Below are 57671 nucleotides of genomic sequence, written 5' to 3'. Positions count from 1 at the left end.
GAAGATGATGAGAGAAGGAACGCATCGTCTGCATCAAATCGAAAAAATACTGCTTTATTGCGGTTACGCTCCGCACATAACTGTGACCATGAGAACCGGTAAGATCGATAGCAGGCTGGACGACTTTTCTGACACCTCCTCCATTAAAAAACTAACCGAAATGATAGATAATTATTTTAATGGAGAGGATGAAATATCCTTCAATGTAAACTTCGGTGAAACCTCTGATATTTCAAGTCTGTCAAAGCTAGAGAATCTGTTGCATCAGGAAAAACCACTACGACATTACGGCATGGTAAAGGCAATTGAAATATCGCTTTACAAGAATAATGGAGAGCCTGTCCCCCTACTAAATGCAAGTTCTGGCGAATTGAGCCTGATGACTTCTCTGATTTTCGTTCTAGGCGAAATTTCGGGAACCAACATGATTCTTATTGATGAGCCAGAGAACAGTTTGCATCCTAGGTGGCAGCGAGAATATACCTCAATGCTATGCAGTCTAATTGAATATCATGAAGTAAAAGTCATTATAGCGACGCACTCTCCATTAATAGTTACAGGCGCACAGTTAGACGAGCGAGTGTCGTCATCAATATATCATCCGGCAACCGGAAATCTTGAATTTTCTTCCTCAACAAACATTGAAGAATTGTTATGGGGGCAGTTTGAGATTATTTCGCCAAAAAGTCGCTTTTTAAGCGAAAAACTAGCCGAGAAACTCGAAGAGCTATCCGCACACAAAGTTTCCCTTAATCAAGCAATTGAATTTATCGATAGCGCAAGCAATGCCTCTTTCGATGACGGCCAGCAAGACATTTTTATTGCAGCAAGACAACTTGCTGACAGCATTGCGAGAGGGTGAGTTATGCTTAGTGACCCGTTAATGCCCGCGCTCTCCGACTTTGTAATTACAGCGGAGGAGCAACTGGCCATTGATCATGCTCTTAGGCTTCATGATTCATGGAACATTGACCAAAAAGATATGGCTCCGGTTCGCCAGGTGCTGAAGAACCTAAGAGAACGAATAAAAGAATACCATCTATTAAGGCAGGGCTACACGTGCTGCTATTGTAGAACAAACCTATTCGGGGGTGGAGTTTTTATGGTGGATAGAGAGCATATTATCCCCAAAAGCCACTGCAAAAAATTAACTTATGTTATGGAGAATCTTTCAGTCTCTTGCAAGAGATGCAACATGGAAATTAAAAAAGACAAAACCAGCCTATTTGTTGATCCTGGTTCGATTGAGAGCACATATCTAGATAAAAGCACATATCGTGTAATTCATCCGAATTTTGAGGTGTACGAAGACTTTATAATAAGAAGACAAGAGCAACATGGGAAGGCAAAGCTGGTAAAATTCATCATTGAGACGCCTGGTGATAAAAGCAACTTTATGTTCAGCTTTTTCAAGCTGAATGATCTTGAAGTCAATAGTATAAATGATGCCCAGGGAGTTGCACCGCTTTCACCTAGTCAGCAATTGATGCTTGATGCGTTAAAAGCGCAGATACAAAATCAGCCTGCACTAGCACAGGAGATACTAAAACTAGTGCTTGAGGAGCAAGGTAGCAAAGCGTCCCTCCCGATGATTGCGAAAGCTATAGACAGCACGGATCCTTTTAACTTTTCAATAGGCTCGCTCGCTGATGTTGAGAGTAAATGGCTTGACTCAAAATGGGTTCCACTTCCTTCAGGAGGCGGCAGGGCTTTGGCTATCGGGCACGATGTCGTATTGGCATTACCCTCCCCAGATTCTAGCGACAATAATGGTCAACCCTAAGGGGTTGACCTGTCTGTTGGGTAATTGCACAGACTTGCCTAAGCGATTACTGGATCTGGGCATTCGAGCCGAGCTGGAAGCGGCGCGGGCGATTGGCATGCTTACATCTTGGCTGGCAATTCAAAGTTTGGCTCACGGTTGGCGAGCCAACTCTCACATAGTAGTTTGCGCATGCGCTCACCGGGCAATTGCTATTCACGCATGACAGTGAAACGGACACCCTGCTGATGACTTTCCCGGAATAGCCGACTTGCACCTAGGGAGTATGGATTAGGCAGCTCATAAACTGCGACGTTAGGACCCCGTACGTTCGCAACATAGAGAATACGCCAGCGGTTGGTTCCGTCATGGCGCATCGTTACTGCCGCAGTTACTTGAGAGCGCTCTAGGTCGATGTGTCCTGGATCCGCGACATGCGCCTTGACCTCGTAATGAATGAAGCCTTTCGCGTCCGATACTTTGAAGTCGAATCCTTGATCACTCTCTGGCGGAAGCCCTAGATACCTGCGGCCCATCGAAGATACCCAGTATTCGGGCCGCATATTTCGATGTTTATTGCGTAAATATTGATAGGCTGCGAGCTCCCCGGCGAAACCGATGAGGTCGCGTTGTTCTTGACTCAAATACTGTGGATCATCACCTCGATTGCTTGTGCCGCGCTTAGTCGGTCTAGGGGCAGTTCGAGGGCCAAAGACTTGTAATGCCGCAGGACCGGACCGCGTTTTGAATCCTCCACTTGCAAGAGTCTCTTGCATGACTTGCGCAACTGCATCATACCAACCCTGAGCACCACCATCGATTTCTAATTCCCCAAACTGCAGACTACGACGTTCTTTCTGTCTGCGCGTTTCTCGTTCACGCTCCTCTAATGCTTCGAATGCCAGATCACTATCGGAAAGACCGAGCGCAACAGTATCCAGGCTTTCCGGCATTTGATTTGGCCAGAGGCTCGCTCGGTGAAGTGCGGAGGGGACGGATCTCTCGTTGAGGGACTCGAAGTCAAGCGTACCGGATGACAGTGCAGCTCGAATCAGGCGTTCAGGTCCTTGCAACCAAAGTTCATCAAGTGGCGTCGAATTGCACTTCGCCCAAGCTCTGACCAAACGTTGCAAATGTTCCGCAATCCGCGTGAGTAGTTGGCGGTTGTGCTGGCGGACGCCGTCGATGGGACTGCCATTGGGAAAAGGGCCTGCACCAAGGCGGAGGGTTACCTGTCTATCGATTTCCTCATCTACCTGCTGTGTATCAATATCATCGAATCGTTCCACCCAATCATCTGGCAAGTGGAGCCATTTCAAAGCGACTGCTTCGCGATAGGTCTGAAGGGCTCCGTCTGCTTCAATGGATTGGGTGTACGCATCCCGTACGGCTCGCTCAACTTCAGCACGCCGATGCTCAACGCGGGAGGAGAAACGCTCCGTTAACCTTTTCTTGAACTCCAGCGGAGACCGACCAAGCGCAACTAGGCTCGCGTTCAGTACGTTGAACTCAAGCCCTAGTTCATGCCGTAGGCCGCTAAGTGTGTCGGCGTCTCGGCAGGCGCTGACGATTCTTTCAGCTTGGTCGGAGGGTATACCGTAACCAGAAATAACGGCCATCACGTCGGAATCATCTCTGAATTCGTCGGTCCGCTCGATCAATATTGCAGCCAGGTCGGTATGCCCCATGGCGTGGACGGACGGGATCAAATACTCCAATAAACGCGGCGTGGTCGCACGAAGCGATCGCCTCAGCTCGGTGATCCGAGAGACGGGTCGTCCAAGTGCTCGAGCGAGTTGCAAATCCGAAGGTGCTTTCAGCTCATGACCGTCTCGCGACATCTCGTTTCCAAACGCAGAAAATGTCAGGCGAAAAGCGTCCGTTAATCCCGGTCTGCCTATCGCCGCGGGCACGGCCGACGCGATCATGGGCAGGGTAGACCAATTCAAAAACTGCCCCTCACACAGGACTGTTGGATATTCTTCGTTGGCAACCGGAAGTATGCCGTCAAGCTCCTCTGGCAGAGTGCTTGAGCTTCCATCTATCGAGACCGTGATTTCTCGGACAAAACGCAGCCGTACTCGACGGATAGCCCCTCCCAGCGCCTGGCGAGCTCGAAGGGTGTTCTGGTTGCTTAGATTTGAGCTCACTTCCAGTACCAGAACGGCGAGGTCGGCGATCCATTCATAATCTTTGCTTACGAGCAGCTCATCCGCTGCACTCGGAAAAAAAGGAACGCCGTCTGTGGTGACGGATATCGAGTCCTCATGAATTGGCTGGGCCTTACAACCCAGATACGTTGCTAGCGCTCTGATACAGCTTGCAGTCGCTGTACCGCCCACATCAATTGTGATGCGACCAAAAGAAGCCAAAATTTGTTGAAAAGTTGGCCGCGAACCGTCGTCAATGTAGATCGTTTCAACGAGTGGAGCGCTTTTGTGAAGCGTCACGGCCGTCAAGCCATCAATAGTGTCTTTAGGGATTACGAGTGTCGAAGGCAGAGCCGGGCGCAAGTCGAGCTGAGCGTACTCTGTCCATGCTTCGCGGTAGGCTTTTCGAAAGTCATCAAGAAAGGCCTCTGATATACCGCGCTCCAGTAGCTCGCCAAGTGCGGCAATACGTCGGGGTGCACTTTTTGGGTCCGACCAAGCAGGTACATTCAATTTGCCGGACAACATCTCTTGAAGGTAGCGGTTGTTTTCTATCAGCTCTCGTACCATACGCTCCGGCCGCGGTACGAAACGAGGTATGTCACTCCTGCTGCCTAACCAGCACTGACCTAAAGTTAACCCTTCGAAATCGTCGCCCGCCGACGCGGGAATCCAAGCAGTCGACTTCAGAAAAGCGGCGATGGCGCTAGGCCAGTGAATGTAGTCGGAACGGACGCCGCGGCGGGAGAGCGTTGTCACCATAGCTTCGGCTGGAATCTTTGTGAGCGCGTGGATAACTAGCCGCCCGTAAGCTAAGCGGGCCGCGCCGTTCATTGTGTCGTAGCTCGCTTGGCCGTATAGGTAGGGTACGCCATTCGTAACGTAGTCACCGCTTTGGTAGCCGAGGTCTCGTGACTGAGCGACGGCTTTGCGCCAGCAAATTCCCAGCTCCAGCTCGAAATTCTGTGTTGGTAAAAAACCATACCTCAAGCTTTGCCAGGCTGGTGAGTCCATTCGTACAGCGGCGCCTTTGCTCCAGGGAAGTCCGTCCCGCACGCCGGCAATTTTCAGAAAGTCCCGCCAGTCTTGAGCGCTTTCCCCCGGACCGGTTTTCCATTCGTTCCAATCAGGAAGCATCATCTTCGCGATTCCTGCAATCTGCTTGTCGTGGCTCGCCTCTTTACAGAGGTCAGTGAGCAAATTACCGAGCGTGTCGCGCCATCCCGCTGAGAAATAAGTAAGGCTCGCTTTGCCAATTCCGCCGCTGGCCAAGGGAACCCAGAGTCCCGCGGTCTGAAGGGCCTCGTCGAAGTCCGGGGTGCGATTTTGCTTCCATGTTCTGAACGCCCAGGTAAGGACTGACAAAGCGTCGCGTGTGCGAGGGCGAGCTCCGAGGAGTGTTCCCAATCTTGAAACCAAGTTGATGAGGCGAAACTCGGAAGCAAGTCCTGCGTTAACAAACGCCGTGACCACATCCGCAGACCAGGCAAGCGTCGGGTCGGCGAACTCGAGCCCCTTGGTTATGCAGCTTGGAGGAAAAACACCGGCGTCATCCAGGCGTTTTTTCTTCTTGGTGACACGCCCAGGGTCGGCATTGATGAAAAACTGAACCGGTTCGCCCGCTTCGGATTTAGCGCCTTCGGCTCGCACGAGTTTGCGAGCCTCGTTTCTAAAAATGAGTTTGCCTCGAAGCTGCTCAAGGATGTCCTTGCGTACGCTCAGGTCGGTATAAAAATCCTCCCAATTCGCGGCTGTAGCTTTGCGTTGGCGTTCAAGGTCGGCAGCGAGCAACGGTACCCACTTTGCGAGGCGGTCGTTTTCCGGCTCAAGCGGAAGCCCCACATCATCAGCAAGGCTGCGCAAGGCGATAACTCGCCTGGCTCCCAGCTTGCGTCGCAGCAGAAATGCGCCTGTAACCTTCGCAATCCAAGTCGCACGCAGTGATTTGTATTGGTCGTCTTGCCAGTCAAAAACATGGTCAAGGGTTGCCCATCTTGCATCACTGCCAGGGGGACTCATCGTTGGAAGTGGGAGAGTTTTGTACGCCAGCCCTTTATCCCGAAATGCAGCCAAGACATGGTCTGCGGGGCCCCATGTGATGGCATCCACAGCGGCGTGCACGTATGAGACAAGATTGATATTGGCAGCAGCTACACCATATATAAGGTCAATGCACATCTCTGCTGCGACCTTGACCAATTCTTGATTAAGGGCATTGTCCAGACTTAAGCCCTTGCGATCTGGATCTGGGAAAAACGGAGCATCCAAATGACCGTTAAAAGGACAGGGGGTTTCCATTGGCAAAAAAGCATAGTAGCGACCTTCCGGAACCTCGAACCCTAGGGGGATCGCGATGCTGACCGTGGGCGCGCCTGCCCAATTTCGCCACCTCTCTACCTTATGACGTTGTTCGACAGCAGCGTCCACTGCTCTTAAAAACCGCAGCGGATCAACGACGCGGCTGATGAACAAGTACGAGCGATCGTCGACAACGATTTCCTCTATCTCAAGATTGTCAATTTTCAGAGGACGATTCAGAGGGTAGCGACGACGCGTTAACACACGACGCGAAGTAGTGCCGTCCGCGTCAATTTTTTCAAATACGAGCTTGGTGAGCTTAGGTAGAAAGAGATTAAGCGGGGCACGCTCATCAAAAAGTGACTGCCATTCCTTTTCCATGCGAGAGGCGGCCATAAGGTCGGTCAACGGCAGTCTTATCACTGTCGCAAACCCATGCGATGCATAGTCCTGTATGTCATCGGGGAAGCTATTTATCACGAGCGGCAGTTGCAAGCTATGAGTCTTGCCGACGGCCCTTTCCGCAAGGTCGGGTTCAGCTAGATGCAGAAGTCGCTCGCGTTGGGCCTGCTCATCAGCAAATCGAAAGCAGAACCCGTCGAATTGCGCTGCCTTATTTTCAGCTTGAGATGAGTAGATCTGAGGATCATGGCTGATCAACGTAACACTGCGAAATCCAAGTCCTTTGTGGCCAATGGAGTTTCCGGGCTGCTTTCTACTTCTTGCCGGATTCACGATCGAGTCGACATCGGCCCGGGAGAATCCATTGCCAGTGTTACAGACGTCCAGCATCGCGTGCGGGGCAGAGGCAAGATCCAGCTTCACCAGGATATGGGCATCGACATCTTCACCAGCGCCGTCGTACGCATTCTGTATAAGCTCGCGCAGAATGCGGCCATCGTAAAGCGTTGCTGCGGTGTCAGTGAGTTGACGCATGGAGTCATCTCGCTCGGACCCCAGCTCGATGCCGTGGAGCGTGAGCTTGAGCTCTCGATCAAGTATCTGCTCTAGGTAACCGGAGGGTGACATCTCAATCGTGCGCGTGTCGCTTTCTGAGAAAGCTCTCGGCGCTGGTGCAGTTACGTCGATGCTCATGGTCTAGCTTCCCTGGCTTTCATGGCGTTGTGATGTCCGTACATTCAGAATGTGTATAGCGTATCTACACCACACCACACCACACCACACCACACCACACCACACCACGCCAGAACAGACGTGGTTGTTAAGGACTTCGTCCCCATAGGTCTCAGGCGTAATGGTTGATGCATCAACCACTATCGCCTGATCAAGAAACGGGGGAGTAATCCCCTTTCAGAATGAAGACTCCTAGTCGGCGATGAAGCCCCGCGTTCTCCATGTAGCCCGGACATAGTCCGGAAACTTGTAACCTTCGCCTAGGGTTAGTCTATCTGCATGATCCGAGACGATGATTTGCGGAGTTACGCCTGTCTTCTTGCCGGTTTCATCACAGAACTTGGCCAACTGAGTGAACATGTTGGTCACAGCACTCATGTCTGCGTCGACTGCGTCTTCACGCTTGGCCTGTTTTGAAAGCTCTTGAGCATCGAAATCCTCTGCGTCATCCAGTGAGGCAGGGAAGTACACCTGGGTGGGCTGATCAAGGAACAGGATTGGTGGGATTTTGCACCCTTTGTTCGATAGCGCCGCGAACTGGTAGTGCAGGGACATGAACAAGGCGAGGTGAGAGTACAACCAGTTCGCACCGCTGCCCATCGAGCGTAGGTAAACCCGAGTGTTCTGATTCTGCTGATACCAAAGGTCGAACGTTTCAACGTCAAAGCGCAGCTTTGAAGGCTTGTACGTTTCCTCGAAATCGAAGTGGTTGCCAAGCTCGCACATCTTGGCGTCGATCTCATTGCTTAACGTTTTCAACCTGTCCTTGATGTCGTATTTCTCAAGGAGACCGGCCAGGCGATCAACCTCAGTGCGCAGATTTTTCTCTTCAGTCGCCAGCTCCGACTCAGGTTTGTCTAACTGATCTTGAATGGCGATTTCAAGCCGAAGTTTGGCCTTAGTGGCCTGCTCATCGATCGATTTGGATGTCTTGAGCTTGGCAATCTCTTCATCAAGTGGCTGGATGTCGGCCTGGATACGACGCAGCTCTGCGTTCGCCTTATCGAGCGCGTCCTGAATGTTTCGGCGCTCTGCTGCGAAACTCTCCCGGGCATAGGCGGACAGCTTGAGCTCGTCATTCAACCACTCAATAGCACCTACGAGCTTGTTGGCTTCCATAGCGGGGGTGCTGGTGTGAGCCTCGCAAAGCGGGCAATGAGCTTCGGACAGCTCAATGGAATCGGGCAGTGTCTCAGCGGTCATGCTCAAGCTGAATTGTGTTGCAGAAGTCAGAGACTCAGTGACCAACCTCATCTGTCCCTGCAGCTTGCGCTTTTCGATGAGCGCAGCAATTCGTTGAGAGTGAAGTTCGGCCCGACGCATTTCAACCTGATCTGAGAGCACGTCGATTTTGACGGAACGCCCGGAAATCATCTTCAGCATCGTCGCGGGTTTGCTGTAGATGTCCTCAGCCGTGGCATCGACTAGAGGAAGACCTGCCAAGGACTTGAACTCGGTCAGGTAACGGTTGTAACGAGCGATCGCAGATTCTTTGCGCTGAGCTTGCTTGGGAATCTGCGCCTGGATTTTTTTGAGTTCATGCTTGGCAACCTCATGATCCCGGAACAGATCGAAATAAGCTTCGTCCACAAGCCCCATCAGAATCTTGAAGTGATTGATCGCCTGGTCACGTTTTTCCTTCTCATCGAAGCGGTAGAAAATCGCGTGCTTGTTGGCCACTAGGTTTTGATGCTGGAGCATGAAGGAGGAAAAACTGCGCACCGATGGGGTGGCGGATTTGTTGCGGCCGGCCGCTTTCAGGTACGGGTCTTCGTCGATGTTTTCCAGCGTGATCGCAAAATAACGCCCGAGGCTTTTCTTGAAGTCTGCCAGTGGCATGTAGTGTTTGGGATCGAAGAAGGCCTTGGGTTGCTCGATTAGTTGGAGCAATCGATCTGGGTCGGAGCCTTGCACCTCGAGCAAAAAGCAGCGGTCGGATTTTTTCTTGCGTGCGGCCACGATGAAGTAGCTGGGAAATTGCAACGCGATGAAAAAGGTCTCGGCGCGCTCAGTGATCGTGCCCACCGGAATTGTGTCTTCGGTGCTGCCAAGGCAATAGTCGAATATTTCCAGGATCGCACTTTTGCCAGTGGATGACTTGCCAGTGATGACGTTGAGCCCAGGCTCCAGTCGCACCTTGTGAATTTTGTCTTGAGTGTCGACTACGCCGATGTACCGCAGAAAGCATTTCATAGAGACTTGAATCCTAACGTCCTGTAGATGGAAACGACGTCTGCCTCTGCGCAGACCATGGAAAGCCGGCGGGCGGCTTCAAGTTGTTTGGGGTTGGCATTGAACGCCCTGACGTCCCCGACTGACTTAACAGTTAGGTCGTCGGTAATCTCGATGCGTTGCTCTGCTTGAAGGACGAGCAGAGCGGCGTTTGTGAGGGATTTGAACTGTTGGGTGTTGTGGGTGAGCCCTACCAGCCGCGACTGGTCTTTGCAGAGCGTGCGTAGGTTGCTGGTCTTCCTCACGGCCAGCAGGTACGTCTGCATGGCCGGGTACAACACCATGGGCAGCACCAGATAGCTCAATAGCAGGTCACGTTCCCTAGGTTCGGAATGGGCGAAGAAGTTGTGGATCACCGGTGCCAGTGCGATGGGGGAGCGCTGAAGCGTGAAGAGGTGTTCGATGGGTTTTGCACTCATGTCCATAGCCTCCAGTGAAACTCCTTCGCTGAGCTTGCGGGCACTGCATCTGCGAGCATGTGGTAGATGCCATTGCGGAATTCAACAGGCGTGTCTTCGTAGCTTCGGAAGCCCACGACATCCAATTCACAGCGCGCGTAGTAGAACTTGAGGGATTCCTGCTTCAGTTTCGAAACCGACCAGGTTTCGTCGCAACCGATCATCAGTTTTGCCCTGCTGGCACTATGGGTGCGCATATGGCTTTTGCTGTAGATTTCCACGTCGCTCTGTGACGTGGTGCAGTCCTTGATCAGCTCGGCAATGTATTCGTGGGCATGAAGCAGATCGGCAGTTGCCTCAAGAATAAGCTCCTCCTCGCCGCCAATCTCATCTAGCTTTTGGGCGTAAATGCGGTCACGCACATTCATCTCAGCAGCTTCCCGCTCTATCTCCTCAGTGTTGACACGGGGAAATTTCACCGAGCCAATCAGGTAGCGGGCGGTGAGCTCTGTAAATTTGCTGTCGAATTCAGCGGTGGTGAACCGCCATCCTTCTGTGACCTTGACGGCGCTGGTCATGAAGCCAAAGAGGTCATTCAAGAAGTCGTCCATGCGATGCTCATGGATACTTTTAAGATTGGCCCTCTTGTACCTGGCGATCAAGCCAAGCAGGTCAGGTTGCTCGGTGATGATCTTGATCTTGGGCAGGGCTTCCATCAGCGACTCACGCATGGTTTTTGCCATCACCCTACGCTGTAGGGTCAGCGCCTTAGAAGGCCGAGGAGTTTTTCCTGCTGTACCACCTTCCTCGCTTTGGTCGTCAGTCGCCTCTTTTTCCTGCTTGGCCTTTTCGAAGCGAGCCTCGGCATCTTGGAGAATACTTTCCAGCGCAGCCAGACGCTGATTAGCATTCCACTGATGCCAATCTTTGATAGCTGCTCGCTCACCATAGGCTTGAGTCGTCAGCAGGATCAGGTTGGCGTATTGCTGATGATTGAAATCAGGCTTTAGCCAATTATTGAGAGTGTTCCAGAGGTTTTCATGGCTGTCGGTCAGGTTGTCGCTGTACTCCTTAACCTCAACCTGATCACGGCCTTCGACGGTGACATCGCCAAACACCTCGATCCAAAGGACATCGTCCTTATCAAGGGTATGACAGTAGTCGATCGCTACGTGGATTTGGTACTTCAGTGCTTCATAGAGCTTTGATGCGTCAAAATCGAGCTTCGCGTTCACAGCAACTCCAATCTTGGAAAACAAGATTGGCCAGTGAGTAGCTAACTTCGCCATCCTGGCCAGGAAAATCCACGATACTGTATTTATATACAGGTTATGTATATTCAGAGCGCAATCTTATCAGCCCAAGCTGGCTAAACGCCATATTGAGTCATGCTGAAACGCCCCTAGTTCATAGACACCATTGAGCGGCAGCTTTTGGCCGTTAGCTGACGCATCGAGTCTTTCTCTCAGGGCCAAGCTCAATGCCGTGTAGCGTGAGCCTGTGCTCTCGATCAAGTATTTGGTCGAGGTAGGAAGTGGGTAACATTTCGGACCGATCCGAGTCGTTTTCTGACAAAACGGTCTCCATTGGCATTTCTACGCTGGTGTTCGTATTCCACCTACCACTGTAGCGGTGACCTGGCCTCAGGTGGAGTTGTAATTTCGTAGCTGATTTGTCCTGGCGTACTACGGAAATGATAGGCTTAGCCTGAGTCAGTAAATGTGGCACCGGTGCCCAATTTCTGTACGACTATCCGCACTCAGGTGAGTCACCGGCTTCGCCGGGGACAACTTTAAATTTGTAGAAATCCCTAGGGACAAAGCATGGGTTCAGCGTGGTCTGTGGATGGCAATGATCTTAATACCCAACCTCGGACGGGGGGCGCTATTGCCGAAAAAGGGTTTTCATTCCAGAAGGCCTACGCGCTGGTTAGGCTTACTTGGCTCCTAACGGGAGAAAGGGAGCTTGTTGAGCTGCGGTATGAAGGTGCTCAGGACGTCGATCTCAGGTTTGCCGGGAATCGTGAGCTCTTAATCCAAGCAAAAGATCACCAGCAAGGCAGTTTCAGCTACTCAAAGCTCAAAGATGTCATTGCTGGTTTTGCACGGGACATGATCACCGTTACGGCACGAGAGGGTGTTGGCGCTAATTTCCCTGGTTTTCGTCTTGTTTGCACGAGTGCGCCTTACGAGGAGAGCGCTTTTCAGATTTTGCGACGAGTCTTCATCCAGAACCATGCGCAGGCAATCGCACCACTGATTTCAGAAAAGTATCGAGAAGGCCTGGACGAGGATCAGGTGCTGGAATGCCTTCGAAATGTCTTGGGAAATGCGACTTTCGAGATTCTTCTCCATGAGGAGGCGATCGCAGACCTTACTGCCCAAGCGTCTTGGAACCTCGTGAGATTTGGTGTGCCGCCAGAGCATGTACGGTCGAGTATCACAAGGTTAAAGGCAGCATTGGTGCCGAGAGCAAGCTTTCAAGTTTCGGACGTCGTCGAGAACCTCGTAGGTCTGCCCGATGGACATCCTGGAAAGGATGGGGCTGCTTGCCGACTACTTCCAGCCAAGCGGTCTCTCGTAATGACGAGCTCGATGCGAACTGCATTTCTTCACGGTGCAGTTCAGAGCTTATGGGCTGCAGTAGCCAACGGTCTAGACGTGTCGAGGTCAGAGGTTTCGGAAGTAGTCCGAGCCTTGGCCGATATCCGCGCCTCGGGCGGGATGGTTGTCGTGCAGGGCAACTCTGGCACCGGCAAAAGCGCGTTGGTCCGCCGTATTGCATGGGATGCTCATCAAGCAGGTACTCACCTTGTGTTAGAGGTGGTAGTACCCGGAGAAGTTGATGATGCGAGCTGGAAGGCGGTTTTGAGTTTGCTGATGCTCTCCAGCAAACCGCTGCTCCTGATAGTCGATGACGTATGGCGACATTCCGATTTTGTTGAGGCTCTCGAGCGACATATCAGACCCGGCCTGTGTGTTCTTGGAACGAGCCGACCTGTGGGTGTGTCCCAGAAATCGGAAATGACCATGCTTGCGATCCACCCGGTGCGCCTCGGGCCGCTGTCAACTGAGCTTGTTGAAGAGCTGCGTGACCTTATCAGTACTGATCGAGAGCCTGCGGCGCAGGTAGGAACTGGTCAAATCGCGCGGTTCATGGAGCATGGGCAGCTTCTAGCGTTATCGCTGACACTACAGGGAGGATCGTTGAACGAGTTTGCCGCCAATGTTCTTAGGCCTTTACGTACCAAAGCGGCATTCCATGATTTCTTAGATCTGTGCGTTCCGGGTAGCTATGACCAATCGGCTCCGCTATCGCTGTTCGAACGCATTCGACCAGATGGGATAGCGTTCTGGAAAGACGAAAGCTTTTTTGGTTTGGTGTCATTGCAAAAAACTAAAAACGGGGTCTCTCGCCTAAAAGTTGGCCATTCCTTGGTCGCGCAGGCAATCCTCGAAAATGAGCATTTGAGTATTGTTGATCGCGCCATCCAATTTTGTGACATCTGCGATTCGGAGATGGTGGCGGAGCGACGGTTTGTGGTGCGTTTACTGAGAGATGTTCTAGCTGACGACGATCTAGTCGAAGAGGTGAAATCAAAACGACAACTTTTGGCGGATGGCATCCAGAAACTGTTTGACCATGCGTCATTCTCAGACGCTCATCGCTTGGCAAAAATGCTCCTGTCACTCGGACAACCTGCGCTCGAGCAAAAATTTCTTGCTGCGGCGAAAGCGGACCGCGTCATCGATAGTGTTGACGTTGGTTTGGCATTGAGCTTTAGGCGACGTGAAGATTATGAGGAGCTCTACCCACGCATGCTCGAATTCTTCGAACGCGAGCCGAATGCTCCTGGTCGGCGAAGATTTGTGTATCGAGTACAAGACATGGGTTCGCCTGCGCAACAGCTTGTAGTTATTGAACAAACTGCATCTTGGGTGATGAAGCACAACTTCCCGGCTGACGAAACTCTCGCGGTATTGCAGCTTGGAGTCAGCGCTACGGAGAGGGCGGCCACATTACGTTTAGAGCCCATGATTGAGGCATATATCGAATCAGAGCGCCCTTCGATAACAATTCTCAATACCGTTATATCAGCTGCTCGGCGTATGAAATTATCACAGCTATCGCTCAAGATAATCCGCACAGTCATAAGCGTCCTTCGGAGAGCAGATGCCTGGGATTCAAACCAAAAGGATTTGGTGCGAAGGGTCTCCGAGCTTATTGCCCCTGAGCACGATGCAGTCACCAGAGCCGAGTTAGGTAAAATGATTGTTTCAACTTTTGAAAGCTCGGATAGCCCACGAAAGCTGATGAAAGCAGTTACCGCCGCTATTATCGTAGGCGATATTGGAACGATTACACCAATCCGCGAAGCAATTAATGCGATGAGAATTCAGGGATGGCAAGAGGCTGATCAAATTGAACGGCACTTCATACATAAATTCAAGCACACTTAAGCCGGTATATGGATTTGATTGGGCGTTTATGGCAACCGCTCACTACTTTCCAGAGAGAGTTCATGCAAGGTCTTTTCTACGTTCATGAAGGTCAAGTACTTCGCCATACAAAATGCTGAGTGTTCGATCTCTTGGCAAAAAAACTCCTGTACACCTTGCGGTTTCACGAGGGAATAACGGGTGTGCGCCCTTTATCCAGTGTTTTCTAATAATTCGAGCCTCCACGTATGCACAAAGCCAATAATGAGCTGATCAAAAATTTTCGCGAGATACTGTACGAGGGAAATACACACAACGATTCAGGCACGAAGGCAAATGAGCATGCAATTCAAAAGTTCATGGCGCAAAATTCAAGCCTGATACCCACGCCAGACGTGCTCTCGGGCGGACTATTCTGCAATGTTGTGATCTCGAAACTCCCTATCAATCATCGAGCAATTACCGATTTTGTGTACGTGTCGGTTTCCTCGGGAGCGATTAAAATAACCCTGATCGAACTTGAAAATTCAGTTCGGAAGATCTTCCAAAAAAACAAGCCTGATAAATTCCACAGCGACTTTATTTCAGCTGTGCATCAAGTCGAAAGGTGGCAAATATACTTACGCGATGGTGGGGCCAAGGTCAGATTTTTAGAATTACTGAAAAGCCTGCTTCCCGAAGAGTTGCCTGAAACCGTTCCGCAAATTGATTACATGCTCATCATCTCGGGTGCTTTGCCTGCCGGCCCGTTGTATAAAACAGAGCTTAATAACTTCGCTCATCATCGGAATATGAAAATCTGGACCTACGAAGATGTTATCGCCGCTCTTCCTTATAGCAGCGGTACTAAAAATATTCTGTCAAAAGCCGGTGATGGATATGTAGTGAATAGTCTTTCTGCGAGGCACGCTCAGCTACTGGAGAACTGTACGCCAAGCATCCTTCGTATTGACGCTGAGTCTTATAAAGATCTTAAGTTTTCCCCTGAGGCCAAGGAGCAACTGTTGCATTGGCAGAACGGAGCTAAATGCAAGGGCGACCCGTTGCGGGTACAACTCATGGGGCGTCACGGATTATATTTTGACATGTACAGAGCAAACAAGTTGATGGAGGTTTTTCGTCGATCCATGAACTGCTGCGAATGGCAAAATTGCCAGAATCGAATATTACAAAGCTTCCAATCATTTAATGGAGGATTTTTACTCCATCGCTATGACGTGAAGGAAACAGGGTTTTGGGGGGAGGGCAACAGCCGCAAGGAGTTTGAGATGAGACTGTATTGCGATGTGCATTACAGACAGGTTCCTTTGGTAGAAGGCAGGTCCTCTGAAATGATGCCGTATCCAGTAGTGGAGGCGGAGAATAATAGTAAGAATTTCGAAATAGATGCGCTGGCAAGGCGAGCAGTTTTGCGCTTCGTTGTTCAGCATTGCCTTCCCGGGAATTTGCAAGCATTGGGAGATACTGCCAAGGTAAGGGATGTAGCAACGTATAAATTTATAACAAACTGGTTAATGGTGATTGCTAGTTTGTCGGGTTTTTTGCGGGGGATCTATCTGCCATTAATCTACATGGCTGATATATCAGGAGATTCTTGCAGTGTGAACCCTTACATGCTGGCAGGAAGGTTTTTTTCTGGAAGCCTCTCTCCCGCTCGATACTCGCTGTCGTTGATAAAAGATCACCGCCTCGTAGAGTCTGCCGAACATGAAGAAAGCACGGAACTAGCCCGTTGGAATCTGCGCACTCAGGACGAAAATGGTGTGAGTATGAATGAGGTAATGCTGAAAATTCGGCAAAGGTTTACCTTGGACGAGCTCAGTTTAATGTGCCAATACTTTGACTTTAAGCCATTTGAGGATTCTGCGGCTCCACAGGTGGTTGACCTGCTGCCACTCTGGGTTGAGGGTTAATCGAGGCCCAAAGCTGCCTTTCACAATGGGCGCGATCGGCCCAGAAGCGGACATCTACGCTATCTACAAAGCCTGTGGCGATTAATCAGTTCTCATCGTCGTCCAACAAACCATCTTTAATTTGCTTGTCGAGGTGTTTGACGGTGGAGTCCACCAGTTCAATGAGTTTTTCCACGTCCGCCATAGCTACATTGACAGTAGTGCCTTGGACGGTCTTGCCATTACGATGAACAATGTCGTGACGTTTCTCTATTGCGCTTTTGATGTCGGCCATGTGCGTACTCGGGAAATGGGTATCAAGCACCGCCTTATAGAGCCCCGCTGTCTTGTCTAAATTGTGGAAGCTCATTGTGTCAATTGCCTGAATAATCTCTGCGTTCAAGCCCTCCAGCTTGCGGAAGATATCTTGAACAACGATCTTATCTTTGAACGTTTCGTTGGTCTGCACGAAGCGGCGTCGGATGGCTTCACGGGTAAGAACCTGCTTCTTCATGGTGTCCGAAAGATAGGTCTCCATCGCCGTGATGACGTTGGCATAGAGAAGCCGGGCTAAGGTTGTATTTTCAGGCGATAAGGCCATGAGAGTCTGAGTGTCTAGGATCGCTGTGGCGAAGACATCGTAGAGAGTGGTGAAGTCCTTGTGGTACTCAATGATGTCTTCAAAGGAATCAGTCCAGCCGCCGCCAATCAGGTCGGTAATGTCAAGAACACATTCTGCCTCGGCGGGTACGATTTCCAGCATCGCCACTGCCATACTCTCCAAGGTCTGGCATGGAAAGCCGGTGTCATGGAACGAAGGCTCGTCCCAATACGCATCTGACGCAAACATCATGTGTAAAAGCGGATCAGTGTAATTCCGCTCGCACTCGTCCCACCGCCAACTCGCAATGCCGTCATCAATGGCAGTCTTGAGGCACTTAAGCCAGTCCGCCAAACTAGAAGCCTTGAGGATGGCGGCACGCTTCGACCGTTCCTTGGCCCAGTCCTCATCGAACTCGAATGGCTCCTCAAGGCTCGTAACTCGCCGGGCGATCCACTCCTTGAATTCGCTCTCCAAGGTCTCACGGTTGAAACCTGCAAGTTCGAGCCGCCGACGCAAAACCGGGCCAGATACTACATAGAGGTAGTCGGTTTCTTCCTCGTGCAGCTCGTGGGGCTCTGCCGCACACCAAATGAGGGTATTACGCTGAGATTTGTCGCGAACGCGGATAATCCGATCCTTTTTACGAAAATACCACTGGTCGTAATAGCTCTTCGTTGAAGAGATTGGATAACCCCCTATTGTGATTTGCGCCAAGCTCCCCATGCATTCCGCCTTGTATTTGAGTTTAGTCATACCACGATCGGTTTCGTGGTGCGCTAGCTGCGCAGAGTACTGGCTATTTCATGTCTCGATAAGCTGTCAAGGTAAGCCTACGCGATCCATCAAGGCGGACTTCTTGTGCTCACCATCTTGGCCGGTTGTTACCTGCCGCCACCGACAGGGATGACAGGCGCTGCTCCATCGTCCCACACCAGCTCTTGAAGCTGGTCTCGCTCATGAGCCGCAAAGCCGATCAGTTCCAAGGCCGTCTGAGCGGCAGCCAACATTTGAGCATCACTCGAAGCTTCTACTGCTTTCTCAAGGTGTTGCCTTTTGGAGCTGTACTCATTGCAATCATCCAGCCCTAGCCTGAAAAGCAATTCAGGGATCCGTGTATCCGTGTAGTGGTCTTTCTGGTTGCCCAAGATCTGACTGAAGGTATCTCGCAGACTGGTGAGGTTTTGCTGGGTTCGAGGCATGCGCAGGGGGGCTCCGATGTCGTTGAACGGATCGTGGTCACCCTAGTTCGATATTCGGCCCGTAGGTCAGAATATCTACCAGGCGCAGCGCTTTTCGAGCATCCGTCTTTAGGTTGGCGAATTCAGGGTCTCGCAGGGCAGTGATGAGCATTGAGCGGTCGCTGGCATCGGTCGCTGCTATGAGCAACTGGCGAGTCCAGTATTTCTTAGAATCTGGATTCTCGGATGCATACACCGCAGGAAAAGCCTGGCCGGCAGTGAATTCGCCGGCATATAACGCGGCTAGTGGTGGCATTGCTTCCAAAGAGGCTTCACGAACAGTGCCTTCGTTGCGCTCCATCGAGTCGGGGATGCTTTCTCGTGCGGTTTCAGCCGCAGCAGATTGTGTGACGGTAAAGGTCGCAATTTCAGTAGCTGGCGGAAGTGTGCGCTCCTGTCTTTTGGCCTCAAGGGCTCTGATGGCTGCGGTACAGCGTTCTTTGAACTGCCCCTGAGCCGATACCGCCGAAGCCCTGCGAAGCTGGCCGATTAGCTGACCGATGTCGTCGACCATCGATACCAAGAACCAGTATGGGCGCTCTGTTCCTTGCTGGCTCAATGCAGTAGCCACGAAAGGCCACACCTCTTGACCGGTGAGCGTTTGCCGATCCAGAGTCTCGCGTAGCTGCTCAGGGCCTTGGAGGCACAAATCGAGCAAGAAGGACTCTGGGGGCAGATCCAGAATACCTTGATCGAGCCGTCCATTTGCATTTCCCACGTCTGCGCCAAACTGCTCACGCGCGTGGCCAAAGGCTTGGCGCATGTCCTGCAAGGCGATAGGTAACGCATTTGGGTCGTTTGGCCGGACAACTACTGGTAGTGCTTGGCCCCCTGCATTCATGCGACGGAACCTCATTGGTGCCGCGCGTTCAAGTGTTTCCAAAAGCAAAGTGATGTCAGCAGGGCGTGGCGAGACTACGGAGCGGTCAAACGCTTCAAGCCACTCCGGTGCTTCTGGGGGGACTTCGGGGAGGATCAGGAACAAAGATCGTAAGGCGTTGACCCGCTCGGTAACTGCATCGGTGCTTTGGAATTTTTGAATGAGGTCATCAATCAATACAGTCTGGTCGATGACTTCATCTGGTGGTATCGGCAACCGATCCATATAGGCGCGGATACGAGTTGACCTGGCTAGGAGCTCAAGGAAACTGTGAACCTTCACGGCTTGTTTCAGTGTCACTGTGCGAGACAAACCAAGGCCAGCATGGAGCCCGGTCGCCCGGTAGGTGAAAAGCACAGAAAATCCTTCTGACGCCTGCAGGATCGACTCGCGGTGTTGAGCGGGGTCGGCTACGCCTGCGGTCAGGAAAGAGCTGGCAGGAATGGGCGCGCGGAGTAAATCCCTCATGTCCGACAAAATCTGTCGCGCGCTTTTGTACTGGGTGGGGGACGCAGCCAGAGCCTCATCGCCCCGAACCTGAACGATAATTGCAGCCAAAGCCTGCTCAGCGGCGGCTCCGATCAATCCAATCGCGGGGGAGTATCGAGCTACCTCAACTCTCAGGCTTCCCCGATTTGGAGTGCCCAGGCAATGCAGCGCCAAGGCCAAAGATTCTTGGCTCGCTTCCAAAAGACGTATTGCGCTGTTACTGAGGTATCTGGGCATCGCGAATCCTTGCACTGCTCAATTGGTGGCTCAGCGGAGGATGGCCTGGAGAGGTCACCGTCTCTGGCTAGATCAACGCGATCGTCACTGCTTACGACGAATCAGCTCCGATGGCATGCATGACGTCCACTGTACAGTGTGGACGCCATCGCTCAGACCGAAAAATTGCCGTGGTGCACTGTCGAATCGATGTTGCCGGGGCACTATCAGGTAAACCCCCACACGGGTGAATTTATAGAGACCAAAGGGGGAAATCACAAAGGTCTGAAGGCCTTGAAAGTACAGTATGGTGCGGAAACTGTTGAGTCGTGGCTCAATTGATCCATCAGCCGCGCTAGGAGTTTTCAGCCTAACGAGACCAGGCAGCTCATGCTGCCTGTCCCAACGGACGCCACCGTCTGGCTCGCAGATCCGTAGCCCAGCAAGATTAGTGAGCCGTTGATTGGGCCCATCAAATTTGCCACTTCATTGCCTGAACTACTGCTTGGTCTCTCTGTATTCGACATGCCATGGCCGGCAAGCCGACTTTCAGCGGGTCATTCTAGTGATTAGCTTGCTTGGCCAGCACAAGCATCCCGAGCAATTCGGACGTATTGCCAGCGTGCTGCTTCAGCGCATCGTCCAGCAGAGTCTCCATATCCGTTTTCGCCAGCCGAAGCGAGCCTACGGCGATGGCAGCAGCGAACTCAAGGGCTGCGTCGCCGAAGTCCTTGTCCGAACGTGCAAACACCTTCACTAACAGCTCTTTCATCACCTTGCTGAGTTCAGGGCTGGATGAGTAGTCCAACTCCGCTGGGTGGCATGCCCTAAGCATGCACGCTTGCAGGATGGCCTCGTTGAATCTGAGGAAGCACTCTGGGGCCAATACGACCGACTCGTAGCCGTTGGGGCAGAGACGCCTTTCGTGATCTTTGTGTTCCCGGGCGTTTTGGAGCACGGCTGCCATGGTGAGGTGCACCATGCTGGGCTCAACGTCAGCGTAGCGCCTGGCAATCTCGGTTTTGTTTCCGAAAAAGAGAAAACCTTCTGAGAGCCGCAGCGGGTTGCCTCGTGGCGAAAGCAAAAATCCTCGAAACGCACTTAAGGCTGCCTTTCCAGCTAGATCGAGGGACGGCAGGATGTTGGAAGTGTTGGGCAGGTGCTCAAGGCCTAGGTCATGGATGTTTTGTTCCGAATGAGCCTTGTGAGTTTCGATCAAGCGATGCCAAGAGTTGTCATTGGAGTCTTCACCAAGTGGGAGCTGTATCCAGTTGGAAAAGCCGTACTCCCTGGTCGTGGGGTTGCGAACCAAGAACATACGCAATTGGTTCCATGACGCGTTCGTCTGGGGGATACCGATCGGGGAAAGAAAATGCCTCGGAATGTACGCTTTGATGTACGAACGCAGATCGCGACTGATTTCGCGAAGCACGCCGCCATCTCGGGCGACGGTGGAAACGATCACTACGCCGGTGGCGTCTTTGCAGTTGTCCTTCTCCAGTTCGTGGTATGGAAGCACCGTAATCGACGAACCAGCAGCCAAGCGAGTGCGCAGGCGAGCCACGACGATCACTGCGAGAGCTTTGGAAGCCTCGTCATCGGCGTGGATAACGTGACTTACGGTCAGGGGGAATGACCAGTCAATTTCTGCGTCGAGCCATTTCTTAAACTCTGCGTGTTCCAGCAACTCGATGACATCAAGCTGCAGCAGCTTGCTCTTCGTTCCAACTCGGGTATTGAAAGGATGTATCGAAAAGCCAAAAAACTGATGGAAATCGGCCAAGGCTTTCGGAGTATGTGGCTGTCCGAGAACGACTGGTCGAGGAGGCTTGGCTTTTGACGAGAAATTTTCGCCGATGATCTCGATCAGGGTGCCGTCGCTGACTTTCAAGTCAGGGAATGCGACCCCCATATTATCAAGCGCGACCATTACGTCGCCAGCTCGTCCCTGGGACGTCACATCGACAATGGTGGCGATTCGCTGAGGATCCCAAACGCTGCTTGCCATCTTCTTTGCCATGCTTCCGGACGTCGAGGCGGAGACAATGCAGAAATAGGGATCTGATGGAGGATTGATCTTCTCCAACTCATCATAGGAGTGGAAGCTGACTATCTCTGCCTCGGAGCGGCACAGGGCCAGAGCGCATTTGACGTAAGCATAGATACCCATGGTATCGATGAAAACCTTGGTGCTCCCTTGCAGGGCCTGCCCGTGGCATAGCGTGATCAAGTATGCGACGACGTACAACTCTGCCTCGCCTGAGGCGATTTCCCTTGCTTGGATGAAGACCTTGTTCCGGCGTTGGGAAGGGTGCTTGAACACATGGCCAGAGGGGGCCTGGTGAATGGCACTATTCTTCTCGATAAGGCTGTTTACGCCACGGGTTATGAGAAGCTTCAGATCCACGTTGTAAGGGCCCGTATGCGCTCCAAGTGCGTGTTGATTGAAGTTTGTGCCATCCCACTCAACGAAGGTGTATTGCTTCACGAAGTCAAAGCCAGCCTTCATGCCGCGCTTGATCATGGTTTGCAGGTGCAGATTGGCCGGATCCCAGGCTGCCTTGAACGTGTTGCATTGCTCGGTAGAGCCCACGATGTACACGCAATCGGGAAGATTGGCATCACTCTTGAGGGCGGTCTCTACATCGGTATACACATTGCCTTCGGTCAGCTGGCAGCGTTTATAGCAGAGCACTAGGGCTTCAATGCTGCCGTGCGTGGGGCAGTGTTTCAGGTGCCGCCAGGAATAAAAGCGTTCCATCACTGAGCCCTCAGCGGTACGAGAATAGAAATGACCGCACCTTGAACGGGCGAAAGGTTGGTTTCAGTCCAGTCATTGAAAGCAAAGAGGTCACGGTTATCGCCAGGCGTGAAGGCGTTGAACATCGACAGCCTTCCCGTGCGGATCCTCATCAGCCCACCGATCTGCCTCAACTCTTGCAAGACCGAGGGCAAGCCTTCACCTGCTGCTGTCTGGGATTTCGACGTTGATTTGTGCTGCAGGCAACGGAGAAGCGCTCGTCGTTCATCTTCGAGTGACATCTCTTGCACGCGCTTGCCAGTGAAGCGGCTGACTAACCCTGGCCCTGAGTCAAAATAGCTGATCTCGAATGCCCGGAGGCTCTTGGCTCCGGTTTCGGTTCTAGCAGCTTCATCATTCCAGTATTTGTTCAGATCGGGGTGGCCAGAGAAATCGTCTTTGAAGGTCGACTCGTAAAACCGTGTCCAGCCCATCAGCACCCCCTCGACATGCGAGAGATACGGCCTGCCAGTATGGTCTGTGATCGCGTGCTCTTGGGTGTTTTGAATAAGCTCAGCAGAGAACAAAGCGAGCGCATCGACCAAGGACTCAGGTACTTTGGCCCTGCTTTGCTGCGTTGTACGATCCACTAGCGTGCGCATCACTGGGGCCATGCCGTCTTTCTCTTTAGCCTTGCCTCGCGAAGAAAACAGCGGCTTCAGATACTGGATTTTGGAACCTCCGACGCACAGGAGGTCTATACAGCGCCCCTTGACAAGGTCGTCAAACTCTTGAGCATCCATCGCTTGCATTCTTTTGGTCGCGAAGGTCAGAACGTCTCGGCGATCAATTTCCTTGCTACCAATCCGTATTCCCTTGGACAGCCGAACCCCTGCAATCCCAGGTGAGTAATCACAAACAGCCTGCTGAGCATCAAGTTCTTGAGCGTTTGGATGAATGTCCAGATAGTCATCTTCGAGTTTTTGGCGAGCGAGCGTAACGACCATCTGCAGTCGCGATGCGTCATGCATCGGGCTATGTCGAGCGCCGAGGGTGTCTATAGGGAAGCGAAACACGGTATCGCTGTCGGAGTACTCGATCTGGGAGATGATTTCCTCAATCTCAACCAGGCTCCGGCACTTCCCCACGTGGTTAATTGCCAAGCTATCACCTCTGAAACGTAGGGTTACTTTTGGGCCGGGAGGCTTGCCAGGAGCTGCTTGATTTGGGGCTCGGGTTTCCAGTAATTGGGGCCCTTGAGGAATTTCCCATTCTCATCGTAGATAGGCTTGCCATCGGCACCTAGCTTGCTCTCGTTGCTGTCCATGATCAGCTCCAGTACGGCTTCAAGAGGGATGCCGTACTTCATTGCCTCGGAGCGGCAATACACGATGACGTCGCCGAGAAGGTCTGCAATGGCGACCTGAACATCGATGGCATCGTCTCCTCGACGAATCTGCTCAGTAATGTCATCGATCTCGGCGACTTCGTCGAGCAGCGTCCGCTTGAATTTCAGGAGGCGATCTTCTGCATCCGGGAAGAGGTGCGGAGCCTCATGGATGGGCAGCTTGTACATCGCATTCATTGTCTGGATGCGGTCACGAAAACTTTTGCTCATTGATCCATCTCCGTTGGTGAGGCGTTAGCAGCAGACACTACGCTTCTTTTTCAGGGCAAAGCAATCCAAAACACCCTGGCCCGCCATAGCTTCGCAGACGCGCTCATGGCGCCTCTGCCTCGTAGTTTGCATTTCATCCGGCAGAGCAAACCCAGGCGTTAGAAGCTTGGCGTTACAATTATGGTGTTAACCTCTGACCTTTCTTCACAAAGGCGTGCCACGTCTGTCAGGCACGCTCTAGGACAGCAGGGAGCCTTCAGCTAGTGGATTCCCAACGACAGACCCTAATTCCCCATCACCTCTGGCCCAGGCCGAGGCAGAAGGAATATCGCCCGTCCCTGACAGAAGCGTGATGCCGGTAGCCTCGACAATCTTTAATTGAATGTCATGGGAGTAGCCCACCGGCTGACCGGATCTGTTGGCGATATAAGAGAAGGGAATGGACGAGTCTCGGTGACCCAGGGTAATGGTCCCCGAGGTCTTGATTTTCTTAAGCGTGCCGGTGGGTTCGACAGCCATGAGGGCAGTACTACTTAAGGCCGCAGTCAGGGTAACGCCCAAGATTGCAGGGAAGGCACGCATCGAAAGCTCCTCATGAGGGTGAGGCGAGTCTTTTTCGGACTCGCTCATCTTGGCTCGGCGAGAGGTCTCGCGGGGCTTGGCGACTTGCTTGTTGTTAGTGACGGGCCAGCCAGACGGTCTGTGCATTACAGAATTCGCGCACACCGAAATGCGACAGCTAACGGCCAAAACTGCTTTTCTTTACGCCGCCGAAAGTGACGCGTGGATCGGTTGCGCAATAGCCATGGATGAACACGCCTCCGGTTTCCAGTTCGCCGGCCAGCTTATGGGCCAGTTCCAGAGCATGTGCGGCGTCCCGCGCAGTGATGATCGATGCCACGGGTCCAAACAATTTTTGTTTGAATGAGGTCATCTGGTCGGTGACATCACCGAACAGCGTAGGCTCGTAGACGTATCCTGGCCCGTCAGCCTTGGCATTGCGAGGTGATCTATCGATGCGTAATGCTACTGACAGGTTTTATAAAGCGTTTATGACTCGCTGGTTACTGGAGCGCGACTCGACGTCGGACCAACCGGTGAACGCACCTAGGTTGAGGGCCTATCATCGGCACTCTATGCATAAAAATACTGGAGCAAGAAGCGTATGGATTGGGGAAGCGCTGATACTTACGTCAGCCTGGTCTCGGGCCTTGTAGGGGCCGCTATTGGAGGGTTCTTTACGCTGAAGGGGGCAACCAATGCTCATGAGTTGGCGTTGAGAAAAGAGGCGGCGGCGGACAAGGAGAGAATGATTACGACGTTAATGCTCCTTCGCATCGAGATTTCCACTGCATGGGAGGCTTTCAATGAAGAGTGCGGCAACGAGCTGTCGGAGCAGGATGATGGCGTACCTTTTTTGAATATACTGCCGATTGGGAAAAATCCATTCCCTATTTACGATTCCGGGCCGCCAGCACTAAACCTTCTCCCGCGAGAGCTGGCAAAGGACGTTGTTCGCTTCTACATGGGCGCAAAAGGTTTGATCGCCTCGATCGAAATGAACAACCGCGATTATGAGCAGGCCCTCCAACATGCTCGGGTACATTTGCTGAGCCATTCAGAGCGTGCCCACAAGGATGGCGAAGCTTTCACTGATGAGCGACATGATCAGCTGTTTGAAGAAGGCGTAGAGTTTATGGCCGGCCAGTTAGGCATGGGCGATACCGCTGACGCGATTAGATCGCTCAGGCAAGATCTGGCACCCATTGTTGGGCGCATCACCACAGAAGTAGATGAGCTATTTTTCCCACTTTCCGACGGCCAGGAACGGACGAACTGATGGCAATACCTTCTTTTGATACGGGTCGGCGACAACAACAAAGCATCAACCCTCGCATTTTAGTGCTTGAAATCAGAGACAGAGCGTGCGTTGAAGATCCGCCGATTGGCTGGGTCATCGTCGAGCGAGAGGAAGTGTACAAACGAGACCCAAGCGGAAAAATTTGCGAGGCATCCATTCGACTGTCTTACCAAAGAATTACCACCAGAGCCTCGTCTTTTGAAAATGGCCACGGTGAATTCAATGGTAGCTATTCAAGCCATTTCAATGCGGTCTCCCTCACCTCGTCCTCAATGTCCAACGGCTCGGTGTACCTCAGTTTGCCGGAGTTAAATGGGCAACGGATCGGTACCTACTTAATGAATGTGATCGTTGAGTGGGTTCAGCAATGGCCTGACGCATCGGTTAACTCCATCCAGCTGTTGAGTGGTCAGGCACGAGGTGATAACAAAGCGCGGCGCAACAGGTTCTATGAACAATTCGGTTTGATTTTTGATTACCACGATTCGGCGCAACGTGAGGGATCATCACGTCCGATGCTGGTACAAGGTTTGTCTGTCGTCGAGACATGGCAAGAAAATATTTTCGAACACAGGATGTTTGGTTATTTAGCGGAGCAGTTGAGCGAAGCGGAATCAGCGCAATTGAAGTTGGGTACGCTTAATCACGCTTTCGCCGATTTATTGGCAGAGCAGAAAAAAGCGGAGGCCCGGCCGTTACGCTGGGCTGTTCGAAGGCTGTATGGACAGCACTCAGGGGCCGTCATCGCCGGGGGGGCGTTAGCCATTTTCGCTAGCTTGCTATGGTTCAAGATGGGGTGATGCGAGGAGCCTTTGGAGAATGCGCTCATAGGCTTCTAAAGGGATGGCCGTGCTGGGTTCGGCACCGCAAAGCGCAGTCATTTCCATGATGCATGTTCCTATCCTGCTTGTAGCACGAACTCGAATCCATTACCCATTCCCTTGAGCGTTTCGCCAACGCGACCGAAAAATATCTCGGCGTGTTCTGGTAATTAAAACCAAGAGCACGTTCAATACGGCCAGCACACTCCGTCCCGCAAGCACACCGCCAGCGCCCCAGGTCTGCGACAGGTAACCGCCTGCAAGGGGGGGCAAGGCTTGTTCTATGAGCGAAGGCCGAGCCATGCGCCCCATCAGCAAAACATAATGGGTGGGCGACATGAGGGCCAATGGCGGCAGTCCTCGAACGATAGCCCGTAAACCATTACCCGCGCCATAGATCACCAGCCCCAGCGCAGTCATTTCCGGTGCGATGGTCACAAACAGCAGACCAATTGCTACGAATATCACGGAGATCAACGTCGTCCAGATCGGGTGTCGCTTACTCGAAAACACCTGTAGAACACGGATCCTGCCTGGCTCGGCCCCAGCAATGCGCTCTGTCCGATGGCGGCTGCAAGCGAGTAACCACGCATGCAACCGACAGTTCGGCCATGGTTGGCAGCGACAAACCGTATGCGGCGATGATGCAATTCGGTGGGGGGGCGGACTTTCCGCATCTATGGGGTGATATTCCAGCCCGACCGTTTTTACCTATGGATGCCAAAGGCAATCTGCAGTCAAAAAAAGCGGAATGCGCCATTCTAAATTTGGCATTAATCCATCTAGACTTCGCTACCGTTTTATAGCTAGACGCCTTAAGAAGATTCCCCAAATCTCCGGCGTAGGGTAGGCTATGGCCACTTGCCATGTCACGGATGAAGGAGTTCAAATGGCTCATTTTTCTTATGCTGGAAACGCAACGGCTAACAAGGCGTTGAACCAAACCATAAAGATTCTAAAAGCTATTACCTGCCAAACGAATAAAACAATAAAATAGGTAGCGCTCTTTTATATGTCGCGGGACTTTCCCTTTGCCTCCCTTATGAATTTAAAATAAAACGATACTAATGGCTTCCAAGATGAAAAAAAGCTTTATTAATGAGTATGAAGCGGCTTTGAAGTTTGACCTTTCGCCGAGTCTTTTGCGATGGCTCACTTCAAATGCAATTCTTGATAAAACTAAAATAAGCTACCAGGAACGCGACGAGGTCTATTACTACGACCAAGACGAACTCGCAAGCCTAAATAAGAAAATGGAAGGAAAGTGGCCAAAAACTGCCAAGGGACAAAGGCCCAATATTCCAGAGGGAATAAAGCGTGAAATCAGGAGCGAAGCAAGAAGCTCTTGCCCGGTGTGTAACAAGAGTCACGGCGAAATTGCGCATATCGATTGCGTCTCTGCCACCCACTGCAATCATCCTAAAAATCTGATATTCCTATGCCCTGATCATCATACGGAATATGACAACGCTCGAATTCCCGCAAACATCGACAAAGAAGAAGTCCTGATTCTTAAGAAAGGTCTAAGGATATTTCAGCGGCAATTGTGGAAGGTTAAAGGTAAACTGATAGAGTCATATTTGGCAGGGCTTAACGCTGCCAAATCTCTTTTGGGGATTCATAATGTCGTCCGTAAGATAATACCGGACGATGAATTCCAAAGTATTTTGGAGAAAATCGCCAGCTCCACAGAATCGTATTCCGATACCGAAATCGATCATGCTAATTTTAACAGTTCTGAATTCCTGAACTCAGAAATCGATTCATACATAGAACAAAACCAAGAGCACATATGCCCTCTCTGTGAAGGTCATGGTGCAACCCATTTTTTTGATACATGCCCCGTGTGTTTAGGCGCCGGAGATATACATCCAGAAATTAAGGATCATATTGATCTATCTGCCTATAAGCTTATCAATTGCCATTTATGTAGTGGCTCCAGCATGCACAATGGCGCGGATTGTCCTGCATGTGGAGGTGAGGGACAGGTTTCTCAGGGTTATTACGACAACCATGATTGGTCAATGTACGATTTGGTTACGTGTAAGCTTTGCGAAGGTAGCGGTCAGCACGACGGCCATGATTGTCCACCTTGTGGTGGTGAGGGCCAAGTCTCTCAGAGTTTTTATGATTACCATGATTGGTCAGGATACGATTTAGTCGCATGCAGCCTCTGTGATGGTAGCGGCTTACATGACGGCAATAATTGCCCTCCGTGCGATGGCCAAGGCGAAGTCACTCAGGGTTTTAACGAGTATCACGATTGGTCCATGTATGATTTAGTCACATGCAGTCTCTGTGATGGTAACGGCCTACATGACGGCAATGATTGTCCTCCGTGTGACGGTAGAGGCGAAGTCACTAAGGGCTTTCACGATTATCACGATTGGTCCATGTATGATTTAGTGGCGTGTAAACTCTGTGGTGGAACCGGCTTGTATGATGGTTATGATTGTCCACCATGCCGTGGTGATGGTAAAGTAAGCGAGAGCTTCTTCTACGATCATGATTGGTCAAGATATGATGCGGTAGAGTGTCAGCTATGCAAGGGCGAAGGACGTTATCATGCAAATGAGTGCATTCCATGCCGCGGAGAGGGGCGAGTCTCCCAAAAATTTAATCGAAATCATGATTGGAGACAATATAGGTAGGCTAGTTTTGCATGCAAAGATCTGAAAGATCAGAGCCCATCTTGATATGAGCGCATAGATATTACGAGTATTTTTAACATGGGTGGTCTTAGTTAAAAGTAAGCGAGGGGGTATTAACAATGCAAATCCCCCGCTTATTACTGTTCATTGAATAGAATGCGGTGCTTCATGGGTGATGACTTCGTATCCCCCCCCCCCCCCTCACTATTTACTGTTACGGAGTCGGTAGGGCCTATCGACAAAGGGAGTCACGCGCCGCACCACTGTTTTTTTGACTTTTGCGGCGGATCGCAACATTACAAGCTGGCTCCACAGGACAGTCGAGCGCATAGAACCAGTGTCTAGCAAAGCACCTTGAAAGTGAGGTTTATGGACCGCTTACGACCGAAGCCCTCCATATAAAATCCAAAGTGCCACTAATTGACACTCAAAACACCCCCCCTGTCACCCTGCGCCCCGTTCAAAGGACCAGAACAAGGTGAGTGGCTACATCGCCAACCCACCCAGCGGGTAATCGAGGTGGCCGTCCTTGATCCTCGACGCTTTTGCGCTCTTTAGCCATTGACTCAGCAGCGCGTGAGGTTCGGTTAATTGATAGGGGCTTCAATCGTTCGCCGAACTATAGGTGAGTTTAAATCAGTGCCAGTCGTGGCAAGCGAGTTGTCAGGGTCGAGCACCTGGAATCGGACCTTGCCTTCGACCTGAGGTGGTTTGGGTTTGCGTTGTCGCCGCTTCTCCGATTTGGCCCAGTGGCCACGGCCAGGGATGCCGGCCTTGCGACAAGCTTTGGCTACGGCTATGTCGGAAAAATCAATTTCGTGGGCCAGTGTGACCATGGGCGTTTGCCATGCTTGTTCGAACAGTTTCGCGACGGTGAAAGCTAACGAATGTGTAAATGCGATCTGTCATCTTTGCTCGTCGCGAATTTAAGGTCATAACACGTGGTGTCGCGGATGTTAAATTCCGGGAAGCTCTGGGCGTAACCGTCTATGACGGTGCTCGCGTCTCTGGCGCCGCGTACACTGGAAAAGATAACATCGACTCGTTTGGCGTGTGCTCGTAGTTCGAGGACAGCACCGCACTGAGCCGATCGCCCAACAGGTCCCAGGCGTTTTTCTTCTCTTCGGCATAGTCGTGATGCAGGTAATGACGCCTCACCCTAGAGCCGGCCAACACATGATTTTGGCAGCGGTCGATGACGTCCAGGCTGACCCCTAAAGCTTGCATCATGGTCGCGCCGGTACGGCGCAAGTCATGGGGCGTCCAATCACCGTTCTGGCCGTCGGCAAGCACCAGTGTATCGTCGTGACGCCGTCTGGAGAGGGCCTTACGGTTTTTGAACCGGGCCTGGCGATCGCCGACCTGTTTGCTCACCACTTTCACGTCCACATGCCCATTATCCTGCTTGTTCGGAAAGCACCATTGCGAGTCTCCTGTCAGGATTTTGAGTTCCTGAAAGAAATGCAGCGCGAAGGGGGAGAGGAAGACATGGTGGTCTTGTTTCTTGCCGCGGGTGCCTTTGACGTTTTCACTGGGGAGGAACCACGTTTGCCGGTCCAGATCGACATTTTTCCATTCGGCCTGGAGCAACTCGCCAATCCGGCACAGCGTGCCCAGGCTGATCCAGAGTGCGAGTTGGGTTTCTTTCTTTAGCGGCCGTACGCCGTCGTATTTTTGCCCGGCGGGCAGGGCGTTGTAATCGGCGGTCATGTGCTGGAAGCGGTTGTGTAGTTCCAACAGCTCCGCCGGCGAAAGGATGCGGCTTCTTTCTGCCTCGTAGTCGGCAGGGATCAGAGGGGAGATGTCAACCAGTTCCGTCGGGTCGCCCTCGACCAATAAGGCTCGCCAAGGTTGGCGCTTTCTGGCCCAGCTGAACATCTGAGTGAGGTCGGCGAAGAAGCTGATGGCTTGCCGGTGAGCGCCGCGGTTGACCACGGTGCGGATCAGCGCCCGAACATCGTGTTCGGACACACTGCTCACCGCTGTCTTGCCAAGTGCCGGTAATAGGTCCTTGTTAAAACGACGCTGTAACTCGGCGTTGCCGTCTTTGCGCGCGACGCCATCCACCAGCCACGCCTTGGCCAGATCCTGGACGGTCAGCGTTAGCGCCTTCGACGTTTTTACTTGTTCGGCCTCTACGTTAGCTGCGGCGTATGCCTGTGCCTTGGCGGTTTTCTTCTGCTCGTTGGGATTGATCTGCTCATCGATGAGCGCCCTAGCCTGGTTGCGGGCCTTGCGGATGTCCGTCAGGGATTTGCGTGGCCAGGACCCGCAGGCGTATTCTTTGTTCTGGTCGCCCCACCGATAGCGATAGAAAAAGCTGACCGACACGCCGTCCTTACGCAGTGAAATTCGACCCGCGAGATTGCCATCCTCCCGGAGGATCCGGCCGGCATCATTGGCGGTCAGCGACTCGAGTTCTTTGATGGTGATTTTGGCCATGAAATGGACTCCCCCTACTTTTACCCCCACAAAAACGTCGGCTCTTGATGGACGTTGCTGGACTCTCGTAGAGCAGAAAACCGCTGGAGCTCAAGTAAATACTAGCTTATAAAAATCCAGAGTGAAATTTCGGAGTCTTTCAAGAAGTATGAAAAAGGAGATGGGGTGCTAGGGGTCGAGTGTTCGAATCACTCCGTCCCGACCATTATTCCTGAGTAAAATCAGACGCTTAAGCCGATCAGATGGATCGGCTTTTTTGTGCCTGCGCAAAACCCGCGCAATACTTGCGCAAAACTATCCGGTGATTTCGCTGATATTCAGGTCCGGAACTGCCTCGGACCAGATGATTTCCTCATGGTCTCGCTGGTAGTTTTTGGTCATGCCCTCGCTCGCATGGCCTGCGATCTTCTGCCCATCCTTTCCGGCTTTCTTGCACAGGTGCAGCGACAGTGCCCGCACTTCATGGAATCCGGAACACTTCGATAAGCCAGAAGCCGGTGTTACCAGCGTGCTGGTGATGGGCGATTGGCCAAACGTGGTCGAAGCATATGAAGCGGCCGGTATTGACGTGTCGGTGAGGGAGGCTAAGCGGGTGCCGATGGTTGGCGCCACGAATCAGGCCGAACTCGAAAAAGTCGTTGCGGCTTTACGTGCTGAGCATGGATCGATCGAGATCCTGATTGGTGGCCTGGAAGCCGGCGAGATGCACCGCCCCGAGTCAGGCGAACTGGCGTTGCGCTTGTTTGATCTGCTCGGAACCATCCATATCTCGGTTGGCACCCTGACCACTGAACGCGACGGCCTGCTCCTGACTGTCGACGCGCTGCGCGGCGAGGTTGAAGCGCTGAAGAGGGCGGCCCTCACGCCGTCGGCTGATGAGGCTGGTGAAATCGCGGCGCTGAAAGCAAAGCTTGATGAAGCCAAGGTGCCGTACCGTGCCAATGCCTCGAAAGAATCCTTGGAAAAGCTCGTCGCTGATCTGCCCAAGGCCTGATAATACTGGCTGCCGGCGACCCGGTAGCCAATCTTCAAACCATTCCAGCGAGTTGACGCATGACACTCATCATCGAGGACGGCACCGGTAAGCCTGACGCCGAAAGCTACGCGAGTGCCGAGGACTTGGCCATGTATGCCGTGAAGTTCGGCGCGGCCATCCCCGCAGGTGTTCCCGAGCAGGAAGCGTTGCTGCGCCGGGCCGCCTTGGTGATGGATGGCATGACCTGGAAGGGTCGCAAGATGAGCAGCGAGCAGGCCTTGTCCTGGCCGCGCCGGGAAGTGCTGCTGGATCAGGAGATCAAGCCGAATAACTACCTTCCTGCTCGCATCCAGTATGGGCAGATGGCGCTGGCCGCCGAGATCCATCTGGACGATATTGACCCGGTGGAGAAGCGCAAGGGTGCTATAACGCTGGAGCGCGTCGAGGGTGCGGTAACTCGGGAGTACGCGACCATCTCCAACACCAGCAACCGACTTCTTCCGGCGGCGCCGGATCGGCAGAGCGCTACGCAGTTTGCCGACTACCTACAAAAGCGCGGGCTGTTTGCAGTCCGTGCATAGTGTTAGCGTTGGAGCTCATCACATGGAGCTCCAATATGTCGGAAAGAAAAAGCGTGACCGAGAAGGAAATCGAAGCTTGGGATTTGTACGCAGCCGCTGCAATCACCGCCATCGCTTCGAGAGAGCCGGCCGACGGAGATGTGTTGGCAGATGAAGCCGCGCATTACGCAGATGCGATGCTACTTCGTCGTAGAAAAAAACTGTCCCAGCTTTGGGACGAAAGCTGAAAAATAATGGAGCCCAGCCGTCGAGCTGGGCTTTTCACATCTGGAGCCACCATGGCCTTCTACGACGAAATGGCCGTAATGGCTCTGGAGATGATCACAGAGTTCGGCCAGCCCGTGACCATCAGCAAGACAGAGTCTGGCGAGTACGACCCGGAGACGGGCGGCGAGGCGCCGGGGGCCACTATCGAACAGATCGCTCAGGGCATCCTGCTCGACTTTACCGGCCTCGAATTTCAAAACAACAGCCTCATCCGGCAGGGCGACAAGAAACTCAAGATCGCCGCGCAGGGTTTGGCCTGGGTGCCAGGTCTGCTCGACAAAGTGGTCGCTCAAGGACGCACCTGGTCAATCGTGCCCCCGCTGAAAGAGGTCAACCCGGCCGGTACCCGATGGCTCGACTGCTGCTATCGCCGCCTCGTATGACGCGCCGATCATTCTTACGGCGATCACCAACGCAACGGAAGCCGTTGTTTCGTCGGCCGGCCATGACCTAGAGGTTGGCGATTTTGTCGAGGTCACCTCGGGCTGGGCACGCCTGAACAAGCGGGTTGTATGCATCAAGACCGTGACCGCCGACTCGTTCGTGCTTGAGTCGATCAACACGGCCAATGCGGCACGTTTCATAGCTGGCGCGGGCGGTGGTTCGGTGCGCAAGATTCTGACCTGGGTGCCTGTGAGCCAGGTCACGGAATCAAGCAAGTCCGGCGGCGAGCAACAAAACGTCACGTACTCGTTTCTCGAGGAAGACGACGAACACCAAATCCCGACGTCGAAATCCCCATTGTCGTTCACGCTGACCATGGCGGATGACACGGCGCTACCTCACAACGAGGTACTGCTGGAAGCTGACGACGACAAGAAGCCGCGCGCAGTGCGCATCAACCTCGCCTCGGGTGGAGTCATCGTTTATAACGCTTACGCCTCGTTCGACAACGTGCCGTCGCTCACCAAGAATAATATTATGGCGGTGACCGCCGTGTTCGCCGTGTTCGCTAAATTCATTCGCTACGCCGCGTAATTGGAGAGCTCATGGCCAAGTTCAAATTGATCCAGAAGCCGACCTTCGAGGCGCCGGTGACGATTCAGCGTGCCGGTTATAGCGCCGAGAAGGTGGAGTTCAAGTACCTGGACCGCACCGCGCTGGCCGATCTGTACACAGGCTGGAACGAGCGGCACGACGAGCTGAGCAAGCAGGTAGGAGACATGGACCTCAAGGCATTCACTGCTGCTCAGATCGATCTGCAGGCTGACCAATTGCTTGATGTGGTCGTCGGCTGGGATATCGAGGAAAGGATTACGCCTGAAAATGTACGAATCCTCGTCAACTCGATCAACTCAGCCCCCAAGGCTGTGCTGAATGCCTACGCCGAAGCTTTCAGCGAGGCTCGCCTGGGAAACTCCTAAGCGCTGCACGCGCGCTCTATGAGCCGACGCTGGAGGGCACGGACGCCTTTCACCGCGGAGGACTATGGCTCAGAGGTCGGCATCTGGCCGGACAACTGGGAAGCCTTCAAAGTCTTCGAGGCCATGAGCACGCAGTGGCGCACAGGCATGGACTACAGCGTTCTCTCCGGGGTGATTCGGATGTGTGGCGTACCGATCGGCCAGCGACAAACCATTTTCAGCGACTTCCGGCGGATGGAGGCTGAAGCCCTGCAGGTGATGGCGGAACAGTGGGAAAGTGCGAGGTGCGCCTGATCCTCAGGCACAAAGACGCCAAACAACCAACATGACGCGGCATGGCCGCAGGAAAAATCCATGAATCACTCAGAATGTTTTATCTTCAACATCGCCTGGCGACGAGAATTCCCTAACCCAGCGCGTGACCCGGTCGAAGCTGACGTTCAGGATGGGCGCGCCGAATATTTATTCAGCGGCCCATACAGCCTTGCCGAAGGTGGAAAAACCGAAGTCATCAATGGCCAGCTATTATTCGCCGGCAGTAGTTCAAGGATTAGTTGATGTGATGGAAGGTTCGAGAGAAATTGCCATCCCCAAAGTAATTCAGGTTGTCGGCGAGTATTAATGCGAACCCAGATCCTACCGCCGCGAGCTCGTTGTAGATGGAATTGAAATCAGACTCTGAAAGAAACGTAATCACGCCACATCCAGTCTCAACACCTCTGTAGGCGAATTTTTCCGCGATAGGCGTGTAGTCGTCTTTTGATGTAACGATGACGTAGGGAAATATCGTTTGTCCTTCTCTCACATTGACCTCCAGGTCATAAACGCGCCGATATTGGCGCTATCCCAGTCCTTGGGCTTGCAGGCGAAGGACTGGGAAGATCCTTTAGCCTTTGGTTTGGGTTTGGACGATCAAGCGCCATCCGATGTTAGCCGCTGAGCCTGGGTGCTGATGCTTGTTCTGCGGCGGAAACTCCGTCCCTTTGTTGGACGTAATTTCATCGCCGCACCCTTCACAGCGATATATCCCTGATACGGGAACGGTGCTGCCGATTGCGTGGATCCTTCCCCAAACCGCACTGCCGAGAACTGACATCGGTGTCTTTTTGAGGTACTGCGCTGTTTCGTCAATTACGAGTGCCATGCTTGCGTCTTCCTTGATTGCTGAAGGCACAAAGCTACTACGGCGAACCTTTGCCCAGTTACTGGCATTCCATCCACGCTGGATGGGCACTCAGTTGGGGGCGAACGTGTTCAGATGTACCATGATGGCCACACGCTATGTTATGCGGCATTGGTCGGCCGGGTTGTAGCGAAAATCATCATTAGGAGAGCTGCCTCGTTATGGAAAACATGAGTGTTTTTGACGTAATTTCCTTTCTAGCAAGTGTTACCTCGCTCATTTTGGCAATTGTTGCCATAGCTGCGGCAAAAAACTCCGAGAGGGAAGTCCGAGCTAATTTCGAGAAAACGCAGCGCGTGATGGCTGAATATCAAGACAAAACCAAAGATGTTTTAGCGGAAATTGATAAACGAGCGGCAGTGATTGAGCGGACAGTGACGGAGTCGCAGCGGCATCTAATGGATACTATGACGAATATCATAAACGAGACCGTCATCCCCAAGAAGCCAGATGCCGGTGAGCAGATGGGGCTGCAGTTCATGCAGCAAATGTTGGCTAACCCGGCTCAGGCAGGTGAGTCGATGAAAGGGCTGGCTGAAATCATGGAGATTATCAACGCCCATGAGAAAAAATAGATCTAGCGGCCAGCCTACTTAGGAATCTATCAAAGCCCAGCCCCGCGCTGGGCTTTTTGCATCTGGTTGCCCGGGTCGGAGCACGGTATCGTGCCTGGCTACAACAGGACTTGGAGGCAGCGTGACTACTAGGAGTAGGAGCAGCGAAGAAGTACTTGAGTACTACATGGATTCAATGGGTGAGGTACTTGGCACAGCATTTTGGCACCTCAACCAGAAAATCCTTGAGGTGCACCTCGTTTGGGAGCAGTACAAGCAGCTCTACGGCGAAAGCGAGGAAACCGTGCGCACGCTCAATGAGACCGCGGGCTTATTCTTCATGGTGGTTCAAGATAGTCTGTGGGACTCAGTGATCCAGGGGATCTGCCGATTGACCGATCCAGCGCAGATGTCTGGCAGACAGAATCTCTCTATCCGTGCATTATCTGCGTTGATCGCCAACGAAGGATTGCGCAGGGAGGTAGCGGGCCTGTGTGAGGAGGCGCTATTCAAGGCTCAATTCGCGCGAGATCATCGCAACAAGCGGATTGCCCACCAGGACAAGAACCACCTCTATGATCGTGAGGCTCAGCCGTTGGGCGGCGTAAGTAGAAAGCTGATCAAAGAGATGCTTGGTGCAATCACGGCAGTCATGAATGCAATCAACGTGCACTACTGTGACACCACAATGTTCTACGACGATATTAGCTCGGGTGGCGATGCGGCTTGGTTGGTTTACAAGCTCAAAAGTTGATTACAGCGGTGATGCACGACCCAGCTAGCGCTGGGCTTTTTGCATCAGGTGGGCACGAAAAAGCCCAGCAGACCGGGCTAGCCTTCGACTGCGTCAAGCTGCTGCTGATCGAACATTTCGCTCAGCATACTCTCGTGCTTGCGCTGCGTGACGGAGTAGAACATTTTTCGGCTGAGCAGAATGCTCTTCATGCTATGAGCTGAAATGAGCTTCCTCGTCGGTACTGAGATCTGTACGGTCGTGCCATCGCGGGTGTCGGTCACTTCCAGCTGGTAGGACTCAATCAAGTCGCCACGCTTGGTGTGGCCGAGGCATTTGAAGGTTAGGGAGGGCTCTGTCACGGTGGTCTCCGATGCTCGTAGGCCGGGGCCAGCATACACAAAGCCCCATTCTATAACGTATAGAATGGGGCTTTGTGTAGGTGCTACAGCTTGTTCAAAAGGTCTGCGAAGGCCCAAAGCAAAGTGCCTACGGAAGCAAGAATAAACTCATGCTTCTGAACCTTTCTGGCGATGGCGTTGCGCATAAGGTCGTCTGCATATTTCGAGCGACGTTTTTGTTCTTTCTCAGCTATCTCTTGGATTTGCTGGGTGGTGGTTTCTGAGGAAACACCATATAAGTGTGGGCGCCTTTTCACCTGCATTAGTACGACGTCGACGGTAGCGCCTTCAATAACACCGAAGATATTCTTGACGTACCGTTCAAGCACTCCAGTTACTTCAAACATCATCGCTAGACACACTAGAAATGCGCCGAACCTCACTAACCACATCCAATCATCAAGTTGGATGCTCAGCCATGTCCCAATAGCGAGTACGGCTGTCGTTATTAAGTAGCCTGTTATCACATAACGCTTAGGGGTTCGAAAGGCTTTTTGCGCTATTTCATCGAAGGGTTTCATAGGTGTGCTGACGACCCTTGGGTTCGAACTCCGGGCTGTGAAAAGCCCAGCGTTTGTCCTGGCAAGGTTTCTAGGATTGCTAGATTGCCTCGCCTAGAGCAAGTAAGAGATGGTTGTTTGCATGTACCGGTTTTCTGATCAATATGATTCATAATGCACTAGGCCGAGGTGGAACTCATTGCGCCCGTGGCATTCTTTGCAGGTCCAATGTCTACCTGCAACAATTTCTTTCCGCAGAACAATTATGGTGTGGTTGCAATTTTTGTTTGCGCAGGCTATTTCGTGTTGGTGGAGCTCTCTAAGAATTTTATCATCTGATGTTCGTGTGAGAGTGTAACTAGCTGAGCAGTTGAAACAGTCGACTTCGATACTGTCAACTCCACGGGGCATCCTCCTGCGTATGCGTGTATTGCACTCGCAGCAATCAAAGCTGGAAAATACCCCGAGAGTACAATTGAATATGGAGGAGGCCAGCACTCGCTCTAAAGAGCTGGCGATCTCCTCACAACGCTTACGCATTTTTCCGTAATCGGAAGTTACTCCGGACCGTACATGTTTCAATGATGGTGAGTGTAGGTAGCTACCTAAAGCGTCGTAGTGTTTTTTGATGATCTGAAGGTTAAATACAACTTCAGCCCCTAGATGCCTCATGACTTCAGGGCTCTGTCCTGGTGCAGGTTCAATTCCGAAGCTGAGCGAGCTATCTGAATCTGCGCTGGAGTCAATTTCCAGGAGAACCAGCATAATTTTTTTTGGTTGCCAGGTTTCGTACTCTTCAGGAGGAAACTCCGCCTTGTAAGCTAATGCCCGATCGTACGTAACCCCTTCGATTGCCATGCGGAGCTCAAGCGCTGCGTATTTCAAGCGTTGATCATCGACGCTCGCAAGTTCATACCTCGCCAATGCCAGTGCTTTTCTCGCGCTAGATCTGTGAATGCTCATGGGCTTTCGCTCTGAAGGATGAGGTCTCTGCTATAAGAGCGAAGCTCCTCTTGATTGCATCGATCGTAGTCTCAAGGCCGGCGCTCTGAACGGCGGCGATTAGCACTATGAAGCCTTTGGAGAGTTTCTTCGTGAGGGACGGCATTGCTCGCATCCTTGCGCATGTGTGAGAAAAAAGCGGCCGGAATACTACCTGGCAATCGGAATATGTCGGAAGTATTCGCCAACAGCGCTGACGGTCCCTGGAGTTAGATCAACGTCGTCGTACCAGAATGAGGCGCGCAGCGGGATGTCAACGTTGAATATGCATACAAACTGTCCTTCATCCAGATCGAAGATGACTCGCTCAACAGCTGGCGCAAGCTCCGATCCTGTCATCGTTTCTCACAATTTGCAGCTGGTTCCTTGCTCAAAACGAAGGCCAGGAAAGGGGGCGAAGGGCAGGGTGAGTTGATGGCTACAGTATCCAACTAGCTCGCCCTTCTGGATGACTCTGACTGCGAGCAAAACCTTATGCATTGATGCTCCTATTATTGAGGCGTGCTGTCGAAAAGCCCGGCGGGTTGGGCATTGCGTGTGTTATTTGAAATTACGCTCGTAAAGCAGTTCGTTGCACCGGCGGGCGACTGTCAAAAAAAACCAGCCATTCAATGCTAGCCCCCCCAGTAAAAGAAACGCCAGAATTGCTGCAGGTGGCAGGCCGTGATCCTGGGAAAGACTGATTAGTTCGGGCGTGCTCTTCCAGACGACCGATACGTAAAAGGTCCCAATGAGAAAGCTTGGACCTCCAATAAAGGCGAGCGTCCAGTCGTTCAGATCTGCCAAGGTCTTCTTCGGACGATTACACCATGCAACAGAAATAGCTTTGAGGATCTTCATAGTGACTACTCCGTTTTGTTGAGTGCAAAGTAGCCCGGCGGGCCTGTCGTGGGCTAGCCTTTTGCGTCCCAGCCAACGACGATGCCATTTTCCAAGGTCACGCGCAGTAAAAATCGGTTGCCGCCTTCGTGATGATATTTCCAAATTTCGCGGGATTTGTTTTTCATATATTTTTGATCGATTGTCTCTGGCTCACCGGCTGAGTCGAATAGATGAGCAGCCGTCATTCCTTCCCAGATTTTTTGATCCAGAATTGCTTGGACGATGCTTTGGTCGGCGTATTTCTCTGAGAGATAATCGGTGCGAAGAGCGAGTTCCTCCGATTTTCTCTGTCGCTCTATCTCCACCCTAGAGGGGAGCAAACGTGCAGCTTGACGCTGCTGCTCACTTAGTAAGTATCTGCTTCCGTCAGAGTTTATTCTTGAGACGACGTGGTCGTCTTCAAGGCTTTCAACCAGCCGTGTAGCCCGCTCGTAACCAATTTTGAGGTGACGTTGAACTGCGGAGACGCTGCATCTACCCGTCGATATTACAAAGCGCGCAGCGTCGGGGTACAGGTGGTCTTCATTCTCCGTCAGATCAGAGATATCGAAGGCAGGGCTCTGTTTGGGGGCATCCTCTTGGATTGAGATGCCGAAAAGCGTTTTCCACCACGACATTCACCGCTCCTTGTTAGCTTGTCCGGCATGCGATTGTGAAAAGCCCGGCGGGCCGGCCTTGGTCATTCGATTTAGTTATGGTGATTATCACCACAACTGGAGCGTGTTTAATCCAAAAATTTCGGGCCTTGGCCAAAGCGTTTTTGTATTTTCCTTGACTGATGAGCAGTTCAAGGCCGAGTATGCCGTCATGAAGGCCCTTGAGCACCGAAAGGTGATAGCTCGGTTACCAATGAGTTTCCAGCGCAATCTAGCCTGAAGACAAAGCCTGGCACCGCGCCGGCCTCCTCGCATTTATCTACCGTTTCGCTGCCTGCTCGTAGACTGAGCTGCGTTCGCGTTTTCCGACGGCCAGAACCAAGATGACAATTCGCTCATCCTCAACGCGGTATACCAGCCGGTAGCCGGCGCCGCGCAATTTGATCTTGTAACAATCTTTCATACCGTGAAGCGCATCACTTGGCACTCGCGGTCCGGCCTGCCGCTCCTGAAGCTGTTTCAGAAACTGGAGACGTAGCGTGCCGTCGAGTTTTCGCAGTTCCTTGAGCGCCTTTGGATCCCATTCAACCTCGTACTCAGCGCCCATTGGCTATATCTGCCTCCGCCTCGCCAATCAGATCGTCGAGAGATGCTTGAACGGGTGTTTCGTTGGCGTCCAGCCGAGCCTTGACCAAGTGAATCAGTTCCAGCTCGTCCAAGCGCTCTACCATCGCTTCGTAGACATTTGCCGGAACCATGTAGCCCATAACGCGGTTGTGGTTCAATACCGCTACGGGCAGGCCGTTGGCACCGCTCAAGACGGATGATGGATTTTTCTTGAGTTCGGAAACGCTCACCGCTACGTCAGCCAGAATGTTTTGCATAGATAAGACCCCTATATAGGTCTTAATTCTGGTCTTTTTACTGCGGTGTAGCAAGTGCTAGCCCCAACGTTCAGAACTTGCTCGGCATTTGTAGAGCTGATCGAGGTCTTGAAGAGCTTGGAGTAGTCGAAGTCCAACCCAAATTCCCAGGCTGCGCTGCTGATTAAGTGGTCAGCGCGTCCCTGAAACCTTGAAGCCCGGCCATGCGCCGGGCTTTTTGCATCTGGCTCAAGGCTTTTCAGCGTTGGCCTTTTCAAGCTGGGCAGCTATGCCCTCAAGCAGCACCAAGTCTGACTCCTTAAGTCTTCCTGATGGGTGTACTCACCCTCGATCAATACCGGCCCGTACCATTCGGGTTGACCAGCACGCCAAGCGTGAGCTCTATTTTCTTCTCAAGGTTGAGCGCCGCCTTCTTACTCAATGAGCGGTGCCCACTTGGAAAGGCAAGATAGAATCCCCCGCATCAAAAACAAAGGAGGGTCGCGGATGTTCAGTCACATCACTGTTGGAACAAATAATCTTGATCAGGCTGCCGCTTTTTACGACGCCGTACTGATCCCCCTGGGGCTGTGTCGCCGTACCGTAACTCCTGATGGTGGACCGACGTCGGCATGCTGGGTCAAGCCAGATAGCGCCCTTCCTCGCTTTTATGTGTACAGCCCTTATGATCGCAACGAAGCCAGGGCAGGGAATGGCAGCATGGTCGCTTTCTCGGCTCCCTCTCCAGATGCGGTAGACGTTGCCTATACCGCCGGGCTTCATGCGGGCGGATCGGATGAGGGAGCGCCCGGCTTACGTCGGCAGTATGGTGAAGGTTACTACGGCGCATACTTGCGTGATCCAGATGGCAATAAGGTACATGTCGTTCATCGTGGAGATTTGTAAGTTCGGCACATTCTGGCTTGTACGGGATGTTTGCGGCAGTGCCGTTCTGGCTGCCGCCTTACCTGGGGCTTCATGATCGCGTCTTCTTGGAACGGCTGCCCGGGCGCACCAAACCAAGGTTTTCGCGCAGTGTGGTGCCGGTGTATTCGCGACGAAACAAACCACGCCGCTGTAACTCAGGAACGACCAAGCCGGCAAAATCCTCCAGCCCACCCGGCAAGTGCGGTACCAATATATTGAAGCCATCCGCCGCACCTTCTTCAAACCAGCGCTGCAGCTCATCGGCGATTTGCACCGGTGTGCCGATCACGCTGTAATGACCGCGTCCACCGGCAATGCGTCGGCCCAGTTGCGCCAGTGTCAGTTGTTCGCGTTGGGCCAGTTCGCTCAGCAGTTGCTGGCGGCTGCGTTGCCCGCTGTCGGTCAAGGGTAGCTGCGGTAGCGGCCCATCCAGCGGGTAGCCGGACAGGTCGAAATTACCCAGCATGCGCCCCAGCAACGCCACTCCCACCTCGGGTTCGACCAACGCCTGGAACGCTTCGAATTTGGCCTGGGCCAAGGCTTCGGTTTGCCCCACCACCACAAATACGCCCGGCATGATTTTCAGCGAATCGGCCTCGCGCCCGTATTGGCCCAGGCGAGCTTTGAGGTCGCTATAGAAGGCCTGCGCGTCGGCCAATGAGGTCTGCGCGGTAAACACCACTTCGGCGGTCTGCGCGGCCAGTTCACGGCCGGTTTCCGAGGAGCCGGCCTGCACGATCACCGGTTGGCCCTGGGGCGAGCGCGCCACGTTCAGGGGGCCTTTGACCTGGAAGTGTTCGCCCACATGGTCCAGTACATGGCGTTTACTTGGCTCGTAATAGCGCCCGCTGGCCTTGTCGCGTACGAAGGCGTCGTCGTCCCAGCTGTCCCACAGCCCCGTCACTACCTGATGAAATTCCCGTGCGCGGCTGTAGCGTTCGGCATGCCCCAGGTGTTCGTCGCGACCGAAATTCAGCGCCTCGGCCGCGTTGTCCGAGGTCACCAGGTTCCAGCCTGCGCGGCCGCCGGAGAGGTGATCCAGGGAGGCGAATTTGCGCGCCACGTGGTACGGCTCGTTATAGCTGGTGGTGGCGGTGGCGATCAGGCCGATATGCTCGGTCACGGCACTGAGGGCCGAGAGCAGGGTGAGCGGCTCGAAATGATCCGAGCGCGCCATGTGGCTGGCGACCTCACCGGTGGCGGCGGCGATGCTGTCGGCCACGAACAGTGCGTCGAACTTCGCCGCTTCCGCCACCCGTGCCAAATGCTTGTAGTGGGCGAAGTCCAGGCCAGCGTTCGCCGGTACGTCGGGGTGGCGCCAGGCGGCCACGTGGTGCCCGGTAGCCATTAGGAAGGCGCCGAGTTTGAGTTGACGGCTCATGCTAGAAATCCTTGCGCAGTTGCACGCCGAAGTAACGCTCATCGTCACGAGGCACGGCGCGGTAGATGTAGTTGCCGCCGCTGGCCAGCAGCGGTGAGTAGGATTTGTCGGCGAGGTTCTTCGCCAACAGCGCCACGCGCCAGCCGTTGGTGTAGTCGGCCAGGGCCACGCTGGCGTTCCAGATGCCGTAGGCGCCTTGTTTGGTGTCCAGGTTCTGGCTGATGTCGTACTGCACTTCGCTCTGCCAGCTGTAGTCAGTGCCCAGTTCGATATCCAGGCCGTTATCCAAGGGGATGCTGTAGTCGGCGCGCACGTAGCTTTTCCAGTCCGGGCTGAACGGCAGTGGCTTGCCATTGACGTTGCAGGTCGCCGCCGCGCCTGGCGGGCACGCGAACTGATCGATGCGCGCCCGGGTATAGGCCAGGGCGCCGGAGAGCTTGAGTTGCTGGGTGGCTTGCAACGCGTAATCGAGCTCGACGCCTTCGGTGCTGACGCTGCCAGCGTTGATCAAGCGCGTTACGACTTGGCCAGCGACGGTGTCGAAAAAGTTGGCCTGGTAGTTGTCGTAGTCACTGTGGAACACCGCCAGGTTGGTGGTCAGGCGGTTGTTCCAGGCAGTGGCCTTGATTCCGGCTTCCCAGGTATTGGAAGTCTCCGGCTTGAGCGCGTCGGTGTCGCGCGGCTGCATGTTGAAGAACACGTTATAGGCCGGGCCTTTGTAGCCGCGCGAGTAGGTGAGGTAGCTGGTCACGGTGTCGCTGATGTCGTACTGCACGCCCAGCCGCCCGGACCAACCGTCCTCGTCTACCGAACCAGAACTCGATGTCGCCGGTTGAATGCCGCTGACGGCAGTGGCAGAGGTGGACACGCGGCGATGGTCGTACTTCAAGTCGTCATGGGTGTAACGCAAACCGGCGATGCCGCGAAAGCGCGAGGTGAAGTTGAGCGTGGTCTCGCCGAACGCCGCGTAGCTGTCGCTGGTGGTGTTGTAGTCGGCAATGCCACGGTCTATACGCGTCGTGGTGGTGAGGGTGCGCTGGTAGGTTTCTTCATCCTTGCCATGCATGTAGAACAGGCCGCCGACGTACTCCATGAACTCACCTTTGGGCGAGGCCAGGCGCAGCTCCTGGGAATACTGGTCGAAAGCCAGCTCGCCTTTGTCGGCGGTGCCGGGGAACGCGGCAGTGACCGTGCCGAGACGGTCGCCATCCTGATATTGAGTGTTGTCCCAGCCACGCCAGGCGGTGATCGAGGTGAGGGTGTAGTCGCCCAGGTTCCAGTCCAGCTGCGCCGACAAACCCTTGTTGGTATCTTCCACATGGCTGCGGGTATCGGTGTTGATATCGCGGTTGTCACTTGAGGCGCGCACCGGCCTCAAGGCATTGCTGAACGCCGGGCTCAGGGACTTGCTGACCACGCCATTGGGTGCGTCATCGTGGGATTGCATGTAGTCGGCGATCAGGGTCAGTGTCACGTCATCGTTAGGCGTGAATTCCAGCTTGCCGCGAATGCCCTTGTGGTTGTAACCGTTAACCTCTTGGCCATTGTGGCGGTTATCGACGTTACCGTCGTAGCTGCCGAACAAGGTGCTGACCGAACCCTTGAGCACCTCCGGCACCAGGCTGCCGCCGATGCCAAAGCGCGTGCGGCTTTCATTGCCGCTGTAGAACGACTGGTCGATAAAGCCGTGGGTCTGGGCAGTCGGCGCCTTACTGGTGATATTCAGCACACCAGCCGACGCGTTCTTGCCGAACAGCGTGCCTTGCGGGCCACGCAGCACCTCGATGCGCTCCAAGTCCAACAGGTCGAGCGTGGCCTGGCCGGGGCGCGCATAGACCACGCCGTCAATCACCGTGGCCACCGTTGGCTCAACGCCCGGCGAGGTAGAAACGGTGCCCACGCCACGCACGAACAGTGACGTGTCCTTGTTCGAAGCGCCGGTGCGAAAGTTCAGCGATGGCACCTGCTGCGCGATGCTCGCCACCCCGTTGCGATTGTCACGCTCCAGTTGCTCGCCCTCGAGCACCGAGACGGCCACCGGGACTTTTTGCAGCGATTCTTCGCGGCGGGTGGCGGTGACTGTCACGGATTGAAGCGTGGGTTCCTGCGCGTCAGCCGCAACAGCGCCGCAGACGGGCAAGGCGCAAAGGCCTGCCAGAAGCAACAAAGGGGTGTGCCGTGGAAAGTTATGCATGCTGTGCCCGCTCGAAAAAATACCCTGGTCCGCTGCGGTTCTGCGACCGTCAGCGCCTGTGAAAATGTCTTGGGCATTCGCTCGAGCGAGTAGCAGACAGTGCGCTTTGTTAGCGCTAACATCTGGATTATTGAAGGCGACCGTTTAGAGCGTCAAATACTAAAAAATTAGTTTTATATTCCTTTTTGAGGATTGTGCCGTGGACGAACACAAACCGCGCAAGCGCCGGGGCGCCGGCCGCGTCACCCTCAACACCGTGGCGCGCCAGGCCGGGGTGTCGGCCATTACCGTGTCGCGTTACTTCAACCAACCTGAACAGGTTTCGCCCGAGCGCCGTGAACGTATCGCCGAGGTAGTTGCGCAGTTGGGGTATGTGCCGAATCTGGTGGCCGGTGGATTGGCCTCCGCGCGCGGCAAAATCGTTGCGATGGTGATCCCGAATATCTCGGGACCGATTTTTGCCAATACGCTGCAGGGCTTCAGCGACACCCTCAGTCGTCACGGCTACCAGCTGTTGCTGGCCTCCAGCTATTTCAGCGTCGAGCAGGAGGAAAGCGCGGTGCGCGCTTTTCTCGGTTGGTCGCCGGCAGCGCTGGTGCTGACCAGCCGCTTTCACAGCCCAGGCACCGAGAAGATGATCGCCGAGGCAGATATACCGATCGTCGAAACCTGGGACTACGTGCCGGAACGCGCGCCGTTGCAAGTGGGTTTTTCCCATTACGAAGTGGGCGTCAGCGCCGCGCGCTACTTGCATGGCAAGGGCTATCGGCGCATCGCCTTCGTACAGAACAGCGCAGTAGGCGACTTCAGTGCGTTGGAGCGCCGCGATGGGTTTACCGCGACCCTTTCCGAGTTGGGTGTGCAGCCCTGGGTCTTTGTGCCGGACGCCGACCGCGCCCCCTTCGACGCCGGCAAGCAGGCCATGGAAGCGCTGATGGGGCAGGCGATCACGCCTGACGCGATTTTCTTCGCCAATGACAACCTCGCCGCTGGCGGTTTGCTGGCCGGTCAACGCGCCGGGCTGAGCATCCCCCAGGACTGCGCCGTATTGGGATTCGGCGACTACCCGTTTGCCCCCATGTTGTTGCCCAGCCTCAGCACCCTCCAGCCACCCGCGTTGGAGATTGGTGTACTCGCTGCCACACGCGTTCTGCAAAGTCTGGGTGTATTAGCCACCGATGAGGAAGTTAAGCGCTTGAATCTTTTGCACTGTCAGTTAATTGAAAGAGAGAGCACCTGAAGGACCCGCCGTTATGGCTAAGTGCAACTAGTGGCTATTGGCTGCTAATGCTCTAAATCAGTGCATTTGGCAATGTTTTGTATTTAATTACCCGTCATCCGGAACTAGGGCTATAACTTCCAGTCGATACACCCGGCTAACGCCTGCCTGGGCTATGGCGAACTAATGGCATTGTTCGGTAGTTCTAAATAGCCATACTTTTCGCAACGTTAGATATTCCTCAATGATGTCGTCAGCGCCCATCGATGCTTGCAAGATGCAGATCCCGCACACCGACCAGGTGTGCGCGTGGCTGATGCAGCACGCCGGGCTCAAAACCGCTGATCTGGAACGCGCACAGCGTTTATCCACCGAGCCTGGCGACCTGCTCGGTTTACTCACGCGCTTGGGCTTGGTGTCTGAAATCGAACTGGCTCGCGCCTGGGCCGATTTGCTGAATGCGCCACTGCTGCTGGCCGACGCGGCGCCGCCGTTGCTCGACCCGCTTCCCGTGCTCACCGAGCGCTTCATGCGTCACTACCAGGTAGTGCCCATGGGGTGGCACCAGGGTGGGTTGCGCGTGATGGCCGCCAACCCGGCGCAGTGGTATCCGTTCCTGGCCCTGGCGTATGCCTGTGAGGTGCCGGTGTGGCTGGCCATCGGTTCGCGTACTGAAGTCGACACGCTGATCGAGCGCTATTACGGTCAGGGCCGTTCCGCCATGGGCAGCCTGATCGAAAACCTCGATGAGCAGGGGGGCGCCCTGGAAGATATCGAACACCTCAAGGACATGGCTTCCGAAGCACCGGTGATTCGCTTGGTCAACCTGATCCTGCAGCGCGCGGTGGAACAGCGCGCTTCGGATATCCATATCGAACCCTTCGAAAACCAACTCAAGGTGCGCTACCGCATCGACGGTGTGTTACACGACGCCGAAGCGCCGCCGGCCAGTTCGTCGGCGGCGGTGATCTCGCGGGTGAAGATCATGGCGCGCCTGGACATTGCCGAACGGCGCTTGCCCCAGGACGGGCGCATCATGCTGCGCATTCAGGGCAAGGCGCTGGATCTGCGGGTGTCCACGGTGCCCACCAGCTTTGGCGAGTCGGTGGTGATGCGCCTGTTGGACCGCCAAACCGTGCAATTCGACTTCTCCAGCCTGGGCTTTGATGGCGCGCGCCTGGCGGCCTTTCTGGACCTGTTGGCGCGGCCCCACGGCATCCTGTTGGTCACCGGGCCTACGGGCTCGGGCAAAACCACCACGCTCTACACCGCGTTGTCGCAGCTCAATACCGCTGAACGCAAGATCATCACCGTGGAAGACCCGGTGGAATATCAGCTTGAAGGGATTAACCAGATCCAGGTCAAGCCGGCCATCGGCCTGGACTTTGCCGGAGCGCTGCGCGCCATCGTGCGCCAGGACCCGGACGTGATCATGATCGGCGAAATCCGCGACCTGGAAACCTGCCGTATCGCCGTGCAGTCCTCCCTCACGGGTCACTTGGTGCTCTCAACCCTGCACACCAACAGCGCCGCGGCGAGTATCACGCGCTTGCTGGACATGGGCGTGGAAAGCTACCTGATTGCCTCCACGGTCAGCGGTATCCTCGCCCAGCGCCTGGTGCGCCGCCTGGACCCTGGCACGCGGGTGGCTTTCCAGGCCCCGCCGGAATTGATCCAGGAGCACGGCCTGGATCGCCTGACCGAGCAGCGTCCGATCTTGCTTTACCGCGGCGATTATCACGGTCGCAGCGCCCTCACTGAATTGTTGGTAATGAACGACGAGTTGCGTGGCCTGCTAATGGGCCACGCCGACGCCGCCAGCCTCGAACACGCCGCCCGCCGCGCCGGTTTGCGCACCTTGTATGAAGACGGTTTGCGCCAGGCCCTGGCCGGTGTCACGTCCTTGGAAGAAGTGCTGCGCGTCACCCGTGGTGACGACGCGTGAGCCTGTTCAAGTTCCGCGCCCTGGACAGCCAGGGCGTGGCCCAGAACGGCACGTTGCAGGCCATTGACCAGGCGGCCGCTGTCGCCGTCTTGCATCAGCGCGGGTGGTTGCTACTGCACATCGAAACGGCCAGCGGCCCCTTGTTGCGCCAGGCACGCGGGCAGTTGAAGGGCGCAGCGCTGGTGAGTTTTACCCAGCAATTGGCCACGCTACTGGGCGCCGGCCAGCCCCTCGAGCGCGCTTTAAACCTGTTGCTCAAGCAAGCCCGTCATCCCCAGGTGCGGGCCTTGATCGAGCGTATCCGCGACCAGGTCAAGGCTGGCAAACCGCTGTCGGCGGCGCTGGAGGAGGAGGGCGGCACGTTTTCCCCGCTGTACCTGAGCATGGTGCGCGCCGGTGAAGCCGGCGGGGCGCTGGAAGGCACCCTGCGCCAGCTCAGCGACTACCTGGAGCGCAGCCAGTTGCTGCGCGGCGAGGTGATCAATGCGCTGATCTATCCGGCGTTCCTGGTGGTGGGTGTACTGGGTTCCCTGGCGCTGTTGCTGGCCTATGTGGTGCCGCAATTCGTGCCGATTTTTCAGGACCTTGGCGTACCGATTCCACTGATCACCCAGGTGATCCTGGGGCTCGGCGAGTTCCTCGGCGCCTACGGCCTGGTGGTGCTGGCCGGGTTGTCGATCAGTGGATGGGTCCTGGCGGCGCGCCTGCGCGACCCCCTGCGCCGTGAGCGTTACGACCGTCACCTGATGGGCATCCGCGTGATCGGCCCGCTGTTGCAACGGGTGCAAGCCGCCCGCCTGGCCCGCACCCTCGGCACGTTGCTCAGCAATGGCGTGGCGCTGCTGCCCGCGCTGGTGATCGCCCGGCAGGTTTGCAGCAACCGTGCGCTCCAGGCGCAAGTGGCGCTGGCGGCGCAACGGGTCAAGGGCGGCGGCACCCTGGCCGATGCGTTCGGTCGCCAGCCGCTGCTACCGGAGCTGGCGCTGCACATGATCGAAGTCGGCGAACAGGCCGGTGAACTGGACAGCATGCTGCTCAAGGTCGCCGACATCTTCGACGTCGAGGCCAAGCGCGCCATCGAACGCTTGCTCGCTGCACTGGTGCCGACCCTGACCGTGGTCATGGCGGTGCTGGTGGCGGTGATCATGCTGGCGATCATGCTGCCGCTGATGAGCCTCACCAGTCATATATGAACTTTCAAGGAGCAGAACCGATGAAAACCCGACACCGCCAAGGCGGCTTCACTCTTTTGGAAATGCTGGCGGTGATCGTGCTGCTGGGCATTGTTGCGACCATTGTGGTGCGCCAGGTCGGTGGCAATGTGGACAAGGGCAAGTACGGCGCAGGCAAGGCGCAACTGGCCAGTTTGAGCATGAAGATCGACAGCTACGCCCTGGACGTGGGCGCGCCGCCCAACAACCTGCAACAACTGCTCGACAAGCCCGCCAGTGCGTCCAACTGGGCCGGCCCCTACGCCAAGCCTTCGGAGCTGAAAGACCCGTTCGGCCATGGGTTTGGCTATCGCTTCCCCGGTGAGCACGGCGCCTTCGACCTGATCTTCTACGGCCAGGACGGCCAACCCGGCGGCGAGGGCTACAGTGCCGATCTGGGCAACTGGGAATAACCCGCCCATGGCCCAGCGAGGCTTTACCCTGCTGGAGATGCTGGTGGTCATTCTATTGATCGGCATCGCTGCCGGGTTGTTGGGGCTGGGTGTACGACAAGGGTTGCTGGTGGCCAAGGAGCGGCGGGTGGTCGCGCAGATGGTCGAGGCCCTGCGCGCCACGCGGGCGAGCGCGATCGTCAGCGGCCAGACGGCGCACACTCAATTCGACCTCCAGGGCCGCACGTTCCAGGCGCCAGGGCGTGCGTCACAGCGGTGGCCGGCTCAGGTGCAGGTGACCTTGCACAGTGCCGAGCAGGCCGGAGCCGCCGTGGTGTTCTATCCCGACGGCAGTTCCACCGGCGGTAACCTGCTGCTGGCCAACGGTAGCCGGCGTTGGCGCATCGACATCGGCTGGCTCACCGGCAGTGTGCAGTCCAAGGCGCTGCCATGAAGCGCCAGGCCGGTTTCACCTTGCTGGAAATGCTCGCCGCCCTGACGTTGATGGCGGTGTGCAGCAGCGTGTTGCTGGTTGCCTTCGGCCAGAGCGCTCGCTCCTTGTCCCAGGTGGCCCACAGCGACCGCCTCACCCATGCGGCGCTTACGCTACTGGACCAGGAAGCTGCCGGCCCGCTGATTGAAGGAACCCGCCAAGGCGAACTTGACGGCATCCATTGGCAATTGACCAGTACCCGCCAACAGCCGCACCTGTTTCGTCTTGACCTGAACGTGCGTGAAGGCGCGCATCAGGCGCACTTCAGCACCTTGAAGGCACGCCTGTGAAGCGCCGTGAGCAGGGCTTCACGTTGCTGGAAGTGCTCGTGGTGCTCAGCTTGCTTTCGGTGTTGTTACTGCTGGTGAGCGCAGCGTTGCTGGGGGCCAATCGGGCGGTGGCCAAGGCTCAGGCCTACACCGCCAGCCTGGATGAAATGCGCGCCGCCCAACAGTTTTTGCGCACCTCAATCAGCGAGGCGCTGCCGTTAAAACTCACTGACGACGACAGCCAGGCCGAGGGTTTCTTGATCGGCACGCCGGAGCGGCTGCAGTTTGTAGCGACCCTGCCCGGTGTCTTGGGCGGGGGGATCCAGCGCTTTACCCTGCAACGGGTCGGGCAGGATCTGCAGGTGGCTTTTTCGCAGAGGGCCTCCCACGCCAACGCGCAGCGCGATGAGCCGCAGGTGCTTTTGCATAACGTCCAGGCGCTGCAGTTCAGTTATCGCGGTATATCGCCACTGGGCCAGCCCACCGACTGGTTGAGCCCGTGGCCCTGGCCCCGGCGCTTGCCCACAGCGGTGCGTATCGACGCCGCCGTCAATGGGCCGGTGCCGTGGGTTACTCAGGTGGTTGCGTTGCGCCTGAACCTGTCCAGCGCGAGCAGCGAAGAATGAAGCGCCAACGCGGTGCGGCCCTGTTGCTGGTGCTGTGGGTGCTGGCCTTGCTCAGCGTATTGCTGGGTGGACTGGCCGGGTGGGTGCAGCTGCAAAGTCGCCAGGCGCTGTGGCTGCGCCAGCACACCCAGACACTGTTGGCCGCCCAGGCCGGAATCGCACAGGTCATGGCGCAAGGGCAGTGGGTGGCGGACGGGCGTTCTATTGCGCTGACCTTCGACGACGCCCGCTTACAGGTCAGTGTGCGCAGTGAGCGCGGCAAGCTGTACCTGGTCAACGCCGCTCTCCAAGACGTCACGCACCTGGCCCTGGCCTGCGGCGCTACAGCGGCCCAGGCCCAGCAGTTGGCCAAAGCTCTTGAGACGCGCCGCCAACAGGGCCTGGCGCCGTTTCGGGTGCTGGAAGAGGTGCGTCAACTCCCCGGTATGACCCAGGCGCTCTACAGCCAATTGCTGCCTGAAATCACCTTGTGGAGCGACCTCGACCGGCCCGCTCCGGCATTCGCCAGCCCCCTGATGCGCAAGGCGTTGAACCTGCCACGCCAGGACGCCGAGGGCGTCGACCCCGGCCAGGTGGTGGAAATCGACAGCCGCGCCGAGCGCCCCGGCGGCTATCAGGCACGCCTGCGACTCACCCTTTTATTGAGCCCTGCGGAGGACAGCGCACAGCCCTATCGGGTGGTGCGGTGGCAAGAATGATTCAACTCGAACCGATTGCCCGCTATTGGCGCGCCAGCCTGCTGCAACAAGGCTGGCGCTTGTGGCTCACGGAGTTACGCGGCTGTGTGCCGAAGTGGCTGGCGTTCCAGGAGCCGCCTGAGCAGGTTCATCACTGGCCGCTGACGGCGCCGGTGGTGCCAGGCAATGCGCGCCAGGTGCTGATGCTTGCCCCCGACGCGGTGTTGCAGCAAAGCGTGCAACTGCCTCTGGCCGCTGCACGTAACCTCATGGAAGTAGTTGGCTATGAACTGGACCGCTACACCCCGTTTGACGCCGAGCAGCTCTACTTCGTCGCCCGTCAGGAGCGGCGCACACCTGGCCACCTGGAGGTGAGGGTGGTGGCGATCCTGCGCGAGCGCCTGGACCAGATTCTCACCGACTGCGCTGCCCTCGGCCTGTACCCGCACCGCGTGGATGTGGCGGGCTTGGGTATTGATCTGCTGCCCGCGCCGTTACGCCCGCGTTCGCGTTCCGCCGGCAAGCAATTGCAGCGCAGCCTGCCGTGGTTGTGCGGCGCGTTGCTGATCGCGGCGATGCTGTTGTGGCTCAACGACCGCCAGCGGGTACTCGACAGCATGCGCGCCACTGTCCAACAGCAAAAAGCCGAGGTCGCCCAGGTGCACGCCCTGCGCCAGCAACTGCTCAATACCCGTGGTGCGGCGCAGTACCTGTCCCAGCGTAAACGGGCGCAACCACCCCTGGCCGCGCTGCTGAATGACTTGACCAGTTGCCTGCCCGCCGACACCTGGCTCGACCAATTGGACGTCAAGGACGGCGAGGTGAGTTTTTCCGGCCAGAGCGCCAAGGCCAGTGGCCTGATCAGCCGCATCAAAGGCTGCCAGCGCTTGGACAACGCGCAGTTCGAAGGGGTGATCCAACCCGACGCACGCACCGGCAAGGACCAGTTTGCCTTGCGTGCCCACTTACGCCAGGAGGCCGCCGATGCGCCGACCCCTTACACCCCGTGAACGCCGCGGCGCCGCCTTGTTGACCCTGGCTTTGGTGCTCGGCGCGGCCTATTGGCTGTTGATCGACAGCTGGTTCGCCGGCCCGCTGCGGGCCATGGGTGAACAGGCCGAACAGTTGCGTGAACAGCAGCAGCGCTATGCCAGCGTCATACGCCAGGGCGATGCGTTGCGCAAACAGCTGGCGCAGGCACAGCAAGACCCGGCCAGCAGCGCCAGCCTGTTGCCGGGGGACGACCCGGACGTGGTCGCCGCCGACCTGATGCAGCGTCTTGCCGACCTGATCAACAGCCACGCCAACCTCGGCGGCGGCTGCAACCTCACCCAGCGCAAGCCGATCACGCCTGAACAGGACGACAGCGAGCCCTATCGTCAGGTCAAGGTCAGCCTCACGCTCAATTGCGCCATCGAACCGCTGACCGCGATCCTGCATGGGCTGGAATATCAGCCGCCTTTTCTGTTCGTCGATGAGCTGCATATTCGTCGTGACAAACTGGCGCCGGCCAATGGCGGGGCGGGCAAGCTGGCGGTGCAACTGCTGGTACGCGGCTACCTGCAACCGGCGCGGGTGGCACCGTGATCGGCCCCTTGCGCCCTCTGGAATGGGGTTGGCTCGGCGTGGCCGCGCTTTTGGGGCTGTTGATGGCGATGATCCTCAGCAGCATCGGCGATGCCCCGCGGTGGTTACCCGATGCGCCGGTGCATGCGCCGCCCTCGTTCCAGGTGCAGGCCGCGCCCACGCCGGCGTTGCAAGACCTTGCTGGCACTTGGCAAACGCCGCTGTTCAGCCCGGATCGCCGCCCAGACCGGGAGGTGGGTAAAACCCAGGTGGCGAGCCTGGCCAACCTGACCCTCAGCGGCATCCTGATCACCGGCAACCTGCAAATGGCCATGCTCAAGCAAGCCGGTGGCCCCACGCTCACGGTGCGCTTGGGCCAGGCGTTGCCCAACGGCTGGCGCCTGGAACACCTGACCCCGCAATACGCCCGTTTTGCCCTGGACGGGCGCACCCAGACCCTGAGCCTCTACGGTAAGCGGCTACCCCTGATCTCACATCCCCGCGAGTCTCTCCCTTGATCGATATGCGCACTTCGCTGTTTTGCCTGGCTACCGCCGTCTCCCTGGGCGGCTGTGGATCTTTGCCCGACACCCTCGACCCGGACGACGAGCTGCTGCACGAGGCCCTGCAGGGCACCGGCGCGCAACGCCCGCCGCTTCAGACGCCTGTGGCCCAAAGCCCTCCACCTGCCACCCAGGCCCCGCCACAGCGCCAGTTGATTCGCGGCAATCAAGCGTTCGTGCGCCAGCCCAAGGCGCCTGTAAACGTGCCGGAGCAGGGCGGCGACATCGTGTTCAACTTCGCCGATCAGCCCATCGAGGCCGTGATCAACAGCGTGATGGGCGACCTGCTGCACGAGAACTACAGCATCGCCGAGGGCGTGAAGGGCACGGTCAGCTTCTCCACCTCCAAGCCTGTAGACAAACAGCAAGCGCTGTCGATTCTCGAAACCCTGCTGTCCTGGACCGACAACGCCATGATCAAACAGGGCAACCGCTATGTGATCCTGCCGGCCAACCAGGCAGTGGCGGGCAAGTTGGTGCCGCAGATGCGCGTGGCGCAACCGGCCAGCGGCCTCTCGGCACGTCTGTTTTCACTGCGCTATATCTCGGCCACCGAGATGCAGAAACTGCTCAAGCCCTTCGCCCGTGAAAACGCTTTTTTGTTGGTGGACCCGGCGCGCAATGTGCTGAGCCTGGCCGGCACGCCTGAAGAACTGGCCAACTACCAGGACACGATCGACACCTTCGATGTGGACTGGCTCAAGGGTATGTCGGTGGCGGTGTTTGGCCTGCAACGCGCCTCGGTGGCCGAGCTGATGCCCGAGCTGCAAGCCATGTTCGGCACGGACAGTGGCACACCCCTGGCCGGCATGCTGCGGTTCTTGCCGGTGGAGCGCACCAACTCGGTGGTGGCGATTTCTTCCCAGCCCCAGTACCTCAGCGAAGTGGGCGACTGGATCCGCACCATCGACGAGGGCGGCGGCAACGAGCCGCAGATGTATGTGTACGACGTGCGCAATATGAAGGCCGCCGACCTCGCCAAGTACCTGCGGCAGATCTACGGCAACGGCGCGATCAAGGATGACGCCCCGGCGAAGGTAGCGCCGGGCTTGCGTACCACCACCTTGTCCTCGTCCACCAGCGCCGGTTTGCAGGCCAACGCGCCCGTGCCCGCAGCCGAAGAACCTGAAGCCGAGCCTGCCGAAAACACCCCGGCATCGCCCACCAGCGACCTCGAAGCGGGCACGCGCATCACCGCGCAAAAGAGCAGCAACCAACTGCTGGTGCGCACCCGCCCGGCGCAGTGGAAAGAGATCGAAGCGGCGATCAAACGCCTCGACAACCCACCGCTGCAAGTGCAGATCGAAACTCGCATCCTGGAGGTCAAGCTCACCGGCGAACTGGACCTGGGCGTGCAGTGGTACCTGGGCCGCCTGGCCGGTAATTCCACCAGCACCACGGTGGCCAACGCCTCCGGCAGCCAAGGCGCCTTGGGCGGTGGCGGGGCAGGGCTGGGGGCGGCGGACTCGTTGTTCTATTCCTTCGTCAGCTCCAACCTGCAAGTGGCCCTGCATGCCCTGGAAACCAACGGGCGCACCCAGGTGCTGTCGGCGCCATCGCTGGTGGTGATGAACAACCAGCCGGCGCAGATCCAGGTGGGGGACAACATTCCCATCAGCCAGACCACCGTCAATACCGGCGACGCCGACACCACCTTGAGCAGTGTCGAATATGTGCAGACGGGGGTGATTCTGGATGTGGTGCCGCGCATCAATCCGGGTGGGCTGGTGTACATGGATATTCAGCAACAGGTCAGTGATGCTCAGAACCCGACGGGGAGCAGTGAGACGCCGGTGAACCCACGCATCTCCACGCGCTCGGTGTCGACCCAGGTGGCGGTTCAGAGTGGCCAGACAGTGTTGCTCGGTGGGTTGATCAAGCAGGACAACGCGGAGCGTGTCAGTGCCGTGCCTTACCTGGGGAAGATTCCGGGGTTGCGCTGGTTGTTTGGCAATACCGGCAAGTCCAAGGACCGCACGGAGCTGATTGTGCTGATTACGCCGAGGGTGATTACCAGCAGCAGCCAGGCGCGGCAGGTGACGGATGATTATCGCCAGCAGATGCAGCTGTTGCGACCGGCTCAGTGATCCTGGCTGCACCGAGTACCAATGTGGGAGGGGGCTCGCTCCCGATGGTGGCCTGACAGCCCGCGATCAAAAATGTGGGAGCTGGCTTGTCTGCGATGACGGCCTGCCAGCCGGCACCTATCAACCTGACACCCCGGAATCAAAAATGTGGGAGCTGGCTTGCCTGCGATGACGGCCTGCCAGCCGACGCCTATCTACCTGACACTCCGCAATCAAACTGTGGGAGCGGGCTTGCTCGCGAAGGCGGCCTAACAGGCGACGCAGTTATACCGGGTACATATCCATTCCTGCTGTCACGGCTACTTAGGGTTCCGCCCTGACGGCGGCTCACTTTGCAAAAGCGGCAAAGTAAGC

Annotated in this window: 51 protein-coding genes and 4 pseudogenes (1 of these 55 running past the window's edge); 31 read left to right on the top strand and 24 right to left on the bottom strand. The window is 55.3% G+C overall.

From position 1 onward, the window contains the following. Positions 1-862: the 3' portion of an AAA family ATPase gene (locus tag A7K61_RS04455; RefSeq protein ID WP_083263041.1), read on the top strand. The gene continues 200 nt to the left of window position 1, outside the view; 862 of the gene's 1062 nt are visible here — the last part of the coding sequence; its start codon lies off the left edge, out of view; it ends in the stop codon at positions 860-862. 333 nt (positions 863-1195) lie between these two features. Further along, entirely contained in the window at positions 1196-1783 is a 588-nt protein-coding gene (locus A7K61_RS32140) for a hypothetical protein (protein WP_139129455.1), read from the top strand. Between the two features lie 191 nt (positions 1784-1974). Here A7K61_RS32140 and A7K61_RS04445 read toward each other — a convergent pair whose 3' ends face one another. From A7K61_RS04445 to A7K61_RS04430, 4 genes are all read right to left on the bottom strand, one after another. Further along, complete coding sequence (locus A7K61_RS04445; RefSeq protein WP_069557014.1) at positions 1975-7305, bottom strand: ATP-binding protein; 5331 nt, start codon at positions 7303-7305, stop codon at positions 1975-1977. Positions 7306-7536: 231 nt separating this feature from the next. Next, entirely contained in the window at positions 7537-9537 is a 2001-nt protein-coding gene (locus A7K61_RS04440; RefSeq protein ID WP_069557013.1) for a DUF3732 domain-containing protein, read from the bottom strand. Next, positions 9534-9995: a three component ABC system middle component gene (locus A7K61_RS04435; protein ID WP_069557064.1), complete on the bottom strand. Its 462-nt coding sequence runs from the start codon at positions 9993-9995 to the stop codon at positions 9534-9536. Before A7K61_RS04435 ends, A7K61_RS04440 begins: the two co-directional genes overlap by 4 nt. Then, positions 9992-11209 (bottom strand): hypothetical protein, encoded by a 1218-nt coding sequence (locus A7K61_RS04430; protein WP_069557065.1) that lies wholly within the window; start codon positions 11207-11209, stop codon positions 9992-9994. Before A7K61_RS04430 ends, A7K61_RS04435 begins: the two co-directional genes overlap by 4 nt. Positions 11210-11797: 588 nt before the next feature. Here A7K61_RS04430 and A7K61_RS04425 point away from each other — a divergent pair. Next, complete coding sequence (locus A7K61_RS04425) at positions 11798-14434, top strand: ATP-binding protein (protein ID WP_069557012.1); 2637 nt, start codon at positions 11798-11800, stop codon at positions 14432-14434. A gap of 227 nt (positions 14435-14661) precedes the next feature. Then, entirely contained in the window at positions 14662-16326 is a 1665-nt protein-coding gene (locus A7K61_RS04420) for a Shedu anti-phage system protein SduA domain-containing protein (protein WP_069557011.1), read from the top strand. A gap of 85 nt (positions 16327-16411) precedes the next feature. Here A7K61_RS04420 and A7K61_RS04415 read toward each other — a convergent pair whose 3' ends face one another. The 3 genes from A7K61_RS04415 to A7K61_RS04405 all read right to left on the bottom strand — a co-directional run bounded on the left by A7K61_RS04415 (position 16412) and on the right by A7K61_RS04405 (position 19753). Then, positions 16412-17662, bottom strand: a complete 1251-nt coding sequence (locus tag A7K61_RS04415; protein ID WP_171905457.1) for a HEPN/Toprim-associated domain-containing protein — start codon at positions 17660-17662, stop codon at positions 16412-16414. 128 nt (positions 17663-17790) lie between these two features. Further along, positions 17791-18108: a hypothetical protein gene (locus tag A7K61_RS04410; protein ID WP_069557009.1), complete on the bottom strand. Its 318-nt coding sequence runs from the start codon at positions 18106-18108 to the stop codon at positions 17791-17793. 37 nt (positions 18109-18145) lie between these two features. Beyond that, entirely contained in the window at positions 18146-19753 is a 1608-nt protein-coding gene (locus A7K61_RS04405; protein WP_069557008.1) for a hypothetical protein, read from the bottom strand. Between the two features lie 213 nt (positions 19754-19966). Between A7K61_RS04405 and A7K61_RS30905 the strand changes: the two are divergent. After that, positions 19967-20074 (top strand): annotated as a pseudogene (locus A7K61_RS30905) (transcriptional regulator); the annotation flags it as partial. Positions 20075-20294: 220 nt separating this feature from the next. Here the strand turns inward: A7K61_RS30905 and A7K61_RS04400 are convergent. The 5 genes and pseudogenes from A7K61_RS04400 to A7K61_RS34165 form a co-directional block, all read right to left on the bottom strand. Beyond that, entirely contained in the window at positions 20295-22493 is a 2199-nt protein-coding gene (locus tag A7K61_RS04400) for a hypothetical protein (RefSeq protein WP_069557007.1), read from the bottom strand. After that, the gene (locus tag A7K61_RS04395; protein ID WP_008037542.1) at positions 22493-23635 is read right to left on the bottom strand and encodes a hypothetical protein; all 1143 of its coding nucleotides are present in this window, start codon (positions 23633-23635) and stop codon (positions 22493-22495) included. Before A7K61_RS04395 ends, A7K61_RS04400 begins: the two co-directional genes overlap by 1 nt. Before the next feature lie 23 nt (positions 23636-23658). Beyond that, a complete protein-coding gene (locus A7K61_RS04390) occupies positions 23659-24090 on the bottom strand; it encodes a hypothetical protein (RefSeq protein ID WP_008037541.1) in 432 nt (143 codons plus the stop codon). 360 nt (positions 24091-24450) lie between these two features. Then, positions 24451-24672 (bottom strand): annotated as a pseudogene (locus A7K61_RS30900) (amino acid ABC transporter substrate-binding protein); the annotation flags it as partial. Between the two features lie 274 nt (positions 24673-24946). Further along, positions 24947-25084 (bottom strand): annotated as a pseudogene (locus A7K61_RS34165) (aldehyde dehydrogenase family protein); the annotation flags it as partial. Between the two features lie 171 nt (positions 25085-25255). Here A7K61_RS34165 and A7K61_RS04375 point away from each other — a divergent pair. Then, complete coding sequence (locus tag A7K61_RS04375; protein WP_069557004.1) at positions 25256-25930, top strand: hypothetical protein; 675 nt, start codon at positions 25256-25258, stop codon at positions 25928-25930. Further along, positions 25930-26751, top strand: a complete 822-nt coding sequence (locus A7K61_RS04370; protein WP_069551301.1) for a hypothetical protein — start codon at positions 25930-25932, stop codon at positions 26749-26751. The genes A7K61_RS04375 and A7K61_RS04370 overlap by 1 nt, the downstream gene beginning before the upstream one ends. Before the next feature lie 129 nt (positions 26752-26880). Here the strand turns inward: A7K61_RS04370 and A7K61_RS33470 are convergent. Then, positions 26881-27362, bottom strand: a pseudogene (locus A7K61_RS33470) (MFS transporter); the annotation flags it as partial. A 477-nt stretch (positions 27363-27839) separates the two neighbouring features. On the opposite strand from A7K61_RS33470, the gene A7K61_RS32135 reads away from it, so the two are divergent. After that, entirely contained in the window at positions 27840-29423 is a 1584-nt protein-coding gene (locus A7K61_RS32135) for an HNH endonuclease signature motif containing protein (protein ID WP_139129454.1), read from the top strand. A 987-nt stretch (positions 29424-30410) separates the two neighbouring features. On the opposite strand, the gene A7K61_RS04355 is transcribed toward A7K61_RS32135, so the two are convergent. Beyond that, a complete protein-coding gene (locus A7K61_RS04355; protein ID WP_069557003.1) occupies positions 30411-31865 on the bottom strand; it encodes a site-specific integrase in 1455 nt (484 codons plus the stop codon). 379 nt (positions 31866-32244) lie between these two features. On the opposite strand from A7K61_RS04355, the gene A7K61_RS04350 reads away from it, so the two are divergent. Genes A7K61_RS04350 through A7K61_RS32130 form a run of 8 tightly spaced genes read left to right on the top strand, consistent with a single transcriptional unit; the run spans position 32245 to position 35611 of the window. Further along, complete coding sequence (locus A7K61_RS04350) at positions 32245-32859, top strand: hypothetical protein (RefSeq protein ID WP_256557697.1); 615 nt, start codon at positions 32245-32247, stop codon at positions 32857-32859. Positions 32860-32918: 59 nt separating this feature from the next. Continuing rightward, positions 32919-33422 (top strand): DnaT-like ssDNA-binding protein, encoded by a 504-nt coding sequence (locus A7K61_RS04345; protein WP_069557002.1) that lies wholly within the window; start codon positions 32919-32921, stop codon positions 33420-33422. A gap of 35 nt (positions 33423-33457) precedes the next feature. After that, complete coding sequence (locus A7K61_RS04340; protein WP_047293891.1) at positions 33458-33649, top strand: hypothetical protein; 192 nt, start codon at positions 33458-33460, stop codon at positions 33647-33649. A gap of 51 nt (positions 33650-33700) precedes the next feature. Further along, the gene (locus A7K61_RS04335) at positions 33701-34072 is read left to right on the top strand and encodes a hypothetical protein (protein WP_069557001.1); all 372 of its coding nucleotides are present in this window, start codon (positions 33701-33703) and stop codon (positions 34070-34072) included. Next, a complete protein-coding gene (locus tag A7K61_RS04330) occupies positions 34056-34667 on the top strand; it encodes a phage tail protein (protein ID WP_069557000.1) in 612 nt (203 codons plus the stop codon). Before A7K61_RS04335 ends, A7K61_RS04330 begins: the two co-directional genes overlap by 17 nt. Positions 34668-34678: 11 nt before the next feature. Further along, complete coding sequence (locus A7K61_RS04325) at positions 34679-35053, top strand: phage tail assembly chaperone (protein WP_069556999.1); 375 nt, start codon at positions 34679-34681, stop codon at positions 35051-35053. Between the two features lie 18 nt (positions 35054-35071). Then, entirely contained in the window at positions 35072-35347 is a 276-nt protein-coding gene (locus tag A7K61_RS04320) for a DUF1799 domain-containing protein (RefSeq protein WP_069556998.1), read from the top strand. A gap of 60 nt (positions 35348-35407) precedes the next feature. Further along, positions 35408-35611: a hypothetical protein gene (locus A7K61_RS32130; RefSeq protein ID WP_139129453.1), complete on the top strand. Its 204-nt coding sequence runs from the start codon at positions 35408-35410 to the stop codon at positions 35609-35611. A 328-nt stretch (positions 35612-35939) separates the two neighbouring features. On the opposite strand, the gene A7K61_RS04310 is transcribed toward A7K61_RS32130, so the two are convergent. Continuing rightward, positions 35940-36197 (bottom strand): protein L, encoded by a 258-nt coding sequence (locus tag A7K61_RS04310; protein WP_069556996.1) that lies wholly within the window; start codon positions 36195-36197, stop codon positions 35940-35942. 200 nt (positions 36198-36397) lie between these two features. Between A7K61_RS04310 and A7K61_RS04305 the strand changes: the two genes are divergently transcribed. Next, positions 36398-36811, top strand: coding sequence for a hypothetical protein (locus tag A7K61_RS04305; protein ID WP_069556995.1), 414 nt, complete (start codon positions 36398-36400; stop codon positions 36809-36811). Positions 36812-36977: 166 nt separating this feature from the next. Next, positions 36978-37544, top strand: a complete 567-nt coding sequence (locus tag A7K61_RS04300) for a hypothetical protein (RefSeq protein WP_069556994.1) — start codon at positions 36978-36980, stop codon at positions 37542-37544. Between the two features lie 77 nt (positions 37545-37621). Here the strand turns inward: A7K61_RS04300 and A7K61_RS04295 are convergent, their stop codons facing one another. From A7K61_RS04295 to A7K61_RS04265, 7 genes are all read right to left on the bottom strand, one after another. Next, a complete protein-coding gene (locus tag A7K61_RS04295; protein ID WP_069556993.1) occupies positions 37622-37885 on the bottom strand; it encodes a hypothetical protein in 264 nt (87 codons plus the stop codon). 83 nt (positions 37886-37968) lie between these two features. Further along, entirely contained in the window at positions 37969-38445 is a 477-nt protein-coding gene (locus A7K61_RS04290) for a hypothetical protein (RefSeq protein WP_069556992.1), read from the bottom strand. Positions 38446-38583: 138 nt separating this feature from the next. Continuing rightward, on the bottom strand, positions 38584-39387 hold the full coding sequence (locus A7K61_RS30880) for a hypothetical protein (RefSeq protein ID WP_083263039.1): 804 nt from the start codon (positions 39385-39387) through the stop codon (positions 38584-38586). A 579-nt stretch (positions 39388-39966) separates the two neighbouring features. Next, positions 39967-40266 (bottom strand): hypothetical protein, encoded by a 300-nt coding sequence (locus tag A7K61_RS04280; protein ID WP_069556990.1) that lies wholly within the window; start codon positions 40264-40266, stop codon positions 39967-39969. A 53-nt stretch (positions 40267-40319) separates the two neighbouring features. Continuing rightward, positions 40320-40925 carry a DNA translocase FtsK gene (locus tag A7K61_RS33310; protein WP_083263038.1) on the bottom strand — a complete coding sequence of 202 codons (606 nt, stop codon included), beginning with the start codon at positions 40923-40925 and terminating at the stop codon, positions 40320-40322. A gap of 298 nt (positions 40926-41223) precedes the next feature. Then, positions 41224-41511 carry a type II toxin-antitoxin system RelE/ParE family toxin gene (locus A7K61_RS04270; protein ID WP_069556989.1) on the bottom strand — a complete coding sequence of 96 codons (288 nt, stop codon included), beginning with the start codon at positions 41509-41511 and terminating at the stop codon, positions 41224-41226. Continuing rightward, positions 41501-41788 (bottom strand): type II toxin-antitoxin system Phd/YefM family antitoxin, encoded by a 288-nt coding sequence (locus tag A7K61_RS04265; RefSeq protein ID WP_069556988.1) that lies wholly within the window; start codon positions 41786-41788, stop codon positions 41501-41503. The genes A7K61_RS04270 and A7K61_RS04265 overlap by 11 nt, the downstream gene beginning before the upstream one ends. A gap of 486 nt (positions 41789-42274) precedes the next feature. Here A7K61_RS04265 and A7K61_RS30865 point away from each other — a divergent pair, with 486 nt between their 5' ends. After that, entirely contained in the window at positions 42275-42673 is a 399-nt protein-coding gene (locus A7K61_RS30865; protein ID WP_078803457.1) for a VOC family protein, read from the top strand. Between the two features lie 70 nt (positions 42674-42743). On the opposite strand, the gene A7K61_RS04255 is transcribed toward A7K61_RS30865, so the two are convergent. Together A7K61_RS04255 and A7K61_RS04250 are read right to left on the bottom strand one after the other, a co-directional pair. Continuing rightward, the gene (locus A7K61_RS04255; protein WP_069556986.1) at positions 42744-44075 is read right to left on the bottom strand and encodes an LLM class flavin-dependent oxidoreductase; all 1332 of its coding nucleotides are present in this window, start codon (positions 44073-44075) and stop codon (positions 42744-42746) included. 1 nt (position 44076) lies between these two features. Then, positions 44077-46269, bottom strand: coding sequence for a TonB-dependent receptor (locus A7K61_RS04250; RefSeq protein WP_069556985.1), 2193 nt, complete (start codon positions 46267-46269; stop codon positions 44077-44079). Positions 46270-46468: 199 nt separating this feature from the next. On the opposite strand from A7K61_RS04250, the gene A7K61_RS04245 reads away from it, so the two are divergent. From A7K61_RS04245 to gspD, 12 genes are all read left to right on the top strand, one after another. Next, a complete protein-coding gene (locus tag A7K61_RS04245; RefSeq protein WP_069556984.1) occupies positions 46469-47509 on the top strand; it encodes a LacI family DNA-binding transcriptional regulator in 1041 nt (346 codons plus the stop codon). A gap of 256 nt (positions 47510-47765) precedes the next feature. Beyond that, on the top strand, positions 47766-49433 hold the full coding sequence (locus A7K61_RS04240) for a GspE/PulE family protein (protein WP_371914717.1): 1668 nt from the start codon (positions 47766-47768) through the stop codon (positions 49431-49433). Then, positions 49430-50626 (top strand): type II secretion system inner membrane protein GspF, encoded by a 1197-nt coding sequence (gspF, locus tag A7K61_RS04235; protein WP_069556983.1) that lies wholly within the window; start codon positions 49430-49432, stop codon positions 50624-50626. The genes A7K61_RS04240 and gspF overlap by 4 nt, the downstream gene beginning before the upstream one ends. Before the next feature lie 20 nt (positions 50627-50646). After that, positions 50647-51057: a type II secretion system major pseudopilin GspG gene (gene gspG, locus A7K61_RS04230; protein ID WP_019821138.1), complete on the top strand. Its 411-nt coding sequence runs from the start codon at positions 50647-50649 to the stop codon at positions 51055-51057. Between the two features lie 7 nt (positions 51058-51064). Then, entirely contained in the window at positions 51065-51490 is a 426-nt protein-coding gene (locus A7K61_RS04225) for a type II secretion system protein (RefSeq protein WP_069556982.1), read from the top strand. Continuing rightward, positions 51487-51819 (top strand): type II secretion system protein, encoded by a 333-nt coding sequence (locus tag A7K61_RS04220; RefSeq protein ID WP_069556981.1) that lies wholly within the window; start codon positions 51487-51489, stop codon positions 51817-51819. Before A7K61_RS04225 ends, A7K61_RS04220 begins: the two co-directional genes overlap by 4 nt. Beyond that, complete coding sequence (locus tag A7K61_RS04215) at positions 51816-52424, top strand: prepilin-type N-terminal cleavage/methylation domain-containing protein (protein ID WP_069556980.1); 609 nt, start codon at positions 51816-51818, stop codon at positions 52422-52424. Before A7K61_RS04220 ends, A7K61_RS04215 begins: the two co-directional genes overlap by 4 nt. Continuing rightward, positions 52421-53122 carry a general secretion pathway protein GspK gene (locus A7K61_RS04210; protein WP_069556979.1) on the top strand — a complete coding sequence of 234 codons (702 nt, stop codon included), beginning with the start codon at positions 52421-52423 and terminating at the stop codon, positions 53120-53122. Before A7K61_RS04215 ends, A7K61_RS04210 begins: the two co-directional genes overlap by 4 nt. Beyond that, complete coding sequence (locus A7K61_RS04205; protein ID WP_047711281.1) at positions 53119-54111, top strand: PilN domain-containing protein; 993 nt, start codon at positions 53119-53121, stop codon at positions 54109-54111. The genes A7K61_RS04210 and A7K61_RS04205 overlap by 4 nt, the downstream gene beginning before the upstream one ends. Then, positions 54086-54688 (top strand): type II secretion system protein GspM, encoded by a 603-nt coding sequence (gspM, locus tag A7K61_RS04200; protein ID WP_047711280.1) that lies wholly within the window; start codon positions 54086-54088, stop codon positions 54686-54688. Before A7K61_RS04205 ends, gspM begins: the two co-directional genes overlap by 26 nt. Further along, on the top strand, positions 54685-55185 hold the full coding sequence (locus tag A7K61_RS04195) for a general secretion pathway protein GspN (RefSeq protein WP_047711279.1): 501 nt from the start codon (positions 54685-54687) through the stop codon (positions 55183-55185). Before gspM ends, A7K61_RS04195 begins: the two co-directional genes overlap by 4 nt. A gap of 5 nt (positions 55186-55190) precedes the next feature. Next, positions 55191-57317, top strand: a complete 2127-nt coding sequence (gene gspD / locus A7K61_RS04190) for a type II secretion system secretin GspD (protein WP_069556978.1) — start codon at positions 55191-55193, stop codon at positions 57315-57317. The last annotated feature ends 354 nt before the right edge of the window (positions 57318-57671 follow it).

The sequence above is a fragment of the Pseudomonas sp. AP42 genome (assembly GCF_001728935.1).
In the GTDB taxonomy this organism is placed as follows: domain Bacteria; phylum Pseudomonadota; class Gammaproteobacteria; order Pseudomonadales; family Pseudomonadaceae; genus Aquipseudomonas; species Aquipseudomonas lactis.
Note: the sequence above shows the minus strand (reverse complement) of the source record. Positions and strands in the feature narration are given on the sequence as shown.

Bases quoted from the DNA above. Each gene is read 5' to 3' on its own strand.
- gspG (WP_019821138.1), top strand. From the start codon at position 50,647: ATGAAAACCCGACACCGCCAAGGCGGCTTCACTCTTTTGGAAATGCTG.
- A7K61_RS04300 (WP_069556994.1), top strand. From the start codon at position 36,978: ATGGATTCAATGGGTGAGGTACTTGGCACAGCATTTTGGCACCTCAAC.
- A7K61_RS04325 (WP_069556999.1), top strand. From the start codon at position 34,679: ATGGCCAAGTTCAAATTGATCCAGAAGCCGACCTTCGAGGCGCCGGTG.
- A7K61_RS04205 (WP_047711281.1), top strand. From the start codon at position 53,119: ATGATTCAACTCGAACCGATTGCCCGCTATTGGCGCGCCAGCCTGCTG.
- A7K61_RS04290 (WP_069556992.1), bottom strand. From the start codon at position 38,445: ATGAAACCCTTCGATGAAATAGCGCAAAAAGCCTTTCGAACCCCTAAG.
- A7K61_RS33310 (WP_083263038.1), bottom strand. From the start codon at position 40,925: ATGTCGTGGTGGAAAACGCTTTTCGGCATCTCAATCCAAGAGGATGCC.
- A7K61_RS04375 (WP_069557004.1), top strand. From the start codon at position 25,256: ATGGATTGGGGAAGCGCTGATACTTACGTCAGCCTGGTCTCGGGCCTT.
- A7K61_RS04420 (WP_069557011.1), top strand. From the start codon at position 14,662: ATGCACAAAGCCAATAATGAGCTGATCAAAAATTTTCGCGAGATACTG.
- A7K61_RS04355 (WP_069557003.1), bottom strand. From the start codon at position 31,865: ATGGCCAAAATCACCATCAAAGAACTCGAGTCGCTGACCGCCAATGAT.
- A7K61_RS04305 (WP_069556995.1), top strand. From the start codon at position 36,398: ATGGAAAACATGAGTGTTTTTGACGTAATTTCCTTTCTAGCAAGTGTT.
- A7K61_RS32130 (WP_139129453.1), top strand. From the start codon at position 35,408: ATGAATCACTCAGAATGTTTTATCTTCAACATCGCCTGGCGACGAGAA.
- A7K61_RS04280 (WP_069556990.1), bottom strand. From the start codon at position 40,266: ATGAAGATCCTCAAAGCTATTTCTGTTGCATGGTGTAATCGTCCGAAG.
- A7K61_RS04405 (WP_069557008.1), bottom strand. From the start codon at position 19,753: ATGCCCAGATACCTCAGTAACAGCGCAATACGTCTTTTGGAAGCGAGC.
- A7K61_RS04425 (WP_069557012.1), top strand. From the start codon at position 11,798: ATGGGTTCAGCGTGGTCTGTGGATGGCAATGATCTTAATACCCAACCT.
- A7K61_RS30880 (WP_083263039.1), bottom strand. From the start codon at position 39,387: ATGAGCATTCACAGATCTAGCGCGAGAAAAGCACTGGCATTGGCGAGG.
- A7K61_RS04255 (WP_069556986.1), bottom strand. From the start codon at position 44,075: ATGAGCCGTCAACTCAAACTCGGCGCCTTCCTAATGGCTACCGGGCAC.
- A7K61_RS04250 (WP_069556985.1), bottom strand. From the start codon at position 46,269: ATGCATAACTTTCCACGGCACACCCCTTTGTTGCTTCTGGCAGGCCTT.
- A7K61_RS32140 (WP_139129455.1), top strand. From the start codon at position 1,196: ATGGAAATTAAAAAAGACAAAACCAGCCTATTTGTTGATCCTGGTTCG.
- A7K61_RS04265 (WP_069556988.1), bottom strand. From the start codon at position 41,788: ATGCAAAACATTCTGGCTGACGTAGCGGTGAGCGTTTCCGAACTCAAG.
- A7K61_RS04370 (WP_069551301.1), top strand. From the start codon at position 25,930: ATGGCAATACCTTCTTTTGATACGGGTCGGCGACAACAACAAAGCATC.
- A7K61_RS04350 (WP_256557697.1), top strand. From the start codon at position 32,245: ATGCCCTCGCTCGCATGGCCTGCGATCTTCTGCCCATCCTTTCCGGCT.
- A7K61_RS04345 (WP_069557002.1), top strand. From the start codon at position 32,919: ATGACACTCATCATCGAGGACGGCACCGGTAAGCCTGACGCCGAAAGC.
- A7K61_RS04340 (WP_047293891.1), top strand. From the start codon at position 33,458: ATGTCGGAAAGAAAAAGCGTGACCGAGAAGGAAATCGAAGCTTGGGAT.
- A7K61_RS04225 (WP_069556982.1), top strand. From the start codon at position 51,065: ATGGCCCAGCGAGGCTTTACCCTGCTGGAGATGCTGGTGGTCATTCTA.
- A7K61_RS32135 (WP_139129454.1), top strand. From the start codon at position 27,840: ATGGCTTCCAAGATGAAAAAAAGCTTTATTAATGAGTATGAAGCGGCT.
- gspM (WP_047711280.1), top strand. From the start codon at position 54,086: ATGCGCCGACCCCTTACACCCCGTGAACGCCGCGGCGCCGCCTTGTTG.
- A7K61_RS04270 (WP_069556989.1), bottom strand. From the start codon at position 41,511: ATGGGCGCTGAGTACGAGGTTGAATGGGATCCAAAGGCGCTCAAGGAA.
- A7K61_RS04440 (WP_069557013.1), bottom strand. From the start codon at position 9,537: ATGAAATGCTTTCTGCGGTACATCGGCGTAGTCGACACTCAAGACAAA.
- A7K61_RS04415 (WP_171905457.1), bottom strand. From the start codon at position 17,662: ATGACTAAACTCAAATACAAGGCGGAATGCATGGGGAGCTTGGCGCAA.
- A7K61_RS04335 (WP_069557001.1), top strand. From the start codon at position 33,701: ATGGCCTTCTACGACGAAATGGCCGTAATGGCTCTGGAGATGATCACA.
- A7K61_RS04400 (WP_069557007.1), bottom strand. From the start codon at position 22,493: ATGGAACGCTTTTATTCCTGGCGGCACCTGAAACACTGCCCCACGCAC.
- A7K61_RS04445 (WP_069557014.1), bottom strand. From the start codon at position 7,305: ATGAGCATCGACGTAACTGCACCAGCGCCGAGAGCTTTCTCAGAAAGC.
- A7K61_RS04320 (WP_069556998.1), top strand. From the start codon at position 35,072: ATGAGCCGACGCTGGAGGGCACGGACGCCTTTCACCGCGGAGGACTAT.
- A7K61_RS04210 (WP_069556979.1), top strand. From the start codon at position 52,421: ATGAAGCGCCAACGCGGTGCGGCCCTGTTGCTGGTGCTGTGGGTGCTG.
- A7K61_RS04435 (WP_069557064.1), bottom strand. From the start codon at position 9,995: ATGAGTGCAAAACCCATCGAACACCTCTTCACGCTTCAGCGCTCCCCC.
- A7K61_RS30865 (WP_078803457.1), top strand. From the start codon at position 42,275: ATGTTCAGTCACATCACTGTTGGAACAAATAATCTTGATCAGGCTGCC.
- A7K61_RS04390 (WP_008037541.1), bottom strand. From the start codon at position 24,090: ATGAGCAAAAGTTTTCGTGACCGCATCCAGACAATGAATGCGATGTAC.
- A7K61_RS04410 (WP_069557009.1), bottom strand. From the start codon at position 18,108: ATGCCTCGAACCCAGCAAAACCTCACCAGTCTGCGAGATACCTTCAGT.
- A7K61_RS04220 (WP_069556981.1), top strand. From the start codon at position 51,487: ATGAAGCGCCAGGCCGGTTTCACCTTGCTGGAAATGCTCGCCGCCCTG.
- gspD (WP_069556978.1), top strand. From the start codon at position 55,191: ATGCGCACTTCGCTGTTTTGCCTGGCTACCGCCGTCTCCCTGGGCGGC.
- A7K61_RS04310 (WP_069556996.1), bottom strand. From the start codon at position 36,197: ATGGCACTCGTAATTGACGAAACAGCGCAGTACCTCAAAAAGACACCG.
- A7K61_RS04240 (WP_371914717.1), top strand. From the start codon at position 47,766: ATGCAGATCCCGCACACCGACCAGGTGTGCGCGTGGCTGATGCAGCAC.